General features: G+C 67.8%; 47 protein-coding genes and 1 pseudogene (1 of these 48 running past the window's edge). 22 read left to right on the top strand and 26 right to left on the bottom strand.

Annotated elements, in window-relative coordinates; all coding sequences use genetic code 11:
* Positions 1-3,068 carry the 5' portion of a thiol reductant ABC exporter subunit CydD gene (cydD, locus tag FPZ41_RS07720; protein ID WP_228022574.1) on the bottom strand. 376 nt of this gene lie to the left of the window's left edge, so 3,068 of the gene's 3,444 nt are visible here — the first part of the coding sequence; it begins with the start codon at positions 3,066-3,068; its stop codon lies off the left edge, out of view.
* On the opposite strand from cydD, the gene FPZ41_RS48005 reads away from it, so the two are divergent.
* Positions 2,973-3,200 carry a hypothetical protein gene (locus tag FPZ41_RS48005; protein ID WP_228022575.1) on the top strand — a complete coding sequence of 76 codons (228 nt, stop codon included), beginning with the start codon at positions 2,973-2,975 and terminating at the stop codon, positions 3,198-3,200. The two genes, cydD and FPZ41_RS48005, sit on opposite strands and share 96 nt — an antisense overlap.
* Positions 3,201-3,227: 27 nt before the next feature.
* Here the strand turns inward: FPZ41_RS48005 and cydB are convergent, their stop codons facing one another.
* The 3 genes from cydB to hisC form a co-directional block, all read right to left on the bottom strand.
* Positions 3,228-4,232: a cytochrome d ubiquinol oxidase subunit II gene (gene cydB, locus FPZ41_RS07715; RefSeq protein ID WP_152860408.1), complete on the bottom strand. Its 1,005-nt coding sequence runs from the start codon at positions 4,230-4,232 to the stop codon at positions 3,228-3,230.
* A 20-nt stretch (positions 4,233-4,252) separates the two neighbouring features.
* A complete protein-coding gene (locus tag FPZ41_RS07710; RefSeq protein ID WP_322619935.1) occupies positions 4,253-5,761 on the bottom strand; it encodes a cytochrome ubiquinol oxidase subunit I in 1,509 nt (502 codons plus the stop codon).
* Between the two features lie 564 nt (positions 5,762-6,325).
* Entirely contained in the window at positions 6,326-7,405 is a 1,080-nt protein-coding gene (hisC, locus tag FPZ41_RS07705; protein WP_322619934.1) for a histidinol-phosphate transaminase, read from the bottom strand.
* A 431-nt stretch (positions 7,406-7,836) separates the two neighbouring features.
* Between hisC and FPZ41_RS07700 the strand changes: the two genes are divergently transcribed.
* The 3 genes from FPZ41_RS07700 to FPZ41_RS07690 all read left to right on the top strand — a co-directional run bounded on the left by FPZ41_RS07700 (position 7,837) and on the right by FPZ41_RS07690 (position 11,332).
* Positions 7,837-8,949 carry a LacI family DNA-binding transcriptional regulator gene (locus tag FPZ41_RS07700; protein ID WP_152860406.1) on the top strand — a complete coding sequence of 371 codons (1,113 nt, stop codon included), beginning with the start codon at positions 7,837-7,839 and terminating at the stop codon, positions 8,947-8,949.
* Positions 8,950-9,170: 221 nt separating this feature from the next.
* Positions 9,171-10,265: a metallophosphoesterase gene (locus tag FPZ41_RS07695; protein ID WP_322619940.1), complete on the top strand. Its 1,095-nt coding sequence runs from the start codon at positions 9,171-9,173 to the stop codon at positions 10,263-10,265.
* 194 nt (positions 10,266-10,459) lie between these two features.
* Complete coding sequence (locus tag FPZ41_RS07690) at positions 10,460-11,332, top strand: hypothetical protein (protein ID WP_152860402.1); 873 nt, start codon at positions 10,460-10,462, stop codon at positions 11,330-11,332.
* A gap of 313 nt (positions 11,333-11,645) precedes the next feature.
* Here the strand turns inward: FPZ41_RS07690 and thiC are convergent, their stop codons facing one another.
* Positions 11,646-13,475: a phosphomethylpyrimidine synthase ThiC gene (thiC, locus tag FPZ41_RS07685; RefSeq protein WP_152860400.1), complete on the bottom strand. Its 1,830-nt coding sequence runs from the start codon at positions 13,473-13,475 to the stop codon at positions 11,646-11,648.
* Positions 13,476-13,696: 221 nt separating this feature from the next.
* On the opposite strand from thiC, the gene FPZ41_RS07680 reads away from it, so the two are divergent.
* The gene (locus tag FPZ41_RS07680) at positions 13,697-15,208 is read left to right on the top strand and encodes a YibE/F family protein (protein ID WP_322619933.1); all 1,512 of its coding nucleotides are present in this window, start codon (positions 13,697-13,699) and stop codon (positions 15,206-15,208) included.
* Positions 15,209-15,273: 65 nt separating this feature from the next.
* Here the strand turns inward: FPZ41_RS07680 and FPZ41_RS07675 are convergent, their stop codons facing one another.
* The 4 genes from FPZ41_RS07675 to FPZ41_RS07660 form a co-directional block, all read right to left on the bottom strand.
* A complete protein-coding gene (locus FPZ41_RS07675) occupies positions 15,274-15,711 on the bottom strand; it encodes an SsgA family sporulation/cell division regulator (protein ID WP_152860398.1) in 438 nt (145 codons plus the stop codon).
* Between the two features lie 98 nt (positions 15,712-15,809).
* Complete coding sequence (locus FPZ41_RS07670; protein WP_322619932.1) at positions 15,810-16,607, bottom strand: IclR family transcriptional regulator; 798 nt, start codon at positions 16,605-16,607, stop codon at positions 15,810-15,812.
* Positions 16,608-16,999: 392 nt separating this feature from the next.
* Entirely contained in the window at positions 17,000-17,212 is a 213-nt protein-coding gene (locus FPZ41_RS07665; protein WP_131558477.1) for a DUF5326 family protein, read from the bottom strand.
* Between the two features lie 164 nt (positions 17,213-17,376).
* Complete coding sequence (locus FPZ41_RS07660) at positions 17,377-17,694, bottom strand: cupin domain-containing protein (protein WP_152860434.1); 318 nt, start codon at positions 17,692-17,694, stop codon at positions 17,377-17,379.
* A gap of 61 nt (positions 17,695-17,755) precedes the next feature.
* Between FPZ41_RS07660 and FPZ41_RS07655 the strand changes: the two genes are divergently transcribed.
* The 5 genes from FPZ41_RS07655 to FPZ41_RS07635 all read left to right on the top strand — a co-directional run bounded on the left by FPZ41_RS07655 (position 17,756) and on the right by FPZ41_RS07635 (position 21,590).
* The gene (locus FPZ41_RS07655) at positions 17,756-18,133 is read left to right on the top strand and encodes a phage holin family protein (protein WP_152860396.1); all 378 of its coding nucleotides are present in this window, start codon (positions 17,756-17,758) and stop codon (positions 18,131-18,133) included.
* A 10-nt stretch (positions 18,134-18,143) separates the two neighbouring features.
* Positions 18,144-18,635, top strand: coding sequence for a low molecular weight protein-tyrosine-phosphatase (locus FPZ41_RS07650; RefSeq protein ID WP_152860394.1), 492 nt, complete (start codon positions 18,144-18,146; stop codon positions 18,633-18,635).
* Positions 18,632-19,768: a cystathionine gamma-lyase gene (locus FPZ41_RS07645; protein ID WP_152860392.1), complete on the top strand. Its 1,137-nt coding sequence runs from the start codon at positions 18,632-18,634 to the stop codon at positions 19,766-19,768. Before FPZ41_RS07650 ends, FPZ41_RS07645 begins: the two co-directional genes overlap by 4 nt.
* Before the next feature lie 212 nt (positions 19,769-19,980).
* A complete protein-coding gene (locus tag FPZ41_RS07640) occupies positions 19,981-20,886 on the top strand; it encodes a LysR family transcriptional regulator (protein ID WP_152860390.1) in 906 nt (301 codons plus the stop codon).
* A gap of 221 nt (positions 20,887-21,107) precedes the next feature.
* The gene (locus FPZ41_RS07635; protein WP_131558467.1) at positions 21,108-21,590 is read left to right on the top strand and encodes an NUDIX domain-containing protein; all 483 of its coding nucleotides are present in this window, start codon (positions 21,108-21,110) and stop codon (positions 21,588-21,590) included.
* A 12-nt stretch (positions 21,591-21,602) separates the two neighbouring features.
* Here the strand turns inward: FPZ41_RS07635 and FPZ41_RS07630 are convergent, their stop codons facing one another.
* Entirely contained in the window at positions 21,603-23,045 is a 1,443-nt protein-coding gene (locus FPZ41_RS07630) for a globin domain-containing protein (protein ID WP_152860388.1), read from the bottom strand.
* A 664-nt stretch (positions 23,046-23,709) separates the two neighbouring features.
* Here FPZ41_RS07630 and FPZ41_RS07625 point away from each other — a divergent pair.
* Positions 23,710-24,576: a GNAT family N-acetyltransferase gene (locus FPZ41_RS07625; protein WP_322619931.1), complete on the top strand. Its 867-nt coding sequence runs from the start codon at positions 23,710-23,712 to the stop codon at positions 24,574-24,576.
* A gap of 83 nt (positions 24,577-24,659) precedes the next feature.
* On the opposite strand, the gene FPZ41_RS07620 is transcribed toward FPZ41_RS07625, so the two are convergent.
* Entirely contained in the window at positions 24,660-25,898 is a 1,239-nt protein-coding gene (locus FPZ41_RS07620; protein ID WP_152860383.1) for an MFS transporter, read from the bottom strand.
* A 141-nt stretch (positions 25,899-26,039) separates the two neighbouring features.
* Between FPZ41_RS07620 and FPZ41_RS07615 the strand changes: the two genes are divergently transcribed.
* On the top strand, positions 26,040-26,498 hold the full coding sequence (locus FPZ41_RS07615) for a MarR family winged helix-turn-helix transcriptional regulator (protein ID WP_152860381.1): 459 nt from the start codon (positions 26,040-26,042) through the stop codon (positions 26,496-26,498).
* Between the two features lie 9 nt (positions 26,499-26,507).
* The gene (locus FPZ41_RS07610; protein WP_152860379.1) at positions 26,508-26,960 is read left to right on the top strand and encodes a GNAT family N-acetyltransferase; all 453 of its coding nucleotides are present in this window, start codon (positions 26,508-26,510) and stop codon (positions 26,958-26,960) included.
* Positions 26,961-27,044: 84 nt separating this feature from the next.
* Here FPZ41_RS07610 and FPZ41_RS07605 read toward each other — a convergent pair whose 3' ends face one another.
* The 8 genes from FPZ41_RS07605 to dnaB all read right to left on the bottom strand — a co-directional run bounded on the left by FPZ41_RS07605 (position 27,045) and on the right by dnaB (position 38,320).
* Positions 27,045-28,433 carry a serine hydrolase domain-containing protein gene (locus FPZ41_RS07605; RefSeq protein WP_152860377.1) on the bottom strand — a complete coding sequence of 463 codons (1,389 nt, stop codon included), beginning with the start codon at positions 28,431-28,433 and terminating at the stop codon, positions 27,045-27,047.
* 284 nt (positions 28,434-28,717) lie between these two features.
* Positions 28,718-29,620: a DUF3626 domain-containing protein gene (locus FPZ41_RS07600; protein ID WP_228022569.1), complete on the bottom strand. Its 903-nt coding sequence runs from the start codon at positions 29,618-29,620 to the stop codon at positions 28,718-28,720.
* A gap of 111 nt (positions 29,621-29,731) precedes the next feature.
* Complete coding sequence (locus FPZ41_RS07595; RefSeq protein ID WP_152860430.1) at positions 29,732-30,034, bottom strand: hypothetical protein; 303 nt, start codon at positions 30,032-30,034, stop codon at positions 29,732-29,734.
* An 8-nt stretch (positions 30,035-30,042) separates the two neighbouring features.
* Positions 30,043-32,691 carry a TniQ family protein gene (locus FPZ41_RS07590; protein ID WP_152860375.1) on the bottom strand — a complete coding sequence of 883 codons (2,649 nt, stop codon included), beginning with the start codon at positions 32,689-32,691 and terminating at the stop codon, positions 30,043-30,045.
* Complete coding sequence (locus tag FPZ41_RS07585) at positions 32,688-33,806, bottom strand: AAA family ATPase (RefSeq protein ID WP_322619930.1); 1,119 nt, start codon at positions 33,804-33,806, stop codon at positions 32,688-32,690. The genes FPZ41_RS07590 and FPZ41_RS07585 overlap by 4 nt, the downstream gene beginning before the upstream one ends.
* On the bottom strand, positions 33,803-35,932 hold the full coding sequence (locus FPZ41_RS07580) for a helix-turn-helix domain-containing protein (protein ID WP_152860373.1): 2,130 nt from the start codon (positions 35,930-35,932) through the stop codon (positions 33,803-33,805). Before FPZ41_RS07580 ends, FPZ41_RS07585 begins: the two co-directional genes overlap by 4 nt.
* A complete protein-coding gene (locus FPZ41_RS07575) occupies positions 35,929-36,648 on the bottom strand; it encodes a TnsA-like heteromeric transposase endonuclease subunit (RefSeq protein ID WP_322619929.1) in 720 nt (239 codons plus the stop codon). The genes FPZ41_RS07580 and FPZ41_RS07575 overlap by 4 nt, the downstream gene beginning before the upstream one ends.
* 196 nt (positions 36,649-36,844) lie before the next feature.
* Complete coding sequence (gene dnaB / locus FPZ41_RS07570) at positions 36,845-38,320, bottom strand: replicative DNA helicase (protein ID WP_322619928.1); 1,476 nt, start codon at positions 38,318-38,320, stop codon at positions 36,845-36,847.
* Between the two features lie 460 nt (positions 38,321-38,780).
* Between dnaB and FPZ41_RS07565 the strand changes: the two genes are divergently transcribed.
* Positions 38,781-40,118: an MATE family efflux transporter gene (locus FPZ41_RS07565; protein WP_194236020.1), complete on the top strand. Its 1,338-nt coding sequence runs from the start codon at positions 38,781-38,783 to the stop codon at positions 40,116-40,118.
* Positions 40,119-40,348: 230 nt separating this feature from the next.
* Here the strand turns inward: FPZ41_RS07565 and rplI are convergent, their stop codons facing one another.
* The 4 genes from rplI to rpsF form a co-directional block, all read right to left on the bottom strand.
* Positions 40,349-40,795, bottom strand: a complete 447-nt coding sequence (gene rplI / locus FPZ41_RS07560; protein ID WP_131558452.1) for a 50S ribosomal protein L9 — start codon at positions 40,793-40,795, stop codon at positions 40,349-40,351.
* A gap of 18 nt (positions 40,796-40,813) precedes the next feature.
* Positions 40,814-41,050, bottom strand: a complete 237-nt coding sequence (rpsR, locus tag FPZ41_RS07555) for a 30S ribosomal protein S18 (RefSeq protein ID WP_003949403.1) — start codon at positions 41,048-41,050, stop codon at positions 40,814-40,816.
* Positions 41,051-41,132: 82 nt separating this feature from the next.
* Positions 41,133-41,720 (bottom strand): single-stranded DNA-binding protein, encoded by a 588-nt coding sequence (locus FPZ41_RS07550; RefSeq protein WP_152860369.1) that lies wholly within the window; start codon positions 41,718-41,720, stop codon positions 41,133-41,135.
* A 76-nt stretch (positions 41,721-41,796) separates the two neighbouring features.
* Entirely contained in the window at positions 41,797-42,087 is a 291-nt protein-coding gene (gene rpsF, locus FPZ41_RS07545) for a 30S ribosomal protein S6 (RefSeq protein WP_005482942.1), read from the bottom strand.
* Positions 42,088-42,351: 264 nt separating this feature from the next.
* On the opposite strand from rpsF, the gene FPZ41_RS07540 reads away from it, so the two are divergent.
* From FPZ41_RS07540 to FPZ41_RS07530, 3 genes are all read left to right on the top strand, one after another.
* Positions 42,352-42,666, top strand: a complete 315-nt coding sequence (locus tag FPZ41_RS07540; protein WP_131558446.1) for a hypothetical protein — start codon at positions 42,352-42,354, stop codon at positions 42,664-42,666.
* Positions 42,667-42,878: 212 nt separating this feature from the next.
* Complete coding sequence (gene femX, locus FPZ41_RS07535) at positions 42,879-43,997, top strand: peptidoglycan bridge formation glycyltransferase FemX (RefSeq protein WP_152860367.1); 1,119 nt, start codon at positions 42,879-42,881, stop codon at positions 43,995-43,997.
* A gap of 98 nt (positions 43,998-44,095) precedes the next feature.
* Positions 44,096-45,127 carry an alanine racemase gene (locus tag FPZ41_RS07530; RefSeq protein WP_152860365.1) on the top strand — a complete coding sequence of 344 codons (1,032 nt, stop codon included), beginning with the start codon at positions 44,096-44,098 and terminating at the stop codon, positions 45,125-45,127.
* A gap of 100 nt (positions 45,128-45,227) precedes the next feature.
* Here FPZ41_RS07530 and FPZ41_RS07525 read toward each other — a convergent pair whose 3' ends face one another.
* Positions 45,228-46,751 carry a glycosyltransferase family 87 protein gene (locus FPZ41_RS07525; RefSeq protein WP_152860363.1) on the bottom strand — a complete coding sequence of 508 codons (1,524 nt, stop codon included), beginning with the start codon at positions 46,749-46,751 and terminating at the stop codon, positions 45,228-45,230.
* A gap of 132 nt (positions 46,752-46,883) precedes the next feature.
* Positions 46,884-49,541: a transglycosylase domain-containing protein gene (locus FPZ41_RS07520; RefSeq protein WP_152860361.1), complete on the bottom strand. Its 2,658-nt coding sequence runs from the start codon at positions 49,539-49,541 to the stop codon at positions 46,884-46,886.
* Positions 49,542-49,914: 373 nt separating this feature from the next.
* Between FPZ41_RS07520 and FPZ41_RS07515 the strand changes: the two genes are divergently transcribed.
* From FPZ41_RS07515 to FPZ41_RS07505, 3 genes are all read left to right on the top strand, one after another.
* On the top strand, positions 49,915-50,595 hold the full coding sequence (locus FPZ41_RS07515) for a PadR family transcriptional regulator (protein WP_152860359.1): 681 nt from the start codon (positions 49,915-49,917) through the stop codon (positions 50,593-50,595).
* Positions 50,596-50,639: 44 nt separating this feature from the next.
* Entirely contained in the window at positions 50,640-51,722 is a 1,083-nt protein-coding gene (locus tag FPZ41_RS07510) for an inositol-3-phosphate synthase (protein ID WP_152860357.1), read from the top strand.
* A gap of 121 nt (positions 51,723-51,843) precedes the next feature.
* A complete protein-coding gene (locus FPZ41_RS07505; protein ID WP_152860355.1) occupies positions 51,844-53,106 on the top strand; it encodes an MFS transporter in 1,263 nt (420 codons plus the stop codon).
* Between the two features lie 208 nt (positions 53,107-53,314).
* On the opposite strand, the gene FPZ41_RS07500 is transcribed toward FPZ41_RS07505, so the two are convergent.
* A complete protein-coding gene (locus tag FPZ41_RS07500) occupies positions 53,315-54,757 on the bottom strand; it encodes a CCA tRNA nucleotidyltransferase (protein ID WP_322619927.1) in 1,443 nt (480 codons plus the stop codon).
* Between the two features lie 233 nt (positions 54,758-54,990).
* Here FPZ41_RS07500 and FPZ41_RS07495 point away from each other — a divergent pair, with 233 nt between their 5' ends.
* Both FPZ41_RS07495 and FPZ41_RS07490 read left to right on the top strand, forming a co-directional pair.
* Positions 54,991-57,381 carry a DUF6049 family protein gene (locus FPZ41_RS07495; protein WP_322619926.1) on the top strand — a complete coding sequence of 797 codons (2,391 nt, stop codon included), beginning with the start codon at positions 54,991-54,993 and terminating at the stop codon, positions 57,379-57,381.
* A 44-nt stretch (positions 57,382-57,425) separates the two neighbouring features.
* Positions 57,426-57,671 (top strand): annotated as a pseudogene (locus tag FPZ41_RS07490) (murein biosynthesis integral membrane protein MurJ); the annotation flags it as partial.

The raw sequence follows: 57,671 nt of genomic DNA, 5'->3' as shown, positions 1-57,671 counted from the left end.
GGCAGTCCGTCGACCCAGTCCAGGAGCCGCGCCCGTGCGAGCGCGTCCCGCAACTCCACCTCCGTGGCGTCCTTCCTGGCCAGCAGCAGGTTCTCACGCACGGAGCTGTCGAAGAGGTGCGCGTCCTGGGCACACAGCCCGACGAGTCGCCGTACGGCATCCCCTTCGAGCGCGTAGGCGTCCACTCCTCCGAGTGTGTACGTCCCCTCATGCGCGTCCAGGAACCGCAACAGCACCAGCGCGAGTGTCGTCTTGCCCGATCCCGAGGGGCCGACCACGGCGATCCTGCGACCCTGGTCGAGGGTGAGGTCGATCCCGGCGAGCGCGTCCCGGTCCTGCTCGGCATGCCGGGCGGCGAGCCTCCTGAGAACGAGGGGGAACGGCGACTGCGGAACGGGCACGGGCTGTTCGGGCTCGCGTACGGGATCGGGGGCGTCCACCACCTCGTACACGCGCTCCGCGCTCTTGCGCACCCGCTGCCGGAACTGCACGGCGAGAGGCAGGCCCATGACGGCCTCGAAGGCGGCGAGCGGGGTGAGGACGACTACGGCCATCACGACTCCGCCGAGCCGGCCGTCGGCGACCGCCTGCGCCCCCACGAGCGCGGTGGCGGCCACGGTGAGCCCGGTGACGAGTGCGGTGAGCCCGTCGCCCAGCGCGGTGGCGGTAGCGGCACGGGACGCGATCCGGGTCAGCGCGGCGTCGGCCCGACGAGCCTCGGCGGTACGTGTGCGCAGGGCGCCCGCCACCGTGAGTTCGGCGGTCCCGGTGAGCAGATCGGCCACACGGGTGGCCAGCGTGCCCCGGGCGGGGGCGAGCCGGCGTTCGGCGCGCCGCGCCACGGCTCCGGTGACCAGCGGAACCCCGGCACCAGCCACGAGCAGTCCCAGGGCCAGTACGGCACCGGCCTCGGGCAGCAACCATGCGGTGAACCCGACAGAGGCGACCGACACCACGATCGCGGCCCCGGCCGGCAGCAGCCACCGCACCCAGTAGTCCTGCAGCGCGTCCACATCCCCGACCAGCCGCGAGAGCAGGTCCCCGCGCCGGGTGCGCCGCAGCCCCGCGGGCGCCAGCCGCTCCAGCCGCCGGTAGACGGCCACCCGGGTGTCGGCCAGCATCCGCAGTACGGCGTCGTGAGACACGAGCCGCTCCGTGTACCGGAACACCGCCCGCCCGATCCCGAACGCCCGAGTGGCCGTCACGGCGACCATCAGATACAGCACCGGCGGCTGTTGGGACGCCCGCGAGATGAGCCAGCCGGAGGTCGCCATGAGGCCGACGGCGCTGCCGAGTGCGAGACTGCCGAGCATCAGGGCGAGCGCGAGGCGACCGCGACGAGGGCCGGCCATGGCACGGACGCGGGTCAGCACGGAGTGATGCCGTTCCAGCGGCAGCGCCTCTTCGCGAGTGGAGAGCGGGGTCGCATCCTCGGCTCGCGTGTCCGTCCGTGACCCTCCGGTCCGCGGCGCAGAGGAAACTGTGGCGGTTGTCTCGGGCTCCAGCCGGACCACCCGATCAGCTACCTCCAGCAACGCCGGCCGGTGCACCACCAGCAGCACGGTCCGGCCGACCGCGAGCCGCCGTACGGCGTCCACGACCTCCGCCTCGGTCTCCCCGTCGAGGGAAGCCGTCGGCTCGTCGAGCAGCAGCACGGGCCGGTCCGCGAGGAATGCCCGCGCCAGGGCCAGCCGTTGGCGCTGCCCGGCGGAGAGACCGGCTCCGTCCTCGCCCAGGACCGTGTCGAGCCCGGCGGGCAGCGCGTCGACGAAGTCCAGCGCTCCCGCATCGGTCAGGGCTCGCCGCACGTCCTCGTCGTCGGCGTCCGGCCGTGCAAGTCGTACGTTCTCGGCGACGGTCCCGGCATAGAGATGGGGCCGCTGCGGCACCCAGGCCACCCGTGAGCGCCACTCCTCCAGATCGAGGCCGGCCAGGTCGGCGCCCCCGATCCGTACCCGTCCCGCAGTCGGCTCCACGAAGCCCAGCAGAACGTTCAGCAGGGTGGACTTGCCCACGCCGCTCGGCCCGACCAGAGCCACCGTTTCCCCTGGCGCGACCTCGAAGGCCACGTCCGCGACCGCGTCGTACGACCGACCCGGGTACCGGACGGTCACGCCCTCGAAGCGAACCCCGCCGTCCGGCACGGGCAGCGAGCCGGAGGCCCGCACCGGCGTCTCCAGCACTTCGAAGATCTCCTCGGCCGCCGCGAGTCCCTCGGCGGCCGCGTGGAACTGTGCCCCCACCTGCCGCAGCGGCAGATACGCCTCAGGCGCGAGGACGAGGATCACCAGTCCGATGTACAGGTCCATCTCGCCGTGCACGAGCCGCATCCCGATGGTCACCGCGACCAGCGCGACAGAGATCGTGGCAAGCAGCTCCAGCGCGAAGGAGGACAGGAACGCGATCCGCAGCGTCCGCATGGTCGCTCGGCGGTACTCGCCGGTGATCCGCTTGATCGACTCGGCCTGCGCCTTGGCTCGACCGAACACCTTGAGTGTCGGCAGCCCGGCGACCACGTCCAGGAAGTGCCCGGACAGCCGAGACAGCAGCCGCCACTGGCGGTCCATCTGCGAGCGCGTGGCCCAGCCGATCAGCACCATGAAGACGGGGATCAGCGGCAGCGTGCCGACGATGATGGCCGCCGACACCCAGTCTTCGGTGACGACGCGCGCGAGCACCGCCACGGGCACGACCACTGCGAGCCCCAACTGCGGCAGGTAGCGCGAGAAGTAGTCGTCGAGGGCGTCCACGCCCCTTGTGGCGAGGTTGATCAGCGAACCCGTGCGCTGCCCGCTCAACCAGCCGGGCCCCAGCGCGGCGGCCCGCTCCAGCAACCGCCCCCGCAACTCCGACTTCACCGCCGCACTCGCACGGTGCGCGGCGAGTTCGGTGAGCCAGGAGACCAGCGCCCGGCCACATGCGACGACGATCAACAGCATCAGGGGGGTGCGCAGTTCGGAGGCACCCATCCCATGCTGGAAAGCACCGACCACCACTTCGGCAAGGAGCATCGCCTGCGCGATGACGAGAACAGCCCCGGCAACGCCCAGACCGACAACCGCTCCCAGAGAGAGGCGGGTGGCACGGGCGTACCGGAGCAGTCGCGGGTCGATCGGTTTCACGTGAAACACACCCTCTTCTCAGCAGGCACGTTTCACGTGAAACATGCCCTTCGGGCCGGGGAGGTGTGTTTCACGTGAAACCGTGCAACACACCTCCCTGCGGACTCAGTGCGCGGCGTCGGCGATGTGATGCGTACCGATGCGCTTGCGGAACACCCAGTACGTCCAACCCTGGTAGAGCAGCACGATCGGTGTGGCGATCCCCGCACACCAGGTCATGATCTTCAAGGTGTACGGGCTCGACGAGGCGTTGGTGACTGTGAGGCTCCAGTCCGCGTTCAGCGAGGACGGCATGACGTTCGGGAACAGCACCAGGAAGAGCATCGCGACCGCCGCCACGATGGTGAGCCCCGACAGTGCGAACGCCCACCCCTCACGGCCCACTTGAGCCGCACCCAGCGCGGCAGCAAGCGAGGCCACCGCCACGATCAGCGCGACCAGCGACGTGTTGTCGCCCTTGTCGGCCTGCGTCCAGAGCAGGAAGACCAGCGCCAGCACGGCTGTCACCAAGCCGACGCGCAGTGCGAGCTTGCGCGCCCTTTCGCGGATGTCCCCCACGGTCTTGAGTCCGACGAACACCGTCCCGTGGAAGGTGAAGAGCGACAGCGTGACCAGACCGCCGAGGAGGGCGTACGGGTTGAGGAGGTCCGCGACGTTGCCCACGTACTCCAGGTCGGAGCCGATCTTCACCCCGCGCACGATGTTGGCGAAGGCCACACCCCAGAGGAACGCGGGGAGCAGCGAGGTCCAGAAGATCGCGGTCTCCCAGTTGCGCTGCCAGCTCTCCTCCGGCCTCTTCGCCCGGTACTCGAAGGCGACTCCGCGGACGATCAGACAGACCAGGATGAGCAGCAACGGCAGGTAGAAGCCGGAGAAGAGCGTGGCGTACCACTCAGGGAAGGCCGCGAAGGTGGCACCGGCCGCCGAGAGCAGCCAGACCTCGTTGCCGTCCCAGACGGGTCCGATGGTGTTGATGAGGACCCGCTTCTCCGGGCGGTTCCGGGCCAACAGCTTGGTGAGGACGCCGACCCCGAAGTCGAACCCCTCCAGGAAGAAGTAGCCGATCCACAGGACCGCGATGAGGACGAACCAGACGTCGTGAAGTTCCATGACTGTGCAGCTCCCTCGGCCTAGTAGGAGAAGGCCATCGGCTTGTCGGCGTCACGGGAGTCGCCGCCGATCTTTGTGGGCGGGTTGAGATCGGCCTCGGTGAGCTCGGGCGGCCCGGCCTTGACGTACTTCGCGAGCAGCTTGACCTCGACGACGGCGAGGATCGCGTACAGCGTGGTGAACACGATCATCGAGGTGATGACCTCGCCCTGCGAGACTCCGGGGGAGACCGCGTCGCGGGTGCGCAGCACGCCGTAGACGACCCAGGGCTGGCGGCCCATCTCGGTGAAGATCCAGCCCCAGGAGCTGGCGATCAGAGGGAAGCCCAGGGTGAGGAACGCGACGCGCCAGTACCACTTGGTGAGGGTCGGGCCGAGGGCCTTCCCGGGCAGCAGCACGAGATGGGGCACCTCGTCATCGCCCACCCGCAGATGCTGGGGCAGCAGGAACTTCTTGCGTGTCAGCCAGAGTCCGACCAGGCCGAGGGCGAAGGACGTCATGCCGAAGCCGATCATCCAGCGGAAGCCCCAGTAGGCGACGGGGATGTTGGGCCGGTAGTCACCGGGCCCGTACTTCTGCTGCTCGGACTTGTTGACGTCGTTGATGCCGGGGACGTACGAGTCGAAGTCGTCGTTGGCGAGGAAGGACAGCAGGCCCGGGATCTCGATGGCGACCTTGTTGTGGCCCTTGTCGACGTCTCCGTAGGCGAAGACCGAGAAGGGTGCGGGCGCCTGGCCGTCCCAGAGGGCCTCGGCCGCCGCCATCTTCATCGGCTGCTGCTTGAACATGACCTTGCCGAGCAGGTCGCCGCTGATCGCGGTGAGCATGCCGGCTATGACCACGGTGACCAGGCCGAGCCGGAGCGAGGTCTTCATCACCGGGATGTGCTTCTTGCGGGCCAGATGGTAGGCGGCGATGCCGACCATGAACGCGCCGCCGGTGAGGAAGGCAGCGGTGAGGGTGTGGAAGACCTGGGTCAGCGTGGTGTTCTGGGTCAGGACGAGCCAGAAGTCGGTCAGCTCGGCGCGGCCCTTCTGCTCGTTGATCCGGTAGCCGACCGGGTGCTGCATCCATGAGTTGGCCGCGAGGATGAAGTACGCGGACAGGATCGTGCCGATCGAGACCATCCATATACAGGCGAGGTGGATCTTCGGCGGCAGCTTGTCCCAGCCGAAGATCCACAGGCCTATGAAGGTCGACTCGAAGAAGAAGGCGATCAGGGCCTCGAAGGCCAGCGGAGCACCGAAGACGTCGCCGACGAAGCGCGAGTAGTCGGACCAGTTCATGCCGAACTGGAACTCCTGCACGATGCCGGTGACGACACCCATCGCGATGTTGATCAGGAAGAGCTTGCCCCAGAACTTGGTGGCCCTGAGGTACTTCTCCTTCTGCGTGCGGACCCATGCGGTCTGCAGTCCCGCGGTGAGCGCGGCGAGCGAGATCGTCAGGGGGACGAAAAGGAAGTGGTAGACGGTGGTGATGCCGAACTGCCATCGCGCCAGAGTCTCCGGCGCCAAAGCGATGTCCACGTCTTCTCCTTACATGCCGTGGTCATGGCGGCAGTTTCGCCCGTTGTGTCACCCACACCTCGGGAGCAACCGGGCAGCTTGTGAACGCGTTCACATTCACAAGCCATTATGGAGCATGCCGCTGTGGCGCCCCAAGGGGGGTCCCCTCTTTGAGTCAACCCCCCTGCGGCAACTTCAACAGAATTGGCCAATCCACGGCCCGTGCGCAGCACCAGGACGCAGCTGCAGCCCGACGGCCGCCGACTCGCCCGCACTGCCGGCCCACGCCGGGCTCACGGGGCAACGACCGTCTCTTCACAGGCCGTGCAAGGTGCTGGGCCACGCCGACGCGACCCGCATCTCCTTACGCCGCGTATGACGACGACCCGACCCGAGTGGAACTCGTCACACCTTGACAGCCCCCGAACCACCGGCGTCCAACCGCGCCACCCCACGCCACCGCTGACGACGGCGCCCCGACGCCGGCGTTGATGACGTCTGCCCGACGCCACCACGGACGACATCGATCCAACGCCGCGCCGAAGGACCCTCTCAGCCGCCGGAGCACCCTCGCAGACGTCGGCGCTACCGATCCTTACGGAACGAGTCCGCCGCCTTCAGGAAGATGTCGTTCGCCTCGGGCTCGCCGATCGTCACGCGGACGCCCTCACCGGAGAACGGCCGGACGACGGCGCCGGCCTGCTCGCACGCCGTGGCGAATTCGACCGTGCGATCGCCCAGGCGCAGCCATACGAAGTTCGCCTGGGTCTCGGGCACCGTCCAGCCCTGCGACCGCAGTCCCTCGGCGACGCGCGTACGCTCGCAGACCAGTGCGCCGACGCGGCCGAGGAGTTCGTCCTCCGCGCGGAGCGAGGTGATGGCCGCCTCCTGGGCGAGCTGACTCACTCCGAACGGCACGGCCGTCTTGCGCAGGGCGGCCGCCACCGGCTCGTGGGCGATCGCGAAGCCCACCCGGAGTCCGGCGAGGCCGTACGCCTTGGAGAACGTGCGCAGCACGCAGACGTTCGGCCGCTCGCGGTAGAGCTCGACCCCGTCCGGGACGCTGGTGTCGCGGATGAACTCCCGGTACGCCTCGTCCAGGACCACCAGCACATCACCCGGCACCCGGTCGAGGAACCGCTCGAGCTCGGCCCGGCGGACCACGGTGCCCGTCGGGTTGTTGGGGTTGCAGACGAAGATCAGCCGCGTCCGGTCGGTGATCGCGTCCGCCATCGCGTCCAGGTCGTGCACCTCGCCCGGCGTCAGCGGCACCTGCACGGACGTGGCCCCGCTGACCTGCGTGATGATCGGATACGCCTCGAAGGACCGCCAGGCGTAGATCACCTCGTCGCCGGGACCGGAAGTCGCCTGGAGCAGTTGCTGGGCCACACCGACCGAGCCCGTGCCCGTGGACAGATGGGATACCGGCACCCCGAAGCGGTCCGCCAGCTCGTTCATCAGGGCCGTGCACATCATGTCCGGGTACCGGTTGAAGGAACCGGCCGCCGCCATCACGCTCTCCAGCACGCCGGGCAGCGGCGGGTAGGGGTTCTCGTTGGAGGACAGCTTGTAGGCCACGGGGCCACCCGCAGCGGCGGGCTTGCCGGGCTTGTAGGTGGGGATCCCGTCCAGCTCGGCTCGCAGCTTGGGGCTCGTCTCGCTCACCGCAGTCCTCCTCGTCGACACTTAATGATCCTCACTTTATGAGGATTCGGCCCCCCTGCGAACGGCCTGTGGACAACCCCTTGCCTCCCCGTCGCCGCCTCCCCGTCGCCTACGTCTCCACCTGTCACGCACGTCCCACAGTGATCACCACACGAAGGCGTACGAAACGGGGGGCGCGCCGCTCTCAACCTCACGCGCCGGTGGCTCGCGCCGTGGCGCGCATCCCTCGTGAAGGTGAGCTGAGACCTCTTCGAGACGTGAGCTACTTGGCAGGCCCGTGCGCGCCGACAAGTCACCTACTGATATTGGTTGGGTCAAGTCCCTTGTGTTCCAAGGTAATTGATGGAGTTTGACCTTGCAGAAACGTACCTGTCAACGAGCGCATATGCGTCCGCACTACCCCACCGCATGAGCCCTACTATCGGCTCGCCATGACAGCAGCAGGGAAGCACCAGGTGAGCCGGGCAGACACTCCCCGCCGAGGCAGTCGGCCGGGCCGGGCGGGCATCAGAGACGTGGCCGCCGCAGCCGGGGTCTCCATCACGACCGTGTCCGACGCCCTCAACGGCAAGGGCCGGCTCCCGGACGCCACCCGACGCCATGTCCGTGAGGTCGCCGACCGGCTGGGCTACCGCCCGTCGGCCGCGGCCCGAACACTTCGTACCGGGAAGTCCGGGCTGATCGGCCTGACCGTGACCACGTACGGGGATGAACCTTTCACCTTCACCGAGTTCGCGTACTTCGCGGAAATGGCGCGGGCCGCCACCTCGGCCGCGCTCGCCCGGGGCTACGCCCTGGTCATCCTCCCCGCGACCTCGCGCCACGACGTGTGGTCGAACGTGGCCCTGGACGGCACCGTGGTCATCGATCCGTCCGACGAGGATCACGTGGTCGGCGAGCTGGTCCGCCAGGGATTACCGGTGGTCTCCGACGGCCGCCCGGCCGGCTCGCTCCCGGTCGCCGCATGGGTCGACAACGACCACGAGGCCGCCGTCCTCGGCATCCTCGACCACCTGGCCGACGCCGGTGCCCGTCGGATCGGCCTCCTGACGGGCACCACAACCGACACGTACACCCACCTGTCCACGACCGCGTACCTGCACTGGTGCGAGCGAGTCGGCCAGGATCCGGTGTACGAGGCCTATCCGGCGCACGATCCGTGCGCCGGAGCAGTGGCCGCCGACCGGCTGCTGGCCCGGCCCGACCGCCCGGACGCCGTCTACGGTCTCTTCGACCCGAACGGCACCGACCTCCTGGCCGCGGCCCGGCGATACGGCCTGCGCGTCCCCGAGGACCTGCTGCTGGTCTGCTGCAGCGAGTCCACCGTGTACGCCAGCACCGAGCCGCCCATCACCACGCTGTCCCTGAAACCGCGCCGGATCGGCACGGCGGTGGTCCAGCTCCTCATCGACGCCATCGAAGGAGTGAAGTCGGACCAGCCGGTTCAACAGGTGATACCCACGGAACTGATCGTGCGGACCTCTTCCGAGCGACGCTCGCCGCGCACGACCATCAGCCCGCCCCGGTCACCCGAGGAGGGGTGACCACCGATCGAGGATCCGGTGAGGGCCCTTCGGGGATCCGATGAGGAATTGGGCGGGGAAAGCCCCGCCCAATTCGGGAGAAAACCGTGGTGAACCGGGGTCCTGCGCCATTTCACCACCCCTGGGTCATCACATGGCGCGATCCGCATTCCTATGATGGGCGCACGACACCGCGGGCCGCCACGACCAGGCAGTCCGATCAGGTGCAGATGCGGGCGATGGTGGTGGAGGGGTCGATGACGCAGGGGGCCGGTCAGGGACCCGAGGTGCGGACGCCGACGGTGCGCGATTTTCGCGTACCCGCGTACGTCCACGAGGCCGGTCCCTACGCGCAGGGCACACACCCGGGCGAGGTGGTCCCACCCCTCGACGAGTCCGAGGACTATCCCGAGGGGTACACGCCCACCCAGCGCGATCTGCCAGTGATCAACCGGGGTGACACCGTTCTGGTCTCCGTCGTCCCCGAGGCCGCGGGGACCGCCCAGCCCGAGACCGGGCAGGGTCCCCTCTACGTCGTCGGAGATGTGCACGGCTACCTCGATCAGCTGGTCGCCGCGCTCCAGGAGAAGGGCCTCGTCGACGCCGAGGGCAACTGGTCCGCGGGCACCGCGCGGCTGTGGTTCCTGGGCGACTTCACCGACCGGGGCCCGGACGGCATCGGCGTCATCGACCTCGTGATGCGGCTGTCCGCCGAGGCGGCCGCGGCCGGCGGCTACTGCAAGGCCCTCATGGGCAACCACGAACTGCTGCTGCTCGGCGCCAAGCGGTTCGGCGACACCCCCGTCAACTCCGGCGCGGGCACCGCCACCTTCCACGCCGCCTGGCTGCTCAACGGCGGCCAGAAGACCGACATGGACCGCCTCCAGGACCACCATCTGCAGTGGATGGCCCGGCTGGACGCCATGGAGCTGGTCGACGGCCACCTGCTGGTGCACTCCGACACCACCGCCTATCTCGACTACGGCGACTCCATCGAGGCGGTCAACGACACCGTCCGCGAGACCATCGCCCGCAACGACGCGGACGAGGTCTGGGACCTCTTCCGCAAGTTCACCAAGCGCTTCTCCTTCCGCGACGAGGGCGGCGCCGACGCCGTCCGCTCCCTCCTCGACGTCTACGGCGGCACGCGCATCGTCCACGGCCACAGCCCCATCCCGTACCTCCTGGGCGAGGTCGGCTCGGAGGACGGCGAGGATGAGTCGGGGCCCGTGGTCGCCGGACCGCACATCTATGCGGACGGACTGGCCATCGCCATGGACGGCGGAGTGACCATGGCCGGAAAGCTGCTGGTCCAGCAACTGCCGCTGGACAGCTGAACGTTCTCCGGGCACGTGTCCCCCCACGGCGCACCGCAGAAGAACTGTGCTGGCCAGGGGCCATTTTCTGGAAACCCCCTGTCACCGCGTACCTTCATCGCTCTACCATCGGCTTATCCGTAGCAGGCTCCCCTCCGTTTCTGCCCGACGGCTCGTCAGCATGCCGAGCCCCAAGCCCTACGGAGCATCGGGGGATGCACATGAACAGCGTTCCGCAGCACCTGCCGAGCGAGGACCGCCAGGAATTCGAGCGGATCCTCGGCAAGGCGCTGCGCTCCGCACCACACCGCCCGGAACTCGCCGCAGTCGGCCGGCGGCTCAACCCGGAGCAGCTGCGCACCATGGCGCTCAACGCCACCGGGCTCATCACAGCTGCCGCGGCGACCGAATACGACTACTACGTCAAGGTCCGCGAGGAACTGCGCCATCCGGCGCCGTCCACCCCGTCGTCCCGCGAAGGCACCTCCGGCTCGGCCGAGCCGAGCGGCACCGCGGTGGGGCTCGCGACCACCATGGGGGAGACCACCGAGACGGCCGGGGCGGGCGCCGGAGCCATCGTCGCCGTCCTCGCTCCCGTCCTTGCCGGTACCGCCGCGGCGATCTTCCTGCTCGTGGGGTACGTCCTGCAGATGCTCGACCCCGAGCCGGGCATCGCCCAGACCCTCACCACGACCGGGTGGGTCTTCGGGGCGATCACGGCGGCCGCCATCCTCGTGGCCGCAGTCGGCCTCCTCCTCACCGCCCTGCGCAACGGCGCCACCTCGTTGGACGCCGGAGCCCAGGGTGAGTTGAACGACGAGGTGGCCCGGGCGAGGGAAGCGTGGCTGGAGGCCCTGCTGGAGCGCGGCATCATGCCGTTCTTCCGCGAGGCCCTCACCGACCCGGGCACCACCGCCATGGGCCCCACAGTCCCGTCCACCCCGCCCAGCCGCATCCCGAACCTCGGCTACAACCGTCCGGGCTTCAGCAGCCCCGAGGGCGGCCCCGGCGCGGGACGCCGCCCCGGCTTCTCCAGCCCGGACTTCACGAGCCCGGACTTCGGAGGACCGGACAACCAGCCGGAGTGACGCACCGGGAACCGCCATGCCGGAGCCGCGCTCCGGCCCCGGCGGCCTCCCGGAGCATCGCCCCGGCCATGGGCCAGGACCGATCCGCGAGCCGACCCGTGAGGCCGACCGAGCGAGATCCCTCCGCCGGAGAAGAACCGTACCGGGGTGAGGGCAGCGGCGCGGCCGGGTTCTCCCGGACACACGCCCGAACAACCCCTTGCCTAGTTCTCTCCCCATCATGAAGCCACTCCCCTGAGAGAGCCGACGCGCCGTCTTCCTTCGCTCTCAGGGAAGCGATGCCCCGGAGAGCCGGGGCATCGAACCCCGCTACTCAGTCCGCGATCGGCAGATACACCCGGTTCCCACTCGCCGCGAACTCCTTCGACTTCTGCACCATGCCCGCCTCGATCTCGGCCTGGGATCCGCCGTGTTCGCGGCGGATGTCCTGAGAGATCTTCATCGAACAGAATTTCGGACCACACATGGAGCAGAAGTGGGCCGTCTTGGCGGGTTCCGCGGGAAGCGTCTCGTCGTGGAACTCGCGGGCCGTGTCGGGGTCGAGGGCCAGGTTGAACTGGTCCTCCCAGCGGAACTCGAAGCGGGCGTCCGACAGCGCGTCGTCCCACTCCTGTGCGCCCGGGTGTCCCTTGGCGAGGTCCGCCGCATGGGCCGCGATCTTGTAGGTGATGACGCCCGTCTTGACGTCGTCACGATGGGGCAGGCCCAAGTGCTCCTTGGGCGTGACGTAGCAGAGCATCGCTGTGCCCCACCACGCGATCATCGCGGCACCTATGCCCGAGGTGATGTGGTCGTATGCCGGCGCGACGTCGGTGGTCAGCGGGCCGAGCGTATAGAACGGCGCTTCATCGCAGATCTCCTGCTGAAGGTCGATGTTCTCCTTGATCTTGTGCATCGGGACGTGTCCCGGGCCCTCGATCATGGTCTGTACGTGGAAACGCTTCGCGATCCGGTTGAGTTCCCCGAGAGTGCGGAGCTCCGCGAACTGCGCCTCGTCGTTGGCGTCCGCGATCGAACCGGGCCGCAGACCATCACCGAGCGAGTACGTGACGTCATATGTGGCGAGGATCTCGCACAGTTCCTCGAAGTTCTCGTACAGGAACGATTCCTTGTGGTGCGCCAGGCACCACGCCGCCATGATCGAGCCGCCGCGCGAGACGATGCCGGTCTTGCGGTTGGCCGTCAGCGGTACATACGGCAGGCGCACGCCCGCGTGGACCGTCATGTAGTCCACACCCTGCTCGGCCTGCTCGATGACCGTGTCCTTGTAGATCTCCCAGGTCAGTTCCTCGGCCTTGCCGTCGACCTTCTCCAGCGCCTGGTAGAGCGGCACCGTGCCGATGGGGACGGGGGAGTTGCGCAGCACCCACTCGCGCGTGGTGTGGATATTGCGCCCCGTGGACAAGTCCATGACCGTGTCGGCGCCCCAATGGGTCGCCCAGGTCATCTTCTCGACCTCCTCCTCGATGGAGGACGTGACCGCCGAGTTGCCGATGTTGGCGTTGACCTTGACCAGGAACCGCTTGCCGATGATCATCGGCTCGATCTCGGGGTGGTTCACGTTCGCGGGCAGCACGGCCCGGCCCGCCGCGATCTCCTCGCGGACGACCTCGGGCAGGACGTTCTCCCGGAGGGCCACGAACTCCATCTCGGGCGTGATCTCCCCGCGCCGCGCGTACGCGAGTTGCGTCACAGCCTTGCCGTCACGGCTCCGGCGCGGCTGCCTCGGCCGCCCCGGGAACACCGCGTCGAGATTGCGCAGCCCACCGCGCGGTGATGTGTGCTTGATCCCGTCGTCTTCGGGGCGGACGGGACGGCCCGGGTACTCCTCGGTATCTCCGCGAGCGAGGATCCAGTTCTCGCGGAGAGGGGGGAGCCCCCTGCGCACGTCGGTGTCGAGGCTCGGATCGGTGTACGGACCGGAGGTGTCGTACAGGGTGACCGACTGCCCGTTGGTGAGGTGCACCTGACGGACCGGCACCCGCAAGTCAGGGCGTGATCCCCCGACGTACGCCTTGTGCCAGCCGATGGACTTCTGCTCCTCCTCCGGCTTTTTGCCCTGAGATGCGGCGAACACCCCGTTCGCCTGGTTGGAGATGTTCGTCTGGCTGGAGACAGGTGTGCGTGCGTCCTTGTTGGTCATGAGACCTAACTCCCTACGCCGGCATTACCCGGTAACAGGTTCAGCGGTCGACGCAGCGATTTCCGCCCGGCGATGTTCCACGTGAAACATCGCGTCTGCGGAGGTCAGCGCCCTCTCAGCCCGGTGCTCCGAGCTCCCGCGTGTGCAAAGGTGCCTCTACGCTAGCGGCAGATGTGGCGCGGTGAACAGTGGACTCCCGCCGTTCTTGCGATGATCGGTCGGTGACCACGATGCGACAGCCCCCACTCCCACCCCCGGAGCCCCCACGCGGACATGGCCCTGGGCGCAGCCATGAACGCGGCCCTGGTGGCGGGCATGGCTCCGGTGGCGGACATGGATCCGGTGGTGGCTGGGGCCCCGGCGGAGGCCACGGTGCCGGTGACGGTCACGGCCCCCATGACGGTCAGGAGCACGGGCAGGGCCACGGCCCGGGTTCCAGCGGCAGCCACGGGCACTCCCACAGCCACGGCCCCGCCACCCCCGTCTCCCGGCACCTACGCAAGGTCATCGCCGCGGTGCTCATCCCCTTCGCGACGGCGGTCGTCGTGGGCCTCGTGGTGCTCTGGCCCGGCGGCGCCCCACCGCACGAGCGCACCGGCGTCGGCTTCGACCGGCAGACCCAGCAGGCCACGGTCACGAAGGTCGAGGAGCTGGACTGCAAGTCCGTGAACGCCTCGGGGACACCCCCGACCGGCGACACATCGACCGCCGAGGGCTCATCCGCTCAGCAGCAGGAAAACGGCACCTGCAAGAAGGCGACGATCACAGTCGACACCGGCAAGGACAAGGGCCGCACCTTCACAGAGATCGTCCAGCCGGACCAGTCACGGCAGCTGGAGCAGGGCCAGGAGGTCGTGGTCGCGTACGAACCCTCGGCGCCCAAGGACCTGCAGTACTCGGTCACCGACGTGAACCGGAAGTTCCCGATGGTGCTGCTCGCCGGGATCTTCGCACTCGCCGTCGTGGCGGTGGGCCGATTGCGCGGTGTCATGGCGCTGGTCGCGCTCACCATCAGCTTCCTGGTGCTGACGTTCTTCATCCTTCCCGCCATCCTGCAGGGCTCGAACCCGCTGGTCGTGGCCGTGGTCGGAGCGAGCGCCATCATGCTGATCGCGCTCTACATGTGCCACGGCCTCTCCGCCCGCACCTCAGTCGCGGTGCTCGGCACCCTGGTCTCGCTGCTGCTGATCGGTGTGCTCGGCTCGCAGTTCATCGGCTGGGCCTCACTGACCGGCAACACGGACGACAACACAGGCCTGATCCACGGCCTCTACCCGTCGATCGACATGAGCGGTCTGCTGCTCGCGGGCGTCATCATCGGTTCACTCGGTGTGCTCGACGACGTGACGGTGACACAGACCTCGGCGGTCTGGGAGCTGCACGAGGCCAATCCGTCGATGGGCTGGCGCGGCCTGTACCGCGCCGGCATCCGCATCGGCCGCGACCACATCGCTTCGGTCGTCAACACGCTCGTCCTCGCCTACGCGGGTGCCGCGCTTCCTCTGCTGCTGCTCTTCTCGATCGCGCAGAGCAGCGTCGGCACGGTGGCCAACAGCGAGCTGGTCGCCGAGGAGATCGTCCGTACGCTCGTCGGCTCGATCGGCCTTGTGGCCTCGGTTCCCGTGACCACTGCCCTGGCCGCGCTGGTGGTCTCGGCCGATCGCCCGAGTCCTCAGCCGGCAGCGGCAGCGACACCGGCACGCACAGGGAGGGGGCGCCGCCGCAAGCGGTGACACCGGCATCCGGAGTCCCCGCAGCGTGCACGCAGAAGCGTTACGGCACCCCCAAGGCGCGCGGCTCAGCCCGCGCTCTGCTCCTCCGCCAGGATGCGGTCCAGAGCCTCATCGAGGTGCGTCTCGAAGTCGGCGAGGGAACGCTCCTGCCCCAGCGGCACCAGTTTGTCCGTACGGTCCAGGAACGCCACGAGCGGCGCTGTTCCAGACCGGAACAGGGCCTGGTCACAGCCCACCTGAAGCCGGATCAGCACCTCGCCCAACGCCTCCGGATCGGCGGGCGCGATATGGACGTCACCGTCACCGCTCGGCCGCCCCACGCCGTCTACCAGCAGCTCTCGCCCGAATGCCCAGGTAACCGGGGCGTCTCCGGGGAGATGGAAGGTCAGCCGCACGGCATAGGGATCACACGTCTCGTACCGCAGCTCCACCGGGATCCGGAAGGAGAGCTCATCCGAGACGAGGAAGCTCATCATGACCTCTGCCTGTACTGACTCGCGCATTCGCCTACCTCGTCAGTTGCCATCGACGGGCCGGGAATCAGCCCTGACACTGCCCGCAGTTTGCTGAAAGTACACGAGAGATCACAAGGAGTGATTTTTCAGATGCTGATAGAGAGCGCGAGTGTCCCTAGTAGCCTTCCGATCTCGTCCTGCAGCTGCCGTGCTGCGGGCAGCAGTCGGTCGGACTGGTGGAGGGGCAGCGAAATGGCCATAGTCGCGGCGGTCGTTCCCAGCGTGAGGGGGATCGCGGCGCAGACCGTGCCCAGCGCGTACTCCTGTCGCTCGACCACCGGTTCCATCCGTCCGATCCGGTTGAGGCGCCATGAAAGGGCCTGTTCGTCACGCACCGTGTACGGAGTGATCGCCCGCACGGGATAGCGGTCGAGGTGATCGCTCCGCGCCTCCTCGCCGAGCTGCGACAGCAGACACTGCCCGACGGCGTGCGCGTGCCCGGTCTCACGGAAGTCGGCCCACTCCTCGACCGCTGGATTTCCAGGACTGTCTGCGACGCACATGACCTCGATCTCGCCCTCACGGTAGACCGCGTAGTACACGGGGGCGCCGATGATGTCCCTCCAGTGCGCGAGGACGTCGCTCACCGTGCTGCGACGTTTCTGCTGCGCCCCGCTGCTGCTGAGCCGCTCGGCCGCCTCACCGAGGAAGAACAGCCCCTTGTCCCGGTGCAGATAGCCCTCGTGCGTCAGCGTGCGCAGCAGGTGGTACGCCGTGGGCAGCGCGAGTCCGGCGTCCCGGGCCAGCTGCTTGGCAGGCGCCCCGTACTGACGCGCGGCCACGGCCTCCAGCAGCCGCATCGCGCGCTGCACCGAGCCGATGAGAGTGGTGGGGTGCGTCTCCCCGGCCGACGCCGGGGGAGGCTTCGGGGAGGGAACGCGCACCGCCGGGGCTGTCTCGATGCGGGAGGAACGGGGCTCCGGCGGTCGGACGGGCGGCTCCCCGGGTGAGGTACGGGGCTGCACGGGGGGAGCCGGCGCCCTGGTGGGCGTCGTGGGCCGGGTCTGCGGATCGGCGGGTACGGTGTCAGCCGTGGCCAAGGGTCACTCCCGAAGCACGAGGAGGGCCGCCCGTGCGAGGGAACACGGGAGGGATGTGCGCCGCCCGCGGGGTCGCCCCCGCAGCGAGTTCCGGACTTTAACGGCCCGTCATCCCCCGCAGACGGCCCCGCCGGGAAACTTCCCTCCCCCGAGGGAACCTCGGGTTCCTGTTGGCACCTCGACCGTTACCGGCCGCTCACCCGGTTCCGTGTCACCGCATGCCGCACGCTGACGACTCACCAGTCACTGCGCGACGACGAGCCCGCCATGAACTTCCGGACGACGTAGATCAGCCCGCCGACCAGCGCGACGAACACCAGCACCTTGAAGAGCAGGGCCACGACGACTTGCAGCACGCTCAGTATCAGACTGCCGAACACGACCAGGGCGATGACCGGCACCGCGACCCACTTCACCCACCACGGCAATCCCGTGAAGATCTCCCGCATCGCCCTTGTCCTTACTCCGTCGCCTCCCGGGGCCCCGTATTCGGGGCCTACCTCCGGGTCCTGTGATGTCCTGCCTTCGATGTTAGGGCGGAACAGGGTGGCTCCGGGGGCCTCGCGCCCCTTGTCCATCCCTGATCGTTCCCCTAGGGAATCCCGGGGCCGCCTCAGCTCTCGGGCGGAGAGAACACCACCATGACCCGGAGGTCCTCGGTGATGTGATGGAACTTGTGGGCCACCCCGGCGGGCACGTACACGACGCTGCCACGCGCCACCTGCGTCGTTTCCGTACCAACGGTGATCGAGGCCCGGCCGCTCACGACGAAGTAGACCTCGTCCTGGTTGTGCGGATTCTGTGGGTCGTGTTCACCGGCGGCAAGCGCGTACAGACCGACCGACATGTTCCGCTCACGCAGAAACTGCAGGTAGGCACCGTCGTTGGCGGCGCGCTCCGCCTCCAGTTCGTCCAGCCGGAATGCCTTCATCGCCCTTGTCCGCCCCTTGCCCCAGTGCTCGTGCCCGATCTCGTCTGCCACGATCAGACACATGAAGAATTTCGTAGTCAAGACGATCGCCAACGCGGGCGCCCTCGCGGTCGCCGTATGGGTCCTCGACAAGATCATTCTGACCGGTGACAGCACGGTCCAGAAAGTCGGGACACTGCTGCTCGTAGCGCTCGTCTTCGGCTTGGTGAATGCCGTGGTCAAGCCCATAGTCAAGCTGCTGACCCTACCCCTGTTCATCTTGACCCTCGGCTTGTTCACCCTGGTGGTCAACGCACTGATGCTGTTGCTCACCTCGTGGCTGGCCGACAAACTCGACCTGAGTTTCCAGGTGGAGGGCTTCTGGACCGCGGTCCTGGGCGGCCTGATCATCTCGATCGTCTCCTGGGCCCTCCACGTCGTCCTGCCCGACGAGGACTGAGCATCCCGCTATGACCTACCGTGTCTGCTTTGTCTGCACTGGCAACATCTGTCGTTCCCCGATGGCCGAGTCCGTCTTTCGCGCGCGCGTAGAGGAGGCCGGGCTCGACAGCCGGGTCGAGGTCGACAGCGCGGGCACGGGCAGCTGGCACGAGGGCGACGGTGCCGACCCGCGCACCGTCTCCGTCCTCGAGGCGAACGGCTACGGAAGCGAGCACGTTGCCCGGCAGTTCCAGGACTCCTGGTTCGCCCGCCTCGATCTCGTGATCGCCCTCGACTCCGGCCATCTGCGGGCCCTGCGCCGTCTCGCGCCCACTCCGGAGGACGCCGCGAAGGTCCGGCTCCTGCGCTCGTACGACCCCGCCGCGGGCGATGACCTCGACGTACCGGACCCGTACTACGGGGGCATGGACGGCTTCGAGGAGTGCCTTGAGATGCTGGAGGCGGCGAGCCCAGGCCTGCTCGCCGTCGTACGGGAGCATGTGGAAGGACAGGCGGCATGAGCGACTCGGCGGTCTTCGGCGACGGCACACGTGCGGTACGGGCAGGGCTGCCCGAGCCCGTCAAGCACGAGCCCACCCTCCCGGGCCCGGTCTTCGCCGCCCACTACCACCTGCCGGGCGACCCCACGGGCCCCTACACCTACGGCCGCGACGAGAACCCCACCTGGACCCTCCTGGAGCGCGCCATAGCCGAGCTGGAGGCTCCGGGCCAGGACGACGCGGAGACGCTCGTCTTCCCCTCCGGCATGGCCGCCATCTCGGCCGTCCTCTTCTCCCAGCTGCGCACCGGTGATGTCGCGGTACTGCCGAACGACGGCTATCAGGCACTGCCGCTGGTGCGTGAGCAACTGGAGGCGTACGGCATCGAGGTACGTACGGCGCCGACGGCCGACAACGCGCAGCTCGACGTTCTCGACGGCGCGAAGCTGCTGTGGATCGAGACGCCGTCGAACCCGGGGCTCGACGTGTGCGACATCCGGCGGCTCACCGAGGCAGCACACGCGCGTGGGTGCATCGTCGCGGTCGACAACACCCTGGCGACCCCGCTCGGGCAGCGGCCGCTGGAACTGGGGGCCGACTTCGCCGTGGCCAGCGGCACCAAGCAGCTCACCGGACACGGCGACCTCCTGCTGGGGTACGTGGTGAGCCGCGACGCGGGGCTGCTGACGGCAGTGCGGCGCTGGCGCAAGATCGCCGGGGCGATCACGGGGCCCATGGAGGCCTGGCTCGCCCACCGTTCGCTGGCCACGCTGCACCTCCGCGCCGACCGCCAGAGCGCCAACGCCCTGGCCGTCGCGGAAGCGCTGAAGGGGCGGCCCGAGGTGACCGGGCTGCGCTATCCGGGACTGCCCGACGATCCGGCGCACAAGGTCGCCTCGCAGCAGATGCGGCGCTACGGGTGTGTGGTGTCGTTCTCGCTGCCCACACGCGCGCGTGCCGATCGTTTTCTGGACGCTCTGCGCCTGGTGGACGACGCCACGAGCTTCGGCGGGGTACGGTCCACCGCCGAGCGGCGCGGCCGGTGGGGTGGGGACGCGGTCCCCGACGGCTTCGTCCGCTTCTCGGCGGGCGCCGAGGACGCCGACGACCTGGTGGCCGATGTGCTGCGCGCTCTTGACGAGTCGGCGGGCTGACGGAGCCGATCGTTACCGCCTGGTACCCCACTACGCAGATCGGGCGGTCCGAACCTCCCCCCTCGTGGCTCGGACCGCCCCCGGTTCTGCGCGCGAAGAACCGCGTCAACAAGGCTAGTTGACTCTGCGTCAGTGTCCAATCACAGTAGCGACAGAGACCTATCGACTTATTTATAGTTGGGCGCTCCGGGGATGGGAGGGGAGGGAGCACCATGGATTTGGCCCTGCTGCGGACGTTCGTCGCCGTGCACCGGGCCGGCTCCTTCACCCGCGCCGCCGCACTGCTCGGTCTCTCGCAGCCGGCCGTCACCTCGCAGATACGCACGCTGGAGCAGCAGCTGGGCCGCCCCCTGTTTCTGCGTCAGGCGCGCGGCGTGACCCCCACGACGATCGGCGACGAGCTCGCCCACAAAGCGGCCCCCCATCTCGACGCCCTGGTCGAAATCGCCGAGACCGGGCTGGACGAGGACTCCTCCTTACGCACCCTGCACCTCGCCGGGCCACCGGAGTTCACCGCCGAACGCGCCCTGCCCGCCCTCACCGAGCTGACCGGGGACCACGGGCAGGGTTTTGCGTTGCGGGCCTCGTTCGGAAATGCCGAGGAGACGCTGGAAGGGCTTGCCGCCGGACACCATGATCTGGCCATCACAACGGCACGTCCGCGTGGCGCCCTGCTCACCGCGACTCCGCTCTGCGACGAGGAGCACGTCCTGATCGCCGATCCACGCTGGGCTTCCCGTGTCGGTGCGGCCAAGCTGCGCCGCAAGGACGCTCACGCACTGGAGAACCTCCCGGTGGTCGAGGTGCACGAGTCGCTGCCCTTCGTCGCCCGCTACTGGGCCTCCGTCTTCGACTCCCGGCCCGCCGCTTCGGGCACCGTCATCGTGCCCGACCTCCGCGCGGTCCTCGCGTGCGCCGTCACGGGCGCGGGACTGGCCGTGCTGCCCCGCTATCTGTGTGCGTCCGCCCTGAAGCGTGGTGACGTCGTGGCACTCCTCGAACCGGCGGTGCCTCCGCTGCGCACGTACTTCCTGGCGGTGCGGACCGGCACACTGGCCATGCCGCACATCGCGCGGGCACACGAGCGGCTGCTGCGGGCGGCCACGGGATGGTCGTAGCGCCGGAGGCTGCTTGTGCGCACGGCACACGTGTCGGCGCGATGACGGCATGGCGTGCGGGTGCGCTTCCAGGAGCGGGGAGCCGGCGGCGCGGAGCTCGTCTTTCCCGGGCTCCTCTCCCGGGGCTCCCGTCCCAGGCTTCTTTCCGCGGCTTCGTCCCGAGCTTCTTTTCCGGGGCTGGGCGATGTTTCACGTGGAACCAACCGGGCCACATTTCTCCCATGACCGTCCGACCCGTGGTCAAGCGCACCGCCCGCGCCATCCTGCTCGATGGCGACGACCTGATCCTGATCAAGCGGACGAAGCCAGGCGTCGATCCCTACTGGCTCACACCGGGTGGCGGGGTCGAGCCCGATGACACGACCGTCGTCGACGCGCTCCATCGCGAGGTACATGAGGAACTCGGCGCCAAGATCACCGATGTGGTGCCCTGCTTCGTGGACACCGTCGAACACATCGGCGAGGACGGCGGCGCGACCGGCGTGAAGGTCCAGCACTTCTTCGTCTGCCGCCTGGAATCCATGGACACCTCCCAGCGGCACGGTCCCGAGGTCGACGAACCTCTGGGCGAGTACGAGATCGTGCGTGTGCCGTTCACACGGGTCGGTATCGCGTCCGTCCACCTCGTACCGCTGTCCCTGCGGCACTACCTCGACGGGAACATCGAGGGCGTCCGGGCGATGCACGCGCCCGACCTTGGCTGAGCCCGACGAGCCTCAGTCCGCTGCCGCGACCAGCTCCTCCACCGAGTCGTGCCGTATGCGGTTCCAGGGCATGCCGATGCCCCGCAGCGTGTCCACACCACTGCGGATCAGGCCGGGCGGACCCGAGAGATACGCGTCGTACTCGTTCCACGGCCCGAACTCGCGCATGGCATCGGGGAGCTGCAGGAGCCCTTGCCGGTCCACGACCGTGCGGATCTCCAGCCATGAGTGGCTCTGCTTCATCCGCAGCAACGTGTCGATGTCGTAGAGGTCGTGATCGGCGCGTGCGCCGTAGAACACCTCGACGGAACGTCGCTCACCGTGCTCTGCGACGTCCTCGACCAACGCCTTGATGGGCGCTATGCCTGTGCCGCCGCCTACGCACAGCAGTCCGCTGTCAGTGGTGTGGTCGACCGTCATCGAACCCGCCGGCGGCCCGAGTCGTAGGACGTCGCCGGGGCGAGCCCGGTGCACGAGCGCAGTGGACACCCAGCCTGCCGGGATCGCCTTCACATGGAACGACAGCAGGCCGTCGGAGCGGGGCGCCGAGGCGAATGAGTAGTGCCGCCATATCCGCGGCCACCAGGGAGTCTCCAGGCTCGTGTACTGCCCGGCAAGGAAGGGGTACGGCTGGTCGGGCCTGACGGTGATGACCGCGATGTCCGGCGTCCTGAGATCGTGCGAGACGACCTCGGCCATCCACCAGGGCGGGGACCGCAGCTCGTCCTCGGCCGCCGAGTCGATCATCACCTGGGAGATGGTCGTGTACGCCCGCACCCACGCCGCCTCGGTCCTTTCGTCCCAGATGGCGCTGGCGAACCGGCTCAGCGCCCCGATGAGGCACTCACCGACGGCCGGGTAATGCTCGGGCCGGGTGCCGTACTTGCGGTGTCCCCGGCCGAGATTCTGCAGGTAATCCTCCAGCACCGGGGCGTTGTCGATGTGTTCGGCCGCGATCAGCAGAGCCTTGAGGAGGCGATCGCGCTGAGTGTCCATCGCCGGCGGGAAAAGCGGACGCAGCTCGGGATGCCGCACGAAGAGCAAGGCGTAGAAGTAGGAGGTGACCTTGTCGGCGACCGGGCTGATCTCTTCCATGGTTTGCCGGATGAGCACGGCGTCCGGGGAGGCCTGGGGAGAGGAGGCGGAGCGTTGGGGGGGTACACGCTCCTGTTGGACGGTCGCCTGGGGCGGCGGGGCCTCGGCGGATGCCGGCGCGCCCCCGTCCGGTATTCGTTCCTGAATACCGGCGCTTCCGCTCGTTGCAGGGATGCCGCCGCCAGATGCGGGCTCACCCTCAGCAGGCCGGCCGAGCGGGCGCAGCCCGGCCAGACGGCTGCCCTCGGTCTCCTGCTCTCCGCCGGCGGGTGTGGGCTTCTTACGCGGGGTGAACCAGCCGCCCGCGCCGTCGCCGCCGGACGTGCCGTGATCGGCCGACGTGGTGGTCGGAGCGTCCATGGTGTGCCTCGCCTCGAACTTCTTTCGGTCGTTCTGCGTACCCCCCGGGCGGGAGGTTGCCTGCTGTCCCCCGCAGACGGCCTTGCATTCCCCGTTCGGTCCCATCGGCCAAGCGGCCACATTCAACCCGGATTCCGGCCGCGTACGGACAAGTAGGCAAGTGAGATGGACCGCAGTTCTCACACCGCAGCGTCCCACCGCGTACCAGCGGCCGATCACTTAACGCAGAATGCGGGTCTTCGATCTCTCCGTCCCATTACGCTGCATTGGCCTGTGTTCATGCCCTGGTGAGATGAGCGCACCTCACCCTGGACAAGAACCGGACTCGACCATACCGGCAGACGTCCCACACACAAGTCCCCCCATCCTTCACCACGATCTGTACAGCGTGCGAAAGTCAAGATTTCTTCAACTGCCGGGCGCGGTAAACCCATTCATGTGCTAGCCAGACATCGAAGCGTCGCGCCAACAGCCGGGCCAGGGGGGCGAGGCCGGCGGATTGACCTGTGCGGGAGATCAGGTGCCGTCGGTACGACGAGCGTGATCGTTGTTTCACGTGAAACACCTGTCCGCCTGCTGTGGTCTTGAGTACATGGCCAAAAGCTCATGCGTGTCCCCGCAAACCGGTGGACGACAGGGGCGCAGGTCAGACAGCCTGACCTGCGTGCCGACACCTTCCCTCGCCGCTCTCCCCATCCGCCGCCTGACGCCTCGCGATCTCACCGCCTGCGCCGACTTGTCCGAGGATCGGGGGTGGCCCCGTGAGGAACACAAATGGGGGCTGCTTCTCGCGGCGGGCAAGGGATACGGCATCGACGACCCCGGCGGCGGCCTCGTCAGCGCCTGCGTCGTGACCGAGTACGGCACAACGGGCCGCCCGGATCTCGGGACGATCGGCATGGTTCTGGTGGCCGAGCGTCATGCCCGTCAGGGCGTCGGCCGCCGTCTGATGCAGCATGTCCTCACAGAGGCGGACACGACCCCTCTGACGCTTCATGCGACGCCGTACGGCCGGCCTCTCTATGAGGAACTGGGCTTCAAAGTCACCGGCCGGGCCGAGATGATCGTCGGGCACTTCACGCCCGGCGGACGGCTACCTGTGATCGCCACCCGGCCGGCCACAGCCGAGGACGTCACCACGATTCTCCGGCTCGACGAAGAGGTCTTCGGCGCCGACCGCACCCATGTGCTCACGCGCCTTCCGGCATTCGTCGACCACCTTCATGTCGCCGAGGAAAACGGCCGGATCATCGGGTACGGGGCCGCCTGGCCCAACGTGGACACTCACGTCGTCGGTCCGCTCATCGCACGGGACACGGAGACGGCGAAGGCGCTCATCACCTCCTTGGCCGCTCGTACCGACCGCGCCCTGCGTACCGACATCGACGTACGCCACGACGAGTTGCTGACGTGGGTGAAAGACCGCGGGCTGACCTCCATGGCCTTCAATGCGGTGATGACCTATGGGATCGCCGAACTGCCGGGCGACTGGACCCGGCGGTTCGCTCCCGTGACGGTGGCGGCGGGCTGAGGCATCCACGAAACTCGGCGCGGGGGCCGTTGTGGCCCCGGCGCCGAGTTCGGGGCCGGGATGTGGGTGAGCCGACACGGGGGTCAGCTCCGAACGGCGGACCGTTGCTCGGTGGTGTTCCCCATCACTGCGGCTCCGCCGCCCGTCCCAGCCCCGGCCACGACCGTGCTGGATGCGCTACCCCTGCGCTCCAGGGCGGCTGAGAGGACAGCCAGGACGAGGGCGGTCCCGGCGAGGGCGGCGCCGACCCAGTTGGGGGCCGTGTAACCGAGACCCGCGGCGATGACGAGACCGCCGAGCCAGGCAGAGAGCGCGTTACCGAGGTTGAAGGCGCCGATGTTCACCGCCGAGGCCAGCGTGGGGGCGGCGTGCGCCTGGTCGAGGACGCGCTTCTGCAGCGGTGGAACGGTCGCGAAGCCCAGGGCGCCAACCAGCGCGATCGTCACCGCCGCCGCGATCTTGTCGTGCGCGGTGAGGGTGAAGAGCGCGAGGACGACGGCGAGGGCGCCCAGCGAGATGTACAGCATGGGCATGAGCGCGCGGTCGGCGAACCTGCCGCCCACGATGTTGCCGACGACCATGCCCAGGCCGAAGAGGACGAGAAGCCAGGTGACGGAGGAGTCGGCGAAGCCCGCGACATGCGTCATCATCGGCGCGATGTAGGTGATGGCCGCGAAGACACCGCCGAAGCCAAGGACGGTCATCGCCATGGCGAGCAGGACCTGCACGTTCTTGAAGGCGGCCAGCTCATGGCGCAGGTGTACCCCTTCCGGCCTGGGCATCTCCGGTACGAGCCGTGCGATGCCTGCCAGGCCCAGGACCCCGAGGGCGGCGACGACGGCGAAGGTGACGCGCCAGCCGACGGACTGCCCGATAAAGGTGCCCAGCGGCACGCCGACCACGTTGGCCACGGTGAGTCCCGTGAACATCATCGCGATGGCTCCGGCCTTCTTTTCGGGTGCCACCAGGTCGGCTGCGACGACCGAGCCGATGCCGAAGAAGGCACCGTGAGCGAGCGAGGCAATCGCACGGCCGATCAGCATGACGGCGAAGACAGGTGCGACGGCGGACACCAGGTTGCCGACGATGAACAAGCACATCAACAGCATCAGCATCCGCTTGCGCGGAATCCTGGTGCCCAGGACGGTCATGATCGGGGCGCCCGCCGTGACGCCCAGTGCGTAGCCGGTGACCAGCCAGCCGGCGGTGGGGATGGAGACGCCGAAGTCCTGGGCGACCTCGGGGAGGAGGCCCATGACGACGAACTCGGTCGTGCCAATACCGAAAGCCCCGATCGCCAGGGCCAGAAGCGCGAGAGGCATGAAGGGTGTCACCTTCCGAGTGGATTGCGGGAGCACTTTACCAGCGCCCACAATAGTTGCAGACGCACTCTAACTGCAAAAGCGGTCTATTGCTCCGGTGTCATATCCTGGATCCAGCCGCTCCGGGATGGAGGAAGACGCATGACCGCGACGGACCCCGCACTCACCGCCCTCTCCCAGGGCTGGTGCGCCCTCTCTCTGCTGCACGGGAGGATCGAGGTCCACATCGAGCGCGCACTACAGACCAAGCACAACCTGAGCGTGCGCGAGTACTCCCTGCTCGACGTACTCAGCCGTCAGCACCATGGCGATGGGGGCCATCTGCAGATGAAGCAGGTCGCCGACGCAGTCGTCCTCAGCCAGAGCGCCACCACGCGGCTGGTCACCCGCCTTGAGGACCGGGGGCTCCTGGCGCGCTACCTGTGCCCCACCGACCGCCGCGGCATCTACACGGACGTCACCGAGGCGGGGCTCACGCTTCTCGAAGAGGCACGCCCCACCAACGACGCCGCCCTGCGCGAGGCCCTCGACAAGGCGGCCGAGACTCCCGAACTGGCCCCCCTCGTCCGGGTCGTCGAGTCATTGAGCACGCCCGCATAGGCTGCGCCCATGGGAGATCTTGAAATACGATCGGCCGTCACCGACGACGTTCCCGCCATCGTCGCCATGCTCGCCGACGACCCCCTGGGCGCCCAGCGGGAGTCACCGAACGACCTGACGCCCTACCTGACAGCCCTGGAACGCATCAGCGGCGACCTGAATCAGCACTTGGTCGTCGCCGTACGCGAGAGCCGGGTCGTCGGCACCCTCCAGCTCACGATCATTCCCGGACTGTCGCGCAAGGGCGCGACCCGATCCGTCATCGAAGGCGTCCGTATCCACGCCGACGAGCGTGGCAGCGGCCTCGGCACGAGGCTCATCCAGTGGGCGATCGACACATCCCGGCGCCAGGACTGCCAGCTGGTCCAGCTCACCTCTGACGCCACCCGCACCGACGCCCACCGGTTTTACGAGCGGCTGGGCTTCGAGGCCTCTCACGTGGGCTTCAAGTTGCGGCTCTGAAGGGCTGTCTGTGTGGTGTTGGGTGCTGTTTCACGTGAAACAGCACCCAACACCACACAGACAGCCTCATACGCTCCGCGGGGGCTACGAGATCCCGCGCCACCCCTCGGGGTCCACCCCACCCGGCACCGAAGCCCCCTCCTCGTACGGCTGCCGCGTGAACACAAACGATCCGAGGTCCAGATGGTCCACGGACCCGTCGGGCCGTCTTACGGCCCGCAGAGACTCACCCGCGAAATAGCCATCGAGTCCGGTCCACGTGCCGTCACCGTTCGCCCTGAACCACGCACCCAGGCGGCCGTTGCCCGACAGCGGTTCCAGCGAGAGACCCCCGCCGGCCACGAGCCGCAGCGCGAAGGCATGCGTGCCCCAGTACCACTGCCCAGTCAACTCCAGCACGGACCGGTCGGCTTCGGGCAGCGGCCGCCACGGCTCGGGAATCCGGGGCTCAGCCTCCGCCACGATGCCGACGAGGTCGGCGGCAACACTCGACGCGGCGGGTCCCGAAGTGCAGTTGACCAGCACGACGGCCGCCACATCGTCCTCCACACTGATCGTGAGGCTCGCGAGGAAGCCCGGTACGGATCCGGAGTGCCCCACGAGGAAGCGGCCGTCGCGCTGCTGGAGTTGCATGCCAAGCCCGTACGCCACGCCCGCGGCCACATCCGCCGCCTCGGCCGGCGCGGCGGGCGTCCACATCTCCAGCAGGGACTCCGCGCTCAGCACTCGGTCGTCGCCCTGGGCGAGGAACGCCGCAAAGCGGGAGAGGTCCCCGGTGGTGGACCAGAGTTGTCCCGCGGGCGCCATGCGTCCGAGGTGCTCGGTGGGCTCCGGAAGCATCACGTCCGCCCAGGGATGTACGGCCCAGCCGCCCGCATGGGGCGCCTGCGGGTCGCCGCTCGTGCGGTGCAGGCTCAGCGGTTCGAGTACCTCACGCCGCAGCACGTCCTCCCAGGGGGCACCTCGCAACTCTTCGACGAGGGCACCCAGGAGCGTGTAGCCGGTGTTGGAGTAGTGGAAGCGGCGGCCCACGGGATGCCGGTGCGGCTGCTCGCCCAGCACATCGGCGAGCTCCGGACGCAGCGAGCCGGGGGTGCGCTCCCACCAGGGCGCGGGCGACTCCGCCGCCAGGCCACCGGTGTGCGCGAGCAGTTCGGCGATCGTGGCCTCCCCCGCGCCGGTGCCCGGCAGGTGCTTCTCCAGCGGGTCGCCGAGGTCCAGTACGCCCTCGTCACGGAGCCGCAGCACCAGGACGGCAGTGAACGTCTTGGTGATCGAACCAACCCTGTACTGCGTGTTCTCGTCCGGAGCGTGCCCCTCCACTGAGGTCCGTGCCCCGGTCCACACCGTCCGGCCACCGCGAACGACCGCAGCGACCATGGACGGCGCCCGCCCCTCGGCCTGAGCCACGGCGATGCGGTGCAGCAGGGCGCGACGCGTGGCAGGCAGCAACTCTTCCTGAGGTGTTGTCATGCGGCACAGTCCACCGGGCCCTGAACCGGCAGTCGAGCGGTGTAGGATCTCGCGGCTCGCGGCATAGAGCGATGCTGTGGCCTGCTGTTTCATCGGTTGTCTCAAGGCTTGGCTGGAGAGTTCTGTCTCACGGCTGTGTCATATCCTCGTGGGAACGTCAGTCGCTGCGCGGCCAAGTTCAGGCAGTGCTCCGCGACAACCCGGGGCGGAACGCCTGATGGCCCAGCCGACCTTGCGAAGCCCGTGTGGACCCATGCAGGCGGCAGATGCCAATGAACGGTGGGTCACCGGCTCGCCGGCTCCAGTGGACAGCAGGCGGGGACTGGGTCCCGCGTTTCGGCGTTCGTGCGAAGTGGCGAGCCGAAGCGCGCCAGGCAGTGCCAGACCTTCTTGAGCGCCTGTGGGTCGTAGCGGTCTGTGCGGGCAGCATCGCCAATGATCTGGGGATCAAGCCAGCCGTCGACCGCGATCTCGGCGCCTAGATCGACGTACTCCTGTCCGCGGTAGTCCGGGTGGCGTCGCAAGTGATCCACGGCGAGTCGGAAGCCGGGATGCCACTCAATGACGCATGGGAGTCGGCGGGCCATGTCTTCGACCGCCGTGCCGCGATAGCTGGGATCCAGAACCAGGGCTTCGACGTCGCAGTCGAACCTGACCGGCCCATGAACCTGCGCTTCGATATGACCGTCCACGGCATCGAGGCCGTCGGCCTCGGCCAGCTCAAGGAGCGAGAAGCGGTTTGCAACTCCGAATGCCGAGGGGTCGGTGGAGCTGTCCGGGTAGCAGAACGTGGCTCGCGCGAGAGTCCTGATTGTGAGCCTGAAGTGCGAGGAGCCGAATCGAGGCGCCCCGCCGACAGCGTCTCGCCGGTAGTTCAGCGCTCCGTAAACGGGGCGTTCGCCAGCGGCGGCGAGGTCGTAGGCACCTCCGAAGATACGGCTTTCCCAGTGCCACCTGTCCCCGCCTGGGTGGGCGGTCAGACCGCCATTGCTGGTGCCGGTCACGAACTGCGACCGGTAGATACCGTCCTCCGCCATCTTGAGCAGGATCGGACGGTCGCCCGCCATGCGGTCGGGATGGAAGTTCATCGTCAGCCGCAGTCCAAGGTTGAGCGGCCCTCCCGAGGACAGGGCCGCGACGTGACGCAGAGCCCTCTCCCGCGGGGACCAGGCGACATCAGTACCCATCCGCGCAGTGTGCCGCAATGTCATCGGTGACCACACTGGGTTTTGAGTTGGCCAGAGAGTTCCGCACTCCTGTATCGGGACCTAGCCAAGAAGCCGCCGCAGACAGAGAGGTCAGCGGGGCCGGGATGCGATCTGTCGGCGGGCAGGACCCCAGACTTCCTCGAACTCCGCGGAGGTAAGTTGCTCGGGGTCGTGGCCTTCCCATTCCGAGACGGGCAGTTCAGCTGTGATCCCGAACCGACTGTCGTACTCATCGAGGCGGCCTGCGTCGTAGGCCTGCTGCCACTCGGCGAGGGAGGCAGCTGCGATCGGGGTCAGCTCAGGGCCTTCGAGTTCGACCTGCCGGATCACCCAGCCTTCGGCGTCGACCTCGAAGTAGAACCAGGTGACTTCCTCGTCCCAGTAGCAGCGCATCCATGTGGTCACCGGTCAATAATGACGGTGCTGGCCGCTGCTACGACTGTCTCGCCGAAGGGGGTCAGTTCCATAGCCCGACCGCGCTCGACACGTTCGAACAGTGCTTGCCCGAGGTCCCGCTCCAGGCGGTTGATCTGGGTGACCAGGGTCGGCTGGTTGATACCGAGGACTGCGGCTGCCTCACGCATCGTGGCATATCGCGATGCCGCCACGAAGCGTTCGAGTCGCTGCCGGGCAAAGGAGCTGGTGAGAGCCTCGCGCAGGATCGCTGGAGTGTGGGCCGCCTGCTCCGTCACACGCAGTGCGGTGTTGTGGCTTCCCCCGCCGCGGGGGCGGAGGGGGACGTTGTGGGTGTGGGCCCAGCGGGCCATGTTCGCGGTGCTCATGCCGGTTTCGCGGGCGAGATCCGGCAGGGTCCGGCGTCGGTGGACGTACTGCTCGACGAGCCAGTCCCGTTCGACGGTGCCGCAACGCTTGTAGTCCTGAGGGCCGTCGCGGAGTGGGATGCCGTACTCCTTGGCGAGTTCGGTCAGCACTCTGCGGGAGAAGCCGGTGAGGGTGGCGATCTGCTGGAGGGAACGGTGTTCGTCGCGGTAGAGCTGGGTGAAGCGCTCTGCCGTGATGGCTTGCCGGGCTTGCTGCCGGATGCGGCCGGCGGCTCTGGCTGTGTTCTTCGTCAGCGGGGGTGCGGGGGCTGGGTGTTCGTCGAGGGCATGCCGGATGGCCTCGACGGTCGTGCCCAGGACTTGGGCGGCGTGCTGAACGGGGTGCTGGCGTTCTCGGACGAGCTGATGCAGGCGAGGCAGGTCGATGTGCGCCGGGTCCGGTCCTGGAAGGGTGAGTCCGGCCAGCAAGGCGGTGGGTGGCTGCCAGGTCACGGGCTCGTCGTGGATGCGGTGCGAGGCAAGGAAGTTGAGGGCTTCCTGCTGGAGGGCGTGTGCGAGTTCGGGTGTCTGGAGTGCGGTGAGGTGCAGGGACATCGCCCGGAACTCTGCGCTGTCGAGCCCGCCCTGGTCGTCGGGGGCGGACTCGGCAGGCAGGCCGCTGAGGCGTCGGAAGAGCTGGCTGCGGGCAATGCGTTCGCGTCGGCCAGCTCCCGGCGGGGTTCCGGTGCGGCGGCAGATCTCCAGCCAGCGGTCATGGGGAAGCAGGCCGGTGTAGTCGAGGACCCGGCGTCGGCCGTAGTCGATGGGGACGTCGCTGGCATCAAGGTAGTCGGAGAGCCGGTCCAGGGCAGTGACGATGTCCGGCCAGTGCGGAAGGTCGTCAAGTGCCTGGAGAAGCCGCGAGACCTCGATGCCGTCGATGACGTCGCCGGCCAGCCCGGCCGCCTGTTCCAAGGAGGTGCGACTGTCTGGGATCAGCAGCAGGGCAGCCAGAACGGGGGCCAGGGACCGTGCGTAGATTCCCTCGGGCGGTGTGAGCCGGACCGCCCAGGACGGCCAGAACATCGCAGGGATCTTCCTGGCTCTCTCCTCGATGTCCCGGGCGGTCCTTGCCGGTCGGCGGGGCATCTCGGCCGTGGTGCGGTAGCGGAGGTGCTCGCTGGGGCGGAGGGAAGGGGCGAGCGCGGCCAGATGCACGGACTGCAGCACTGGGCTGATGCCCCGCCCCCAGCCGTCGATACTCGTCACCGAGATCTGCGCGAGTTCCTCGCGTACTTCTTCCAGCAGGCCGCGCAGGACCTCGCCGGCCGGATGGATTCCCGGCTGCTGCAGGATGCCCAGGGCCACGGTGACCGCGACGGCGGCATCCGCGGCTCGCGGCGGGGCCATGAACCCCGGGCGGTCCGCCACCCGTTCGAGGTGCCAGGCGGCCGGGTCGGCAGCGAGGTGCGCTTCCGCGATGTCGGCCGGTATCTGTTCCCGCAGAGCGGCGGCGGGAAGATCGCTCAGGACACGGATGCCCAGGGCCCGGATGTCGGCCAGCACCGCTGGTGCCGGTTGTGGGGCAGTCCGGTAGGAGCCGAAGGCGGCCGTCTGCGTTTCGATGATCTCCGTCACCCGGTCCTGCGCCGCAAGAACAGGGTGGCCAGCAGGCAGGAGAAGCGTCGAAGCGCAGGTCAGATCCGTGCCGCAGCCCGCCGAGATCGGGCCGCCGGGACGGGCTGGTGTATTGCCGCAGAGTTCAGGCCGGGGGACAGACCGGCCGGAACGGGGCCGCTGCCGCGGAACCTGCCCGCAGTGCGGGCAGCAGTCCGCCAGCAGACGGCGGTGCAGGGTGCAGGCGAAGGAGAACCCAAGCCGCCAGGACAACTGCCAGCGCCCCTCGCTGGAGCGGAGACAATCCGGGCAGAAACGGGACCCCCGTCCGCGTCCCCAGAGGACATGCCGTGTCACAGTCCTGCCTTGGGCACTCAGCTGCAGGGCCCGGCCCTCATAGTGCGCCAAGGTCATGGCAGCGACCGCCTCCGGGCTCGTTCCGGTGGCGTGCGCGACGGCGGCGGTCAACCGCTCGTCGAGGAAGATCGTCCAGTCCGCCGGGATGCCCCGGAACTGGTTTCCGGTCCGCTGCCGAACCGGGAATCCGAAGTGCAGCAGGACATCACCGAGCGCGGTGTCCATCCGTCTGGCCGTCGCCTCCAGCCAGGAGTCCAGTGCCTCACCGGGCAGGGGCGGCAGCCGGATCGGCAGAGTCCGGGCCAGCTCTCTCATGCAGCTCGTCGGCCCCGGGATCGCGGGCGGCTGGTCAGCCGCTTCTTCTCCAGCGCGGCCTGGAGTTCGAGGCGGGCCGCCTCGGACGCCTCGTCGTTCTTCACCCGGTCCATCAGCTCCTGGTCCAAACGCTCGGCGCCGGTGCGGACCGCCCGCTGGCAGCCACGGTTGATCAGCGTCATCAGTGAGCCGATGTGTCCGGTGCTGCGGGCGAATAGGTAGTCCGACAGGTCGTCCGCGAGCATGCCGGGGTGCTTGTCTGTGAGCACGACGCGCTGTTCGAGGGCCAGCAGCATCTGCCGCCATTCCCTGCGCCCGGCCTCCGCGTCGATGGTGAACGGACGCAGCCCGAGGCGGGTGGTGCGGCGGCCGGTCTGGGCCAGCGCTGTGTCGCGCCCGTTCGTTCCCTCGCCGAACAGGCCCTTCTCCGCGAGTTCGACCCCCACCATCAGCAACGTCACCGGGAACTCGTTGGCAATCCACTTCAGGTGATTGCTCACCTCGATGCCGCTCTTCTGTCCCCATTTCAGAAAGTGCAGATCATCCAGAACCACCAGTCGGACATCGCAGGACAACACGCAGTCCAGCACCCGCCGTCCGAACTGAGCGGTGGTGCCCCGCCCCTGTCCAGGGTGGCCGAAGAACTCCAGCATCGCCCGGTTGAGATCCTTCATCCCGGTGTTCCCGGTCAGCCCGACCCGGCAGACCGGGATCCGCTCGTGCCCCTGGCTGGTGAACGGGCCCGACTCCTCGATCTCCCGCTGGTGGAAGTCGCGGGCGAAGGCAAGCACCGAGGTCGTCTTGCCCAGCCCCGGGAACGCGTCGACAGCCACCGCCCCCTTGGCCTTGTCACCATCCTGCTCGTTGCTGTCGACGATGTCCCACAAGTCCTCGTGGAGCTCTGCCAGTTGAGGCGTCTTGACCGGGCCGATGTTCGCGTGCCACTTCCGACGCTGCCGGTCGTAGTCCGCCCGCGCCTGCGCGCCCAGAGACTTCAGCTGCTTGCGCGTCAGCAGATCGGGCCGACTGCGGCGAGGACTCTCGGCGAACGCCTTGAAGTCCTCCTTCCGCGACAGGGCGAGATTGTCCGGCTCCGGAACGGCGTTGTCGTTCACACGTCCTCCAGAGCATCAGCGTAGAAGTCGTCCTCCTTGGCGAGGTCCTCCAGATCGGCCTCGTCATCGTCCCCCGTTTCCGTCGCCACGTCGGGCTCCTGCGGTTCTGCGGTCTCGTTGTCCTGGCCAAGGGCCTTGCGTACGGACGGAAGCGAGACGACCGTCTCCGCCTCACTCTCCGGAAGTTCGATGGCGGCCTGCTCTCGCGAGAGCCGCAGGGCCATGCGCCGCTCGGCGATCGTGGTGCCCAACCCGAGGTTCCACCGCTCCAGCAAGTCGGCGACGGCAAGCCGGTCGTCGGGAAAGCGATACTTCGAGGCAGCCAACTGCCGGGCGAATGTCAACGCGTCCTCACTCAACGGCATCTCGGTCGACGGCGCGTGCTCCCAGAGCAGCGTGTGCCAGGCCCGGGTGGCCGGATCACGGAAGTAGATCCGGGTGATGTCGTCGGGGTCCACCTGGAACGGCCAGCCATTCTTGACCGGGCCGTCGTACGGACTCCGGAGACCACTCAGGCCCTTCAGTCCGGGGCCGCTGTAGCGGCGACGGCCAATCTCGACACCGTAGTGCTGGATCGTGCGCCACTCGGTCTTCAGGAACTCGTAAGCAAGGTCCCGGTCGCGGGGTGCTTCGATGTAACCCGCCCGCGCCATGCCGTGCTCGAACATCTTCGCCGGAGACATCCGCAGACCCGGCAGGCCCGGATCGACCAGACTGGAGTGCGGCCTGCAGTGATAGACCGTCGCGGTCCACTCCCGAATGATCGCCTCAAGCTCGTCGAGGAAGAAGAACGCGTCGTCCTCCGGACTCTCGCCCCGCGAGTGGATGTCGGGCCCCTTGTAGCCCGGCAGCACCTGCAGCAGCCCCTCCCGCAAGGTCCGGAAATAGCGCTCAACCGGCCCCTTGTCCCGACCCGTCCGGAGCCGGGCCGGCTGGATGGAGATGCCCATCCGGTGGCAGACACTGGTCAGATGCTCCGAGACGTAGACCTTGCCGTGGTCGACAACCAGCGTCTCGGGAACCAGGGGCGGCGAGGCCAGGCCCGGTCCACTGGCGCCCTCGACGTCGACCAGGACGGTGCGGGGGATGCCGTGCTCGGGCCAGACCGCGTGTCGCGGCCAGTCCCGCCCCGCCGGCCTCGGCCGAAACGACTGGAAGAGCACCGCACTGACATCCACCGCTTTCGTCGAGACCGGCGTCAGCCGGATCCCCGTGATGCAGCGGGTGTACCAGTCCATCCCGACACTCAACTCGGCCTGAACCCACTTGAGCGTCAGCGGGTCGAACGCGAAGACGTCCAGGCGGGTGGAGTCCATCAGCAGGTACTCGCCCGGCCGTGTCGGCCGCAGCTTGCCGTACTGACCCTCCGGCCGACCGGCAATATCCCGGTTGCGCTTCGTACTCAGCCGGAACAGCGGATGTCGTCGCTCCAGCTCCTCCAGCAGCCGAAACGCCGTCGCCCGACTCGGCTGCGGCACCACATCCTCGCCGAACCGCGCGATCACCCGAGCCCGGGTCCGCTCGATCACCATCGTCCGCGACGGCCGCGACTGGTCGGTGTGCTCGACCATCACCTCCACCGCGGTCTCCACCCACCGGTCATCAACTCCGGAGTGTGGCTTTCCTTTTGACTTCTTCGGCGCGAGCCCAGCCTCTCCACGACGACGAAAATCAGCGACCCACTGCTTGACAGTGCGAAGTGATACCCCCAGCTCATCGGCCTTGGCTGTGTATCGCACCTCCAACGGTCGCTCCGGGCGAAAGTCCGGGCGGGGCTCACCATCGCGTGCCAGTTCCGGAACTCCAGACCGGAATCCCGTCAGAACCTCGCGGACATGCTCGGCGCGTTCAAGAACTTTCGCCCGTGCTGAACTGTCGAGCTGTCCCAGTACGACCGAAGCGATCTCTTCTTCATCGTCAGCTGACGGTCCTGGGCCGTCTGGACGGACAGCGGCACGGTCGGAGAACAGAAGTTCCTTGAGTGACAGCCGCAGCAATCGTCCCTGGCCGTCCTTCAGGACCACCTCGTTGCCTGCCGTCGTCGCGGCCATCTCCACCACCTCGACGGTCTCTCCGTCGTAGCGGAAGCGCGTACCGACCCCGACCCGAGCCCCCGCCCTGCTCATGCCGCCCGCCTCAGAACGTGAGAAGGGCTGAGCGGCCGATCGAGATCGGTAACGAGAGACCGCGTCCAGAGCAAATGATGGATGGCGGAGCGGACTTGAGGCTCCGAACGATTCGGCAGACAGCAGGTGGCCTGCCCCAGAGGGACACCATCGAGCTCAGCTCCCCGAAGGTCTTCCAGGACCTCGGGGCTGAACAGCCAGTCCCTTCGATAGCCCGCCAGGAACCGGATGTTCTCCAGTTTCACAGCCGGAGGCTCGCTCCAGACCTCGTACGCCCATCCCCGTGATTCCACCGCCCGCCGAGTCCAGCCGAAGGTGAACGCCACCTCCGGCTTGGACAACCGATGAAGCGGCTTGACGTCGACGACCACCGGCACCTCCCGGGTGAGCAGGAGGTAGTCCGGGATGTGCCTGCGGACCTTCCCCTCCATCACCGTCTTCAGCAAGAAGGGCTGAGCCACGATGCCGCGTACGGACGAATCGAAATCAGCGAAGAGCAACCGCGACAGCTCCAGTCGCGACTCGTAGATCACGTGATCGCGCATCGTCGCCGACCAGTAGGTGCCCGAGTAGTGCTTCTGGCCCTTGTACCAACGGAACGTCCGCCAGGGCATGGCCGAAGCCAAAGATTTGATGGGCTCCGTGCCCCAGAAGCGATCTTCAACGACCTGACCGTTCTGACGACGCACGCTCACCGTCACAGCAACGTCCACCACACCCCCAGCCCACGAGTGACTGCCCGTGTAGCCAAGGTGCCAGCGGTCGCTCCCCGCGTGGAGAGGTCACCCCTTACATCACCCAGAAGAGTGAAGGCCCCGAGCTGCGAGTCTCACGATGGCTGCATAAATGCCATCCATATGCAGCTGACTCTGAGATTATGAAGCAGGATTTGAGACCCTACAAGCGGATTTATCAGGTCTGCGCCATGTCCACGAAGCGTGAGTAGTGCCCCTGGAAGGCGACGGTGATCGTGGCCGTCGGGCCGTTGCGGTGCTTGCCCACGATGATGTCCGCCTCGCCCGCGCGCGGGGACTCCTTCTCATAGGCGTCCTCGCGGTGCAGCAGGATCACCATGTCCGCGTCCTGCTCGATCGATCCCGACTCACGCAGGTCGGAGACCATGGGCTTCTTGTCCGTGCGCTGCTCGGGGCCACGGTTGAGCTGGGACAGCGCGATCACCGGCAGTTCCAGCTCCTTGGCCAGCAGCTTGAGGTTTCGCGACATGTCGGAGACCTCCTGCTGGCGGCTCTCGGACCGTTTACCGCCGGACTGCATCAGCTGCAGGTAGTCGATGACGACCAGCTTCAGATCGCTGCGCTGTTTGAGACGGCGGCACTTGGCACGGATCTCCATCATCGACAGGTTCGGGGAGTCGTCGATGTAGAGCGGAGCGGCCGAAACATCCGGCATCCGGCGCGCGAGGCGGGTCCAGTCCTCGTCGGTCATCGTCCCGGACCTCATGTGATGCAGAGCCACGCGCGCCTCGGCGGACAGCAGACGCATCGCGATCTCATTGCGGCCCATTTCGAGCGAGAAGATCACGCTCGGCATGTTGTGCTTGATCGAGCAGGCCCGTGCGAAGTCCAGCGCCAGCGTCGACTTACCCATGGCGGGACGGGCGGCGATGATGATCATCTGGCCCGGGTGCAGACCGTTCGTGAGCTGGTCGAGGTCAGTGAAGCCGGTCGGCACACCGGTCATCTCCCCCGACCGGGAACCGATCGCCTCGATCTCGTCGAGCGCGCCCTCCATGATGTCGCCGAGCGGCAGATAGTCCTCAGTGGTGCGCTGCTCGGTGACGGCATAGATCTCGGCCTGTGCCCTGTTGACGATCTCGTCGACGTCGTCATCGGCCGCGTACCCCATCTGCGTGATCCGCGTACCGGCCTCGACCAGGCGGCGCAGGACCGCACGCTCGTGGACGATCTCGGCGTAGTACTCGGCGTTCGCCGCCGTCGGGACCGTCTGGACGAGGGCGTGCAGATACGCGGGGCCACCCACCTTGGTGATCTCGCCGCGCTTGGTGAGCTCGGCGGCGATCGTGATGGGGTCGGCCGGCTCACCCTTGGCGTAGACGTCGAGGATGGCCTGGAAGATGGTCTCGTGCGCGGGCTTGTAGAAGTCATGGCCCTTGAGCACCTCGACCACGTCCGCGATGGCGTCCTTGGACAGGAGCATGCCACCGAGAACGGACTGCTCGGCATCGAGGTCCTGTGGCGGTACCCGCTCGAACGACGGCCCCGCGCCGTCCCACGCACTGTCCTCACGGCCCCGGTCGTGCTGTTCGTCACGGGCGCGGCCACCAGTGCTGCCGCGACGGGAGGCGGGCAGACGATCGCTGGGTCCGCTGTCGGCCCACGGCTCGTCCAAGGGCTCGGAAATGCTCACCGGGCCACCTCCTCCCGTCCGCGCGAGCGGACCTCGCCGTGCCCCTCTTTCTTACGGCACGACACTGACAAATAAGAGGCCCAACTCCGCTTCTGGCACGTCGGTTTTGCGTGCATTCCGAGACCTGAAGACAGGGCGGGCGCCGCACCACGGTAGGCCGCTCGGCACCGTCAGCCAATCTGGTTATCCACAGGCCATGTGGACGACGACCCTGATGCTGTGGAGAACTCCACAAAACCTGTGCACGACACGGTGGACAGGCCTGTGAACAAGCCTTGAGACATCCGCACCCTATGGCCCTGACCTGCTACTTTCCCATCCACTGGCTGTGCAGAAGAAAAACTTTCACAGCCAGACCAAGATCCTCTCGAACGAGCCGCCACGACACGCCCGACCAAGCCGACAGTAAGGGGTACTAGTTGATTGCATCTCTTACCTGTGGACGGTTAGATTGATGTCCATGACACAGGCTCCCGCGGCGTCCAGGGCCGCTCGGCGACAGCACGACCGAGAGATCGTCATGCTGGCTGTTCCGGCCTTCGGCGCACTCGTCGCCGAGCCTCTCTTTCTGTTGGCCGACACCGCCATCGTCGGCCACCTCGGCACCGCACAACTGGCCGGCCTCGGTGTCGCCTCCGCCCTCCTCACCACCGCGGTGAGCGTCTTCATTTTCCTGGCGTACGCCACCACGGCCGGGGTCGCCCGCCAAGTGGGCGCCGGCGATCCGCGGGCCGCCATCCGTCAGGGCATGGACGGCGTCTGGCTCGCTCTCCTTCTCGGCGCCGCCGTCGTGGTCGTCGTCCTGCCCGGAGCGCCTGCACTGGTGGATCTGTTCGGCGCCTCGGACACCGCGGCCCCGTTCGCGACCACGTATCTCCGTATTTCCGCACTCGGCATCCCGGCGATGCTGGTGGTGCTCGCCGCCACAGGCGTCCTGCGCGGACTCCAGGACACTAAGACTCCGCTGTACGTCGCCATAGGGGGCTTCGTTGCCAACGCCGCCCTCAACGTAGGTCTCGTCTACGGCGCCGATCTGGGTATCGCCGGCTCCGCGTGGGGCACGGTCATCGCCCAGTGCGGCATGGCCGCCGTGTACCTCTGGGTCGTGGTCCGCGGGGCACACAGGCACGGTGCCTCGCTACGACCGGACGCCGCCGGGATACGAGCCAGCGCCCAGGCCGGGGCACCGCTGCTGGTGCGTACGCTCTCACTTCGGGCCATCCTGATGATCGCCACCGGGGTCGCGGCGCGCCTCGGAGACGCCGATATCGCAGCGCATCAGATCATCCTTTCCCTGTGGACCCTGCTCGCCTTCGCGCTCGACGCGATAGCCATCGCGGGGCAGGCCATCATCGGCCGTTATCTCGGCGCGGGCGATGCCCAGGGGGCCAGGGAGGCCTGTCGCCGCATGGTGCAGTGGGGCATCGCCACCGGCATCGTGCTGGCACTGTTGGTGCTCGTCAGCCGCCCCGTGTTCATCCCGCTCTTCACCGGCGATCCGGTTGTCCAGGACGCCGCATTGCCCGCCCTCATGGTGGTGGCGCTCTCCCAGCCGATCTCCGGCATCGTGTTCGTTCTCGATGGCGTACTGATGGGCGCGGGAGACGGCCCGTATCTGGCGTGGGCGATGCTGCTGACCCTCGCGGTCTTCGCGCCCGCGGCACTTCTCGTTCCGGCTTTCGGTGGCGGACTGACCGCACTCTGGGGAGCCATGACGCTGATGATGGCGATGCGCATGCTGACACTGTGGCTGCGCTCCCGCTCAGGTCGCTGGATCGTCACGGGGGCGACCCGCTGAGCAAGTTGGCCGCGCCCGAGTCACGCATTTTCGGCAGCGCTGTCGTCCAGGTCGAACCGCCTGCGTGCTACGTGAAACATCGCCCCGCTTCCTGCCTGTTTCACGTGAAACAGGCAGGCGTCACACGCGCGTCCCTAGACTGGTTCGGCTCCGTCTGAGGGGCCAAGCAAGCAGTGGGGGCCGCACCCCGAAGGGTGCGGCCCCGGATACCGCTTCAGCGAGCGCGGCGCTTACGCCGCAACGACCTCGATGCTGACCTTGGCGGCCACCTCGGGGTGCAGACGCACGGACGTCTCGTGGGCGCCCAGCGTCTTGATGGGCGTGACCAGCTCGATGCGGCGCTTGTCGACCTCGGGGCCACCGGAGGCCTTGATCGCCGAGGCGATGTCGGCCGGGGTGACGGAACCGAAGAGACGACCGGCGTCGCCGGAGCGAACGGCCAGGCGGACCTTGACACCCTCGATCTGGGCCTTGACCTGATTGGCCTGCTCGATGGTCTGAATCTCGTGGATCTTGCGAGCGCGACGGATCTGCTCGACGTCCTTCTCGCCGCCCTTGGTCCAGCGGATCGCAAACTTCCGCGGGATCAGGTAGTTGCGAGCGTAGCCGTCCTTGACGTCGACGACTTCGCCCGCGGCACCGAGGCCGGAGACCTCGTGGGTGAGGATGATCTTCATGAGTAGGTCACCCTTCCCTTAGCGCGCGGTGGAGGTGTAGGGCAGCAGCGCCATCTCACGGCTGTTCTTCACGGCCGTGGCGACGTCACGCTGGTGCTGCGTGCAGTTGCCGGTCACGCGGCGGGCACGGATCTTGCCGCGGTCGGAAATGAACTTCCGCAGCATGTTCGTGTCCTTGTAGTCCACGTACGTGACCTTGTCCTTGCAGAAAGCGCAGACCTTCTTCTTAGGCTTGCGCACAGGCGGCTTCGCCATGGTGTTTCTCCTGTGTGATCAAGAAGTTTGGGGTACGGCCCCGCCCCTCGCCGTGATGGACCGGTATCCCGATCCCCAAGGCCTAGAAGGGGGGCTCGTCCGAGTAGCCGCCACCGCCGCCGGAGCCTCCGCCCCAGCCGCCACCGCCCTGGTTGCCACCGCCCTGGTTGCCACCGGCGGGAGCGCCGGTCGCCCACGGGTCGTCGGCAGGAGCGCCGCCGCCCTGCTGGCCGCCGCCGGAGCCTCCGCCCCAGCCGCCGCCACCCTGGCCGCCCCCGCCGCCGTAACCGCCCTGGCCACCGCGGCCGGCGGTTTTGGTGACCTTGGCCGTGGCGTTGCGCAGGCTCGCGCCGACCTCGTCGACGTCGAGCTCGTAGACCGTGCGCTTGACGCCCTCACGATCCTCGTAGGACCGCTGCTTCAGCCGGCCCTGCACGATGACGCGCATGCCTCGCTGGAGCGACTCGGCGACGTTCTCCGCCGCCTGACGCCAGACCGAGCAGGTCAGGAACAGGCTCTCGCCGTCCTTCCACTCGTTCGTCTGGCGGTCGAAGGTGCGGGGCGTGGACGCGACACGGAACTTCGCGACCGCCGCACCGGAAGGGGTGAAGCGCAGCTCGGGGTCGTCGACAAGATTGCCGACGACCGTGATGACGGTCTCGCCTGCCATGGGGAACCTCTCGGCGGGTTTGCTGCTGGCTGCTTGTGGTGCTACTCGATTCCCGAGATCAGCTGAGCGGGAGTGCTCAGTGGGTCTCGGGGCGGAGGACCTTGGTCCGGAGGACCGACTCGTTCAGGTTCATCTGGCGGTCGAGCTCCTTGACGACCGCAGGCTCGGCCTGCAGGTCGATGACCGAGTAGATGCCCTCAGGCTTCTTCTTGATCTCGTACGAGAGACGACGACGGCCCCAGGTGTCGACCTTCTCCACCTTTCCGTTGCCCTCACGGACGACGGAGAGGAAGTTCTCGATCAGGGGGGCGACAGCGCGCTCCTCCAGATCGGGGTCGAGGATGACCATCACCTCGTAGTGACGCATGTGGAACCCACCTCCTTTGGACTCAGCGGCCACGGTCGTTCCGTGGCAGGAGGGTTGTGATGCGTACGCAACGGTATCGGCCGCCACTGACATTCGGGGGTCCCGGCTGAGATCCCCCGTCGTGGCCTGGGCAGACACCAGTGCAGACGGTAAAGAGTACCCGCACCCCCGCTTCCGGTTGAAATCAGGCGGTGGGGACCGTCAATCTGTACAGATCGGGTGAGTAAGGCGCTACGATGCGCCGTCTTCCGCAGGAGGTGCCCCATGGCACAGACAATGCGACCCAACATCGCCGGATCCCTGTTCGCCACCGATCACAAGCCCCACCCCGTGCAGGACACCCTGGTTGCCGTGACGCTTGTGCTCGGGGTGGTCTCCTTCGTCACGGCGATGTTCGACCATCTGCACCTGCTCAGTTCCTGGACAGGTCTGGTGGGGATCTTGACCGGAGCGTACGGGCAGTTCATCTCGGAGACGACCCGTGAGCGCTTCGGTCTGATCGTGGGTCTCGGTGCCTCGGCGGTCGGCTTCTTCCTCGGCATGGCACATGGCGGCCTCTTCGGCGGGATCATCGGCTGACCCCGTCGCGCCGGCTGACGGGTCGTCGGCGGACTCCCCGGCCGACGACCCGTCAGCCGGCCGAACAACACCTCGCGGCGTCCCGGCCACGCACCGGTCGGAGCCCGGGTTGCATACGGCCAGACGGCGCGCTCGCAGGGCGCAGTAGGCTTCGGCGCTAGAGCCGGAGCCCCTGTACCCATGGGGACACACCAGCCCGAGGAGCGCCCCGAATGAGCCTGACCCTGAGGACGATCAGCCGAGAGCAGCATCTGGCGTACATCCAGAGCCTGCCGGCGGCGAGCCACATGCAGGTCCCGGCCTGGGCTGACGTCAAGGCGGAGTGGCGCTCCGAGAGCCTCGGCTGGTTCGACAAGACGGGCGAGATGGTCGGTGCGGGCCTCGTCCTCTACCGGCAGCTGCCCAAGATCAAGCGCTATCTCGCCTATCTGCCCGAGGGCCCGGTCATCAACTGGTTCGCGCCGAATCTCGTCGACTGGCTGGAACCGATGCTCGCGCATCTCAAGCAGCAGGGCGCCTTCTCCGTGAAGATGGGCCCGCCAGTGATCATTCGGCGCTGGGAGGCCGGGTCCATCAAGAAGGGCATCCAGGACCCGGACGTGAAGCGCCTGCGCGACATCGAGGCCGACTTCATCGAGCCGCGTGCCTTCGAGGTCGCCGACAAGCTGCGCCGTATGGGCTGGCAGCAGGGCGAGGACGGAGGGGCCGGCTTCGGTGACGTCCAGCCCCGCTATGTCTACCAGGTGCCGCTCGCGAACCGCTCCCTGGAAGAGGTCCACAAGAACTTCAACCAGCTGTGGCGCCGCAACATCAAGAAGGCCGAGAAGGCGGGCGTCGAAGTCGTCCAGGGCGGCTACCACGACCTGGAGGAGTGGCAGCGGCTGTACGAGATCACAGCCGTGCGCGACCGCTTCCGGCCCCGCCCGCTGTCGTACTTCCAGCGCATGTGGACGGCCCTCAACACGGAGGACCCCAATCGCATGCGGCTGTACTTCGCCCGGCACAACGGCGTGAACCTGTCGGCGGCGACGATGCTGGTCGTCGGTGGGCACGTCTGGTACTCGTACGGCGCGTCGGACAACATCGGGCGTGAGGTCCGGCCCTCGAACGCGATGCAGTGGCGGATGCTGCGTGACGCCTACGCCCTCGGTGCGACCGTCTACGACCTGCGCGGCATCTCCGACTCGCTGGACGAGACGGACCACCTTTTCGGCCTGATCCAGTTCAAGGTCGGGACGGGCGGGCAGGCAGCCGAATACCTGGGTGAGTGGGACTTCCCGCTCAACAAGCTGCTCCACAAGGCGCTCGACATCTACATGTCCCGCCGCTGACGCGGTCCGGTATCGCCCCGCCGGTCCGGCGGATGCATCACAATTGCGCTTCACACCTCTGATACACCGCAGCCACGAGAAAGGTTCCGGGACCGGCCATGGCGCTCACGCTCTACGTCGACACCGCGCGCTGGCGGGCACACCACAAGCACGTGCAGGAGCAGTTCCCGGGGCTCGTCCCGGTCTGCAAGGGCAACGGCTACGGCTTCGGCCACGAGCGGCTGGCCGAGGAGGCCACGCGCCTCGGATCGGACATCCTCGCCATCGGCACCACATACGAGGCCGCCCGGATCAAGGACTGGTTCAGCGGCGACCTGCTGGTGCTCACGCCGTTCCGGCGGGGCGAGGAGCCGGTGCCGCTGCCCGACCGCGTCATTCGCTCCGTGTCGTCCGTGGACGGCGTGTACGGCCTCGTGGGCGCCCGCGTGGTCATCGAGGTCATGTCCTCGATGAAACGGCACGGTGTGAGCGAGCAGGACCTGCCGCAGCTCCACGCCGCCATAGAGAACGTCCGCCTGGAGGGGTTCGCCCTCCACCTGCCGCTGGACCGCACCGACGGCTCTGACGCCGTCGAGGAGGTCATCGGCTGGATGGACCGCCTGCGCGCGGCCCGACTGCCGCTCCACACGATGTTCGTCAGCCATCTCAAGGCCGCGGAACTCGTCCGCCTGCAGCAGCAGTTCCCGCAGACCCGCTTCCGCGCCCGCATCGGCACGCGGCTGTGGCTGGGGGACCACGAGGCGACCGAGTACCGGGGCGCCGTCCTGGACGTCACCCGGGTATCCAAGGGCGACCGCTTCGGCTACCGCCAGCAGAAGGCGGCCTCCGACGGCTTCCTGGTGGTCGTGGCGGGCGGTACGTCGCACGGGGTGGGTCTGGAGGCCCCGAAGGCGTTGCACGGCGTCATGCCGCGCGCCAAGGGCGTCGCCCGCGCCGGCCTCGCCACGGTCAACCGGAACCTTGCTCCGTTCGTCTGGGGCGGCAAGCAGCGTTGGTTCGCGGAGCCGCCGCATATGCAGGTGTCGATCCTCTTCGTGCCCGCGGACGCCCCGGAGCCCCAGGTTGGCGAGGAACTGGTGGCCCACCTGCGGCACACCACCACACAGTTCGACCGGATCGTCGACCGCTGACCGGACGGTCACGGGCCGAGCGGAGCCTCGGTTGCCGGATCGCCCCCAGTACGCAGAAGGCCGTACACGGAGCCCGTGTACGGCCTTCTGCGTACCTTCCCTACACCTTGTTCGCTGAGGGCGAACTCCCACCGGTGCCGTGGTCGCCCCACTCGACGTGCGGCCCGTCGAGGTGCGCCGCATGCCTCGGGGGATGAGCCGCCGCGCCGAGCACGAAGACGTCCTCCGCGCCGTCCAGTACGCCGCCCGCCGGATCGTCGTCGCCGGCCCGGCGCACCACGTCACGCTCCGGCAGGTAGACGTCCCGTACGACGACGGCGCACAGGTACAGCGTTCCCAGCAGGTGGACGGCGATGGCGAGTTGGTAGCCCTCGGTCGGGAGCCCCTTGTGGGCGTCCCCGCTGGTCGTGTACGCGAGGTACATCCAGATCCCGAGGAAGTACGCGACCTCGCACGCCTGCCAGATCAGGAAGTCCCGCCAGCGCGGCCTGGCCAGCACGGCGAGGGGGATCAGCCAGAGCACGTACTGCGGCGAGTAGACCTTGTTGGTCAGGATGAAGGCCGCGACGATCAGGAAGGCGAGCTGGGCGAAGCGCGGTCGGCGCGGAGCGCTGAACGCGAGTGCGGCGATGCCGCCACACGCGACCACCATCATGATCATTGCGGAGGTGTTGGCCGCGGCCGCGGTGATCTGGATGTCGAACCGCTGCGAAAGAATCAGGAAGATCGAGCCGAAGTCGACTCCGCGCTCACGGCTGAAGCTGTAGAACTTGGCCCATCCCTCCGGAGCGAGGAACATCACCGGAAGGTTGACGACGAGCCAGGCGCCGACGGCACCGAGCAGCGCCGTACCGAACTCCCGCCACTTGCCCGCCCGCCAGCACAGGACGAAGAGCGGTCCGAGAACCAGGAAAGGATAGAACTTCGCGGCCGTCGCGAGCCCCACCAGCACGCCGAAGGCGAGGGGGCGCCGACGCGACCACATCAGCAGCGCGGCGGCCAGCAGGGCGACAGCGAGCAGGTCCCAGTTGATGGTGGCCGTCAACGCGAACGCGGGCGCGAGCGCGACCAGGAGGCCGTCCCAGGGGCGTCGACGCTGAGTGCGTACGGTGCAGACGGCAATGACTGCCGTGCACACCATCAGCATCCCGGCATTGACCATCCAGTACCACTGCTCCTGGTCCTGGATGCTGCCGCTGCCCGGAGTGAGCCAGGAGGCGACCTCCATGAACACACCGGTCAGTACCGGGTACTCCAGGTACTGCATGTCGCCGGGGATCTTGTCGAAGTACGGCACAAGCCCGTCGGCGAAGCCGCGCCCCTGGTAGAGGTGGGGGATGTCCGAGTAGCACGCGTGCGTGTACTGGGAGCTGACCCCGAAGAACCAGGCACCGTCGTAGCAGGGCAGCTTCTGCACCATGCCGAGGGCGAACATGCCGATCGCCACGAGCGCGACCACCCGCACGGGAGTCCACCAGGACATCCCGAGCAGTGCGCGCCGCCCGATAGGTCCACCGATGAGCTCACTGCCGTTCGCGGCGACCCCGTCCTCCTTGGTCGGCTGCACCGGCTCCGGCTCGTCCACGCTCACTCGCGTCGTGTCTGCACTGGGCATGTCGCACATCCTGCCGTACGTACCTGGGAACACGTCGAGGGCCGCCGTACCCGGTGGGGTGCGACGGCCCTCGTTTCACGTGAAACACCTCACGACGGGTGTTTCACGTGAAACACCCTCGATGGTGACCATCCACGGCGGCTAGCCGTTCGGGCCTGCGAAGATGCCTCCGTTGTTGCCATTGCCTCTCGTATTGCCCTCGGATTGGCTCGGTGAGGCGCTCGAACCGCCATCCGTCCCTCCGGTGTCCGTCCCACCCGTGTCGTTGCCACCCGTGTCGTTGCAGGTCGGGTCGAACGGGTTGTTGCAGGTCTCGGACTGCGAGGGCGACGGCTCGGCCTCGCTCTCGCTCGGCGTGGGGCTGGGCTCGGGGCTCTCCTCTTCCGTTTCGGTCGGGGTCGGGGTCGGGGTCGGGTCCGGTTCGTCGTTGACGATCACGCCGATGGGCTCGGGCTTCGGGAAGTCCTCTACCGGCTCGCCCTTGAGTGCCTGCTCCATATAGTCGTGCCAGATTTCGGACGGGAACGAAGCACCGTGGATCGACTCCTGATCGCCGGTCCCGTACATCTGCAGGAACTCGCGCTCCTTGCCGGAGGCGTTGTCGTCCATGCGGTACATGCCAATCGCCGTCGACAGCTGTGGTACGTACCCGACGAACCAGGCGGACTTGTTACCGTCGGTGGTACCGGTCTTGCCCGCCACGTCACGACCGGGCAGCTGGGCATTGGTGCCTGTTCCGTCCTCTACCACGGTCTTGAGGACGTCGGTGACGTTGTCGGCGACCGGGGCCGTGAAGGCCGTCTTGGTCTTAGCGACCTCATCGTGATTGAAGACCGTGCCGTCCCGGCTCGTGACCTCTGTGACCGAGTACAGATCACGCTGCTTGCCTCTGGCCGCGAAGGTGGCGTACGACCCGGCCATTCGGATCGCGCTCGGGTCGGAGATGCCGATCGAGAAGGACGGGAAGCTTGTGCCGGTCAGACTGCTGTCGAGGAGACCCGCGTCCACGGCGGCCTCCTTCACCTTGTCCAGGCCGACGTCCATGCCGAGCTGGACGAACGCGGAGTTGGCCGAGACCCTCATCGCTTCACGAAGGTCAATCTTGTTGTCGGGCGGCGATCCGTATGACTCGTCTCCGTCGTTCACCTGCAGCCATTCCTGGTCCTTCTCGTTTCGCCAGATCTCCCCGTCGTAAGTCCTGATCTTCAGCTTGTTCTTACCGCTGTACAGGCTTTTCGGAGAGGCGATCGTGCGCTCGTCCTGCGGCTGAGTCGGGAGGCCGTCCTTGTCGCGCACACCCCACTGCATTGCGGCCGCCAGAACGAACGGCTTGAAGGTCGACCCGACTTGGGCACCGGTCACGTCGCAGTTGTTGGTGAAGTGCTTGGTCGCGTCCTCGCCGCCGTAGCAGGCCTTGATCGCGCCGGTGGCCGGGTCCACGGACGCCCCGCCGAACTGGACGTGGGTGTCCGTCTTCGGGCGCTCCTTGGGCTTGATGTTCGCCTTTTGGACCTTCTTGACCGCAGCTTCGAGCTCGTCGACCTTCTTCTTCTCAAAGGTCGTGTAGATCGAGTACCCACCCTGCTGGAGCTTGTCGGCGCTGACGATGTCGTTGTTGATCAGGTAAGCCTTGGCCAGGTCGACCAGGTAGCCGACCTGGCCGCTCAACTTGTTGTTCGCGCGCGGATTCTGCCACTTGGGGAGCTTGGTGTACTTGGCCCGCTCTGTGGCACTCAGATGGCGGTACTCGACCATCTTGTCGAGGGTGTCCTGCATCTGCCGCAGGGCTCGCCTGCTGTTGTCCTGGGGGGTCGCTGCCGGGTCGATGGACGTCGCGCCCGCGGGGTCGTAGTACGTGGCGCCCTTGAGCGTCGCCGCCAGGAAGGCACACTCGCCTGCGTTCAAGCTGACGGCGTCCTTGTTGAAGTACGCGCGCGCGGCAGCCTGGATGCCGTAAGCGTTGCGGCCGTAGTAGGCGGAGTTCAGGTAGCCGGCCATGATTTCGTCTTTGTCCATGTCGGTGCCGACCTTGATGGAGACGAACAGCTCCTTGAACTTCCGGGAGACCGTCTGTGACTGATCGTCCAGCATCGCATTCTTCACGTACTGCTGGGTGATCGTGGAGCCACCCTGGGTGTCACCACCCTGGGCCATGTTCAACACGGCACGGGCGATGCCCATCGGGTCGATGCCGTTGTCGTCGTAGAAGGTCTTGTTCTCCTGCGAGATGACCGCATACTGCATGTTCTTGGGGATCTGTGAGAGGTTGATGATCTGCCGGTTCGTCTCACCCCCAGTCGCGACCATCTCAGAGCGGTCCGCCCAGTAGAAGACGTTGTTCTGTGATGTCGCCGTCTGTTGGACGTCCGGCACGTTCACCCAGGCGTATCCAACACCCGCGAGAGCCAGCAGACCGCCGAAGAAGCCGATGAAAAGTCCGGTCACCAGCTTCCACGACGGCACCCAGCGGCCAGCGCCGTACTTCCCGGCGCGCGGGTAGTCGATGATCCGTTTCCTGTCGGGCGGCGCGGCACGCCCTCTGCCACGCCCGGGACCTCGTCCCGCGCCTTCGGGTGCCGCTCTGCGGCGGCCACCCCCTCCGCCTCTCTGGGCTGCCCGCCGGGCCTCGGCTCGCCCGCCGTAAGGGCGATCCTCACCTCCCAAGTCATGGGAGCCTGAAGGAGACCCGGTGGCGCCTCGCGGTGCCGCGCGGCGGCCGGAGGACGCCGACTGACCGCGTCGGGCCGCGGCTCGTCCGCCTCCCTGCGGCTGCGTCGGTTTGCGACGGTGCTCACTCATCGAACGACTACTCCTCGGGCAGGCGCACCCGTGCGCGCCTGGAAACGGCGGCTGGTTTCCTGTCCCCCCGAAGTACGGATGCGGTCGTGTTGGCATTCATCCGTACTGCACCAAGGACGACGACGTGCTCGGAAGTCACTCGGTTCCCGGTGGTGTGCATGGCGCACAGACTACGCACCACCAAAACCCTCCGAGCACCGAACTTCACCCCAAACCAGGCAACTTGCCTCCAACTTATCGGTGATGTGATCCCGTTCACCGCGCCCCCTCTTGTCGCAGCCGGAGGGGCGTCCTATCGTCGAGATGTATCGAGTCGATACATCAGCTCGGCATAAAGACGTGACGGCGAGGCCGCGGCAGAGAGGAGGCGACGATGAACCGGCGTTCCGGAATCCTTGAGTTCGCCGTACTCGGGCTGCTCCGCGAATCTCCGATGCACGGCTATGAGCTGCGCAAACGACTCAATACGTCATTGGGTGTGTTCCGTGCCTTCAGCTACGGGTCGCTCTACCCCTGTCTCAAGACGCTGGTCGCCAACGGCTGGTTGATCGAGGAATCAGGGGGCGCGCAGGAGGACGCTTCCGCCGCTCCGCTCACGGGGCGCCGGGCCAAGATCGTCTACCGGTTGACGGCGGAAGGTAAGGAACACTTCGAGGAGTTGCTCTCGCAGACGGGTCCGGACGCGTACGAGGACGAGACCTTCGCGGCTCGCTTCGCCTTCTTCGGGCAGACCTCCCGTGATGTGCGCATGCGCGTCCTGGAGGGCCGTCGCAGCCGTTTGGAGGAACGGCTGGAGAAGATGCGCGCCTCCCTGGCGCGCACCCGGGAGCGCCTCGACGACTACACGCTTGAGCTCCAGCGCCACGGGATGGAGTCCGTGGAGCGCGAAGTGCGCTGGCTGAACGAGCTCATCGAGAGCGAGCGGGCAGGCCGGGACCGGAAGGGTCCCGGCCACGGAGAACCCGCTCGCGACACCACAGAGGGAGCGCCGGGCGTCCTGCCCCGGCCCGGGGGCGACCCCGGACCGGATACGCCCGGCGACACCGCCACGTGAGGCCCCTGCCAGGGCCTCACTCGTACACACAGGGAGCAACCGGAATGGGTTCGGTTCGCGTAGCCATCGTCGGCGTGGGCAACTGCGCCGCATCGCTGGTGCAGGGAGTCGAGTACTACAAGGACGCCGATCCGGCGTCCAAGGTCCCCGGCCTGATGCATGTCCAGTTCGGCGACTACCACGTCCGTGACATCGACTTCGTCGCCGCCTTCGATGTGGACGCCAAGAAGGTCGGCCTCGATCTCGCCGACGCCATCGGCGCCTCCGAGAACAACACCATCAAGATCTGCGACGTGCCCAGCACCGGTGTGACCGTACAGCGCGGCCACACCCTCGACGGCCTCGGCAAGTACTACCAGGCCACCATCGAGGAGTCCGAGGAGGAGCCGGTCGACGTCGTCCAGATCCTCAAGGACAAGCAGGTCGACGTGCTCGTCTGCTACCTGCCCGTGGGTTCCGAGGACGCGGCCAAGTTCTACGCCCAGTGCGCCATCGAGGCCAAGGTCGCGTTCGTCAACGCCCTTCCGGTCTTCATCGCCGGCACCAAGGAGTGGGCGGACAAGTTCACCGAGGCGGGCGTCCCGATCGTCGGCGACGACATCAAGTCGCAGGTGGGCGCCACCATCACGCACCGCGTCATGGCGAAGCTCTTCGAGGACCGGGGCGTCGTCCTGGACCGCACGATGCAGCTGAACGTCGGCGGCAACATGGACTTCAAGAACATGCTCGAGCGCGAGCGCCTTGAGTCCAAGAAGATCTCCAAGACGCAGGCCGTCACCTCACAGATCCCCGACCGGGACCTCGGCGAGAAGAACGTCCACATCGGCCCGTCCGACTACGTGGCCTGGCTCGACGACCGCAAGTGGGCATACGTCCGCCTTGAGGGCCGTGCCTTCGGTGACGTCCCGCTCAACCTTGAGTACAAGCTTGAGGTGTGGGACTCCCCGAACTCCGCGGGCGTCATCATCGACGCCCTGCGTGCCGCGAAGATCGCCAAGGACCGCGGCATCGGCGGCCCCATCCTGTCCGCGTCCAGCTACTTCATGAAGTCCCCGCCGGTCCAGTACTTCGACGACGAGGCCCGCGAGAACGTGGAGAAGTTCATCAAGGGCGAGGTCGAGCGCTAGCAGCGCACCGGGCACTTCGCTCCGACACAACGGGGCGTCGAGGCGCCTCGCTTCGATTCCCGCTGAGGGTCCCCGGGTCGCATGGCCCCGGGGACCCTCCCCGTATGTGAGGCTGTGCCTCATGTCCGTCGTGCGTGACCTGCGCGTCCTGCTCCGCTTCCGGAACTTCCGGCGCCTACTCGCCGTACGGCTGCTGTCCCAGGGCGCCGACGGCGTCTACCAGGTCGCGCTCGCCGCATACGTCGTCTTCTCACCGGAGAGGCAGACGTCGGCAGCCGCGATCGCCTCGGCGATGGCCGTTCTGCTCCTCCCGTACTCGCTCATCGGCCCTTTCGCCGGTGTCCTGTTGGACCGCTGGCGACGCCGCCAGGTCCTCCTGTACGGCAACCTGCTGCGTGCCGTCCTGGCCTGTGTGACGGCCCTCCTGGTGCTGAGCGCTGTGCCGAGCTGGCTCTTCTACGTGTCCGCGCTCTGTGTTACCGCGGTCAACCGGTTCGTCCTGGCCGGGCTCTCGGCAGCCCTGCCGCGCGTGGTGGACGCCGATCGCCTGGTGATGGCCAACTCCCTCTCCCCGACGGCCGGCACACTCGCCGCGACCGCGGGCGGCGGACTTGCCTTCGTCGTACGGCTGGTGGTGGCGAACTCCGACGCCGCGGTGGTCCTCCTCGGCGCGGCTCTGTACCTGTGTTCCGCCCTCGCCTCTCTGCGCATGACGCGGGAACTGCTCGGGCCCGAGCCGGACTTGGTGCAACCACGGCTGCGAACCGCACTCACCGGCACCGCACGGGACCTGGTGGCGGGCATACGGCATCTCGCGGAGCCCCAACGGCGGGAGGCCACCTGGGCTCTGGCCTCGATGACGCTGATGCGGTTCTGCTACGGCGCCCTGACGGTCATGGTGCTGATGCTGTGCCGGTACGCCTTCTCGTCCGACGCCAAAGACGGGCTGGCCCTGCTGGGCCTTGCTGTGGCGATCTCGGGAGCGGGCTTCTTCGCAGCGGCGGTGGTGACCCCATCGGCGGTCTCGCGACTCGGACCAGGCATATGGATCGCCACCTGTGCCGCCGCCGCGGCCGTCCTGGAGCCCGCTCTGGGGCTGCCGTTCGCCAAGACCCCCATACTGATCGCGGCGTTCGTCCTTGGCCTCGTCACTCAGGGCGCAAAGATCGCCACGGACACGATCGTCCAGTCCACGATCGACGACGGCTTCCGTGGCCGGATCTTCTCGGTGTACGACGTGCTGTTCAACGTCGCTTTCGTGGGTGCCGCCGGAGTGGCCGCCCTGATGCTCCCTCCTGACGGCCGCTCAGCCGCCTTGGTGGTAACAATTGCCGTCATCTACGCGGCGATTGCAGCGGCTATGGCCCGCTTCGAACGGCAGTAACCCTCGGCAAGTAGCACCGGGGCCAGAGCGGCACCGAGAGCACATCCGCGGGCAGCCGCATGCACAACAAGGCTGACGCCAGAACGACCGAGGGGCGATGTTTCACGTGAAACATCGCCCCTCGCTATGTACGCGATCGCTCCCCCGGGGTCATGTTTCACGTGAAACATGACCCCGTTTCACGGCTCGGCCCCAGTCGTCCGCGGGTTCAGCCTTGCTCGGTCCACCACTCCTTGAGTGCCGACACCGCCGCGTCGTGCTCCATCGGACCGTTCTCCAGTCGCAGCTCCAGCATGAACTTGTAGGCCTGCCCGACGACCGGGCCGGGACCGACACCCAGGACCTCCATGATCTGGTTCCCGTCGAGGTCCGGACGGATGGCGTCCAACTGCTCCTGCTCCTGGAGTTGCGCGATGCGCTCCTCCAGGCCGTCGTACGCACGGGACAGGGCGTTCGCCTTGCGCTTGTTCCGCGTGGTGCAGTCGGAGCGGGTCAGCATGTGGAGGCGGTCCAGGAGAGGGCCGGCGTCGCGCACATACCGGCGGACCGCCGAGTCCGTCCACTCCCCGGTCCCGTAACCATGGAAGCGCAGGTGGAGTTCGACCAGGCGCGCGACGTCCTTGATCAGTTCGTTGGGGTACTTGAGGGCGGTCATCCTCTTCTTGGTCATCTTGGCGCCCACCACCTCGTGGTGATGGAAGGAGACCCGGCCGTCCTTCTCGAAGCGACGCGTCTTCGGCTTACCGATGTCGTGCAACAGCGCGGCGAGCCGGAGTGTGAGGTCCGGACCGTCCGTCTCCAGCGCCATCGCCTGCTCCAGCACGATCAAGGTGTGGTCGTAGACGTCCTTGTGCCGGTGATGCTCGTCGCGCTCCAGCCGCAGCGCCGGAAGCTCGGGCAGCACGTGGTCCCCGAGCCCGGTCTCGACCAGCAGCCTCAGGCCCTTACGCGGGTGTGCGGAAAGAATCAGCTTGCTCAGCTCGTCCCGGACCCGCTCCGCGGAGACGATCTCGATCCGCCTGGCCATCTCGGTCATCGCGGAGACGACGTCCGGAGCCACCTCGAAGTCGAGCTGGGCGGCGAAACGGGCAGCCCGCATCATCCGCAGGGGATCGTCGGAGAAGGACTCCTCAGGGGTGCCGGGCGTGCGCAGTACACGCTCCGCAAGATCTTCCAGGCCACCGTGAGGATCGATGAACTCCTTCTCGGGGAGGGCCACGGCCATCGCGTTCACGGTGAAGTCACGCCGTACGAGGTCCTCCTCGATGGACTCTCCGTAGGACACCTCCGGCTTGCGCGAGGTCCGGTCGTACGCCTCCGACCGGTACGTGGTGACCTCGATCTGGTAGCCGTCCTTCTGAGCCCCCACCGTGCCGAAAGCGATGCCGACCTCCCACACAGCGTCCGCCCAGGGCCGCACCATCTTCAGTACGTCCTCGGGGCGCGCGTCCGTCGTGAAGTCCAGGTCGTTGCCAAGCCGGCCCAGGAGTGCATCGCGGACCGAGCCGCCGACAAGGGCGAGCGAGAACCCGGCCTCCTGGAACCGGCGGGCGAGATCATCGGCGACAGGGGACACCCGCAGCAGTTCACTCACCGCACGGTGCTGCACCTGGCTCAGGGCACTGGGCTTTTCTTCGTTGGCGTTCGGCACAACAGAAAAGGGTACGTGCCCCCGGCGACCCGGAGCGCCTCCATGGAACGTGCACAGTCGTCCCCCAGAGTCGCTCCCTGGTCGCTCCCTTTAATACGCACACATACGGGACACTCATGGTCCCGTAGCCGATCTTGTGAGGCAGACCGCGGCACTTCCCCTCGGCGCACATCGTTACCATGCGTGGACGCACATTCCGACGACCACTGACATGACGAGGGACGGGCGAGCGCGTGGCCGAGGCGGCAGACACCCAGGGGACGAGTCCCTCACCTGCCCGCCGGTGGCTCCGGCGTACGGGGGCACTGGCCGCCGGGGCACCGCTGCTGGCCGGGCTGCTCCAGCTGCCCGCCGCCTCGGAGGCACACGCTGCGGAGAAGTCCTCGCTGGTCGAGGCCGGCGGGTCGGGCGTGGTCGACGTCGCCTTGGACTCGCTCACCCCCGGTGTCCCCACCGACGGCGACACCGTCACCATCTCCGGCACGGTCAGGAACAACGGCAAGCAGCCGGTCACGGATGCCCACGTGGGCATCCGTGTGGGCGGGTCCGTGTCCAGCCGTGCGGCGATCGACGCCGCGGCCAAGCGCGGCGCCTTCAACCAGTACTCCGACGGGACCGAGGTCGGCGGGAAGTACGTCGAGAAGTTCTCCCGGCTCACCCCGGGCGTCGCCCAGTCCTTCAGCATCTCGGTCCCCGTCAAGGAGCTGGACCTCGGTGCCGACGGCGTCTACCAGCTCGGGGTCTCCCTCACGGGCCGGACCGCTGCCACGCCCTACGAGCGCGTGCTCGGCATCCAGCGGACCTTCCTGCCCTGGCAGCCGGACACGGCGGAAACGAAGACAAAGACGACATACCTCTGGCCCCTCATCTCCACCTCCCATCTGATGGCGGAGACCGGTCCGGGCGATCAGCAGACGCCCGTTTTCCAGAACGAGGACCTGGCCCACGAGATCTCGCCCGGTGGCCGGCTGGACCAGCTGCTGAGCCTGGGCAAGGAACTCAACATCACCTGGGTGATCGACCCGGATCTCCTGGCCTCCGTCGACGCGATGACGCGCAGCTACCGGGTCAAGAGCGGCAACGAGACCACGGCCGGCAAGAACCAGGCGGTCGCCAAACGGTGGCTCGGCGGACTGGAGAAGGCCGTCCAGGGCGAGGAAGTCGTCGCCCTCCCCTTCGCCGACCCCGACATCGCCTCTCTGGCGCACAACGGCAAGAACGTCACCGGCTCCCTGAGCCACCTCAAGGACGCCACCGACGTGGCCGCCGACACCGTCGAGACCGTGCTCCACGTGAAACCGGAGACGGACTTCTCCTGGCCCGTGGACGGCGCCGTCGACCCGTCGATCGTCAAGGTCGCCACCTCGGCGGGCGCGGACAAGGTGATCGCCCGTAGTGACAGCCTCCAGGACACCAGAAACCTGACGTACACGCCGAACGCTGCCCGCCCCATCGGCGGCGGCACCACGGCGGTCGTCGCGGACGCACGGCTGTCCACGGCGTTCCAGGGCGACATGACGAAGGCCGACAACGCGACTCTGGCCGTGCAGAAGTTCCTCGCACAGAGCCTTATGACCGACCTGCAGGCCCCGGACAAGCAGCGCAGCATGGTGATCGCCCCGCAGCGCATGCCGACCGCGAGCCAGGCCCAGACGATGGCGCAGGCCCTGACAGCCCTCCAGAACGGAAACTGGTCGCAGTCCCAGGACCTGTCTGCGGCCGCGGACGCCAAGCCCGACCCGAATGCCACCACGAAGGTTCCGGCGGCAGCCGCGTACCCCTCCTCCCTGCGCAAGCAGCAGCTGCCGACATCGGCCTTCGAGACGATCCTGGACACGCAGGTCGATCTCAACCGCTTCAAGGTGGTCCTCACCGACAAGTCCCGCGTCGTCACGCCCTTCGGACGGGCCATGAACCGGGAAATGTCCACCTCCTGGCGCGGCCGCGCCACCGAGGCCGGGGTCTACCGCGACAGCGTGCAGTCCTACCTGGGCACCCTCACCGACCAGGTCAGGCTGATCGAGAAGTCGGAGACAAAGCTCTCGGGCCGCAGCGCCACGATCCCTGTGACGGTGCAGAACAACCTCGTGCAGGGCGTCGACAAGCTGGTGCTGCGCCTCACGTCGTTGCAGCCGAAGCGCCTGGAGATCGACGGCAAGGACTACGCAGAGCAGACCATCCGGGTCTCGGGCGGACACAGCCAGTCGGTGAAGTTCGACACCAACGCCAACGCCAACGGCGAGGTCGCCGTGGAGGCGCAGCTCTACACGGAGGACGGCCAGAAGTATGGTCCCTCCGTCACGTTCGACGTGAACGTCACCGAGTTCACACCCACGGTGATGCTGGTCATCGCCGGCGGAGTCCTCCTGCTCGTACTCGCCGGCTTCCGCATGTACACGCAGCGCAAGCGCGCGGCGGCACAGCAGGCCGAGGAGGAGGGCACCGAGGAGGAGACCGCGGTCGAGGAGACGAGCGACACCGCAGTCCTCGCGGCGGACGGACTCAAGCAGGAGTCCCGCGCGCGGTCCGGGGAAGACGAGCCGGGGCACCCGAGTGACCCGCCGACGGACACCGCACTGGAAAGCGCCGACCCGTCCGGCACGGGTGAGAGAGTGGACCGTTGAGCGATGTCGTGGCCAGTGGCCAGGGACGATGAGGTGGGGTAAGGATGAACGCGCCGTACGACGGTGACCGCGGTCAGGGCGCGGCCGACTCGGGCTACCCCGAGCGCCCGCAGCCCGGGCCGGGCCATGTCCCGCCGCAGCCCCACACCGACCTGTACCCGCAGGACGCCCAAGGGCCGGACGCCTACGGCCAGGACCCCTACCGGGCGCAGGACCTCTCCGCCCAGGACCCGGTCACCGAGGCGCTCTACGACCGCGCCGCCCACCCCCCGCCGCCTCCGGGCACATAC

This window comes from Streptomyces acidicola (assembly GCF_009377235.1).
Lineage (GTDB): Bacteria > Actinomycetota > Actinomycetes > Streptomycetales > Streptomycetaceae > Streptomyces > Streptomyces acidicola.
Note: the sequence above shows the minus strand (reverse complement) of the source record. Positions and strands in the feature narration are given on the sequence as shown.

Bases quoted from the DNA above. Each gene is read 5' to 3' on its own strand.
- FPZ41_RS48005 (WP_228022575.1), top strand. From the start codon at position 2,973: ATGCTGGAAAGCACCGACCACCACTTCGGCAAGGAGCATCGCCTGCGC.
- cydB (WP_152860408.1), bottom strand. From the start codon at position 4,232: ATGGAACTTCACGACGTCTGGTTCGTCCTCATCGCGGTCCTGTGGATC.
- FPZ41_RS07700 (WP_152860406.1), top strand. From the start codon at position 7,837: ATGACAGCAGCAGGGAAGCACCAGGTGAGCCGGGCAGACACTCCCCGC.
- FPZ41_RS07690 (WP_152860402.1), top strand. From the start codon at position 10,460: ATGCACATGAACAGCGTTCCGCAGCACCTGCCGAGCGAGGACCGCCAG.
- thiC (WP_152860400.1), bottom strand. From the start codon at position 13,475: ATGACCAACAAGGACGCACGCACACCTGTCTCCAGCCAGACGAACATC.
- FPZ41_RS07675 (WP_152860398.1), bottom strand. From the start codon at position 15,711: ATGCGCGAGTCAGTACAGGCAGAGGTCATGATGAGCTTCCTCGTCTCG.
- FPZ41_RS07665 (WP_131558477.1), bottom strand. From the start codon at position 17,212: ATGCGGGAGATCTTCACGGGATTGCCGTGGTGGGTGAAGTGGGTCGCG.
- FPZ41_RS07660 (WP_152860434.1), bottom strand. From the start codon at position 17,694: ATGAAGGCATTCCGGCTGGACGAACTGGAGGCGGAGCGCGCCGCCAAC.
- FPZ41_RS07655 (WP_152860396.1), top strand. From the start codon at position 17,756: ATGAAGAATTTCGTAGTCAAGACGATCGCCAACGCGGGCGCCCTCGCG.
- FPZ41_RS07650 (WP_152860394.1), top strand. From the start codon at position 18,144: ATGACCTACCGTGTCTGCTTTGTCTGCACTGGCAACATCTGTCGTTCC.
- FPZ41_RS07645 (WP_152860392.1), top strand. From the start codon at position 18,632: ATGAGCGACTCGGCGGTCTTCGGCGACGGCACACGTGCGGTACGGGCA.
- FPZ41_RS07640 (WP_152860390.1), top strand. From the start codon at position 19,981: ATGGATTTGGCCCTGCTGCGGACGTTCGTCGCCGTGCACCGGGCCGGC.
- FPZ41_RS07635 (WP_131558467.1), top strand. From the start codon at position 21,108: ATGACCGTCCGACCCGTGGTCAAGCGCACCGCCCGCGCCATCCTGCTC.
- FPZ41_RS07630 (WP_152860388.1), bottom strand. From the start codon at position 23,045: ATGGACGCTCCGACCACCACGTCGGCCGATCACGGCACGTCCGGCGGC.
- FPZ41_RS07620 (WP_152860383.1), bottom strand. From the start codon at position 25,898: ATGCCTCTCGCGCTTCTGGCCCTGGCGATCGGGGCTTTCGGTATTGGC.
- FPZ41_RS07615 (WP_152860381.1), top strand. From the start codon at position 26,040: ATGACCGCGACGGACCCCGCACTCACCGCCCTCTCCCAGGGCTGGTGC.
- FPZ41_RS07610 (WP_152860379.1), top strand. From the start codon at position 26,508: ATGGGAGATCTTGAAATACGATCGGCCGTCACCGACGACGTTCCCGCC.
- FPZ41_RS07605 (WP_152860377.1), bottom strand. From the start codon at position 28,433: ATGACAACACCTCAGGAAGAGTTGCTGCCTGCCACGCGTCGCGCCCTG.
- FPZ41_RS07600 (WP_228022569.1), bottom strand. From the start codon at position 29,620: ATGGGTACTGATGTCGCCTGGTCCCCGCGGGAGAGGGCTCTGCGTCAC.
- FPZ41_RS07595 (WP_152860430.1), bottom strand. From the start codon at position 30,034: ATGCGCTGCTACTGGGACGAGGAAGTCACCTGGTTCTACTTCGAGGTC.
- FPZ41_RS07590 (WP_152860375.1), bottom strand. From the start codon at position 32,691: ATGAGAGAGCTGGCCCGGACTCTGCCGATCCGGCTGCCGCCCCTGCCC.
- FPZ41_RS07580 (WP_152860373.1), bottom strand. From the start codon at position 35,932: ATGAGCAGGGCGGGGGCTCGGGTCGGGGTCGGTACGCGCTTCCGCTAC.
- FPZ41_RS07565 (WP_194236020.1), top strand. From the start codon at position 38,781: ATGACACAGGCTCCCGCGGCGTCCAGGGCCGCTCGGCGACAGCACGAC.
- rplI (WP_131558452.1), bottom strand. From the start codon at position 40,795: ATGAAGATCATCCTCACCCACGAGGTCTCCGGCCTCGGTGCCGCGGGC.
- rpsR (WP_003949403.1), bottom strand. From the start codon at position 41,050: ATGGCGAAGCCGCCTGTGCGCAAGCCTAAGAAGAAGGTCTGCGCTTTC.
- FPZ41_RS07550 (WP_152860369.1), bottom strand. From the start codon at position 41,720: ATGGCAGGCGAGACCGTCATCACGGTCGTCGGCAATCTTGTCGACGAC.
- rpsF (WP_005482942.1), bottom strand. From the start codon at position 42,087: ATGCGTCACTACGAGGTGATGGTCATCCTCGACCCCGATCTGGAGGAG.
- FPZ41_RS07540 (WP_131558446.1), top strand. From the start codon at position 42,352: ATGGCACAGACAATGCGACCCAACATCGCCGGATCCCTGTTCGCCACC.
- femX (WP_152860367.1), top strand. From the start codon at position 42,879: ATGAGCCTGACCCTGAGGACGATCAGCCGAGAGCAGCATCTGGCGTAC.
- FPZ41_RS07530 (WP_152860365.1), top strand. From the start codon at position 44,096: ATGGCGCTCACGCTCTACGTCGACACCGCGCGCTGGCGGGCACACCAC.
- FPZ41_RS07525 (WP_152860363.1), bottom strand. From the start codon at position 46,751: ATGTGCGACATGCCCAGTGCAGACACGACGCGAGTGAGCGTGGACGAG.
- FPZ41_RS07520 (WP_152860361.1), bottom strand. From the start codon at position 49,541: ATGAGTGAGCACCGTCGCAAACCGACGCAGCCGCAGGGAGGCGGACGA.
- FPZ41_RS07515 (WP_152860359.1), top strand. From the start codon at position 49,915: ATGAACCGGCGTTCCGGAATCCTTGAGTTCGCCGTACTCGGGCTGCTC.
- FPZ41_RS07510 (WP_152860357.1), top strand. From the start codon at position 50,640: ATGGGTTCGGTTCGCGTAGCCATCGTCGGCGTGGGCAACTGCGCCGCA.
- FPZ41_RS07505 (WP_152860355.1), top strand. From the start codon at position 51,844: ATGTCCGTCGTGCGTGACCTGCGCGTCCTGCTCCGCTTCCGGAACTTC.